The 57,501-nt window shown below is 70.7% G+C and carries 49 protein-coding genes and 4 pseudogenes (1 of these 53 only partly in view); 32 read left to right on the forward strand and 21 right to left on the reverse strand.

From position 1 onward, the window contains the following. Positions 1–224: 224 nt before the first annotated feature. A pseudogene (locus tag ACGF8B_RS32280) lies at positions 225–401 on the reverse strand (kinase); the annotation flags it as partial. A gap of 283 nt (positions 402–684) precedes the next feature. Continuing rightward, complete coding sequence (locus tag ACGF8B_RS32285) at positions 685–2,547, reverse strand: ABC transporter ATP-binding protein (protein ID WP_392745687.1); 1,863 nt, start codon at positions 2,545–2,547, stop codon at positions 685–687. Between the two features lie 701 nt (positions 2,548–3,248). On the opposite strand from ACGF8B_RS32285, the gene ACGF8B_RS32290 reads away from it, so the two are divergent. From ACGF8B_RS32290 to ACGF8B_RS32305, 4 genes are all read left to right on the forward strand, one after another. Next, complete coding sequence (locus ACGF8B_RS32290) at positions 3,249–3,674, forward strand: GFA family protein (protein ID WP_392745588.1); 426 nt, start codon at positions 3,249–3,251, stop codon at positions 3,672–3,674. Positions 3,675–4,449: 775 nt separating this feature from the next. Further along, positions 4,450–4,635, forward strand: coding sequence for a hypothetical protein (locus ACGF8B_RS32295; RefSeq protein ID WP_392745590.1), 186 nt, complete (start codon positions 4,450–4,452; stop codon positions 4,633–4,635). A gap of 169 nt (positions 4,636–4,804) precedes the next feature. Beyond that, positions 4,805–5,080 carry a hypothetical protein gene (locus ACGF8B_RS32300; protein ID WP_392745591.1) on the forward strand — a complete coding sequence of 92 codons (276 nt, stop codon included), beginning with the start codon at positions 4,805–4,807 and terminating at the stop codon, positions 5,078–5,080. 691 nt (positions 5,081–5,771) lie between these two features. Beyond that, entirely contained in the window at positions 5,772–6,212 is a 441-nt protein-coding gene (locus ACGF8B_RS32305) for a hypothetical protein (protein WP_392745593.1), read from the forward strand. A 378-nt stretch (positions 6,213–6,590) separates the two neighbouring features. Here the strand turns inward: ACGF8B_RS32305 and ACGF8B_RS32310 are convergent, their stop codons facing one another. Both ACGF8B_RS32310 and ACGF8B_RS32315 read right to left on the reverse strand, forming a co-directional pair. Beyond that, the gene (locus ACGF8B_RS32310) at positions 6,591–7,688 is read right to left on the reverse strand and encodes a MerR family DNA-binding transcriptional regulator (protein ID WP_392745688.1); all 1,098 of its coding nucleotides are present in this window, start codon (positions 7,686–7,688) and stop codon (positions 6,591–6,593) included. Between the two features lie 371 nt (positions 7,689–8,059). Continuing rightward, on the reverse strand, positions 8,060–8,677 hold the full coding sequence (locus ACGF8B_RS32315; RefSeq protein ID WP_392745595.1) for a TetR/AcrR family transcriptional regulator: 618 nt from the start codon (positions 8,675–8,677) through the stop codon (positions 8,060–8,062). 67 nt (positions 8,678–8,744) lie between these two features. On the opposite strand from ACGF8B_RS32315, the gene ACGF8B_RS32320 reads away from it, so the two are divergent. Further along, positions 8,745–10,079, forward strand: coding sequence for an alpha/beta hydrolase (locus ACGF8B_RS32320; protein ID WP_392745597.1), 1,335 nt, complete (start codon positions 8,745–8,747; stop codon positions 10,077–10,079). A gap of 60 nt (positions 10,080–10,139) precedes the next feature. Here ACGF8B_RS32320 and ACGF8B_RS32325 read toward each other — a convergent pair. Further along, a pseudogene (locus ACGF8B_RS32325) lies at positions 10,140–10,601 on the reverse strand (transposase family protein); the annotation flags it as partial. Between the two features lie 53 nt (positions 10,602–10,654). Between ACGF8B_RS32325 and ACGF8B_RS32330 the strand changes: the two are divergent. Continuing rightward, positions 10,655–11,113, forward strand: coding sequence for a PH domain-containing protein (locus tag ACGF8B_RS32330; RefSeq protein ID WP_392745598.1), 459 nt, complete (start codon positions 10,655–10,657; stop codon positions 11,111–11,113). 6 nt (positions 11,114–11,119) lie between these two features. On the opposite strand, the pseudogene ACGF8B_RS32335 reads toward ACGF8B_RS32330, so the two are convergent. Continuing rightward, positions 11,120–12,091 (reverse strand): annotated as a pseudogene (locus ACGF8B_RS32335) (transposase); the annotation flags it as partial. A 162-nt stretch (positions 12,092–12,253) separates the two neighbouring features. Here ACGF8B_RS32335 and ACGF8B_RS32340 point away from each other — a divergent pair. The 3 genes from ACGF8B_RS32340 to ACGF8B_RS32350 all read left to right on the forward strand — a co-directional run bounded on the left by ACGF8B_RS32340 (position 12,254) and on the right by ACGF8B_RS32350 (position 13,779). Then, positions 12,254–12,751: a GNAT family N-acetyltransferase gene (locus tag ACGF8B_RS32340; RefSeq protein WP_392745690.1), complete on the forward strand. Its 498-nt coding sequence runs from the start codon at positions 12,254–12,256 to the stop codon at positions 12,749–12,751. Between the two features lie 98 nt (positions 12,752–12,849). Next, complete coding sequence (locus ACGF8B_RS32345; RefSeq protein WP_392745599.1) at positions 12,850–13,383, forward strand: GrpB family protein; 534 nt, start codon at positions 12,850–12,852, stop codon at positions 13,381–13,383. 138 nt (positions 13,384–13,521) lie between these two features. Further along, positions 13,522–13,779 (forward strand): helix-turn-helix domain-containing protein, encoded by a 258-nt coding sequence (locus tag ACGF8B_RS32350; protein ID WP_392745600.1) that lies wholly within the window; start codon positions 13,522–13,524, stop codon positions 13,777–13,779. 385 nt (positions 13,780–14,164) lie between these two features. On the opposite strand, the gene ACGF8B_RS32355 is transcribed toward ACGF8B_RS32350, so the two are convergent. Further along, a complete protein-coding gene (locus ACGF8B_RS32355; RefSeq protein ID WP_392745602.1) occupies positions 14,165–14,434 on the reverse strand; it encodes a hypothetical protein in 270 nt (89 codons plus the stop codon). Between the two features lie 366 nt (positions 14,435–14,800). Between ACGF8B_RS32355 and ACGF8B_RS32360 the strand changes: the two genes are divergently transcribed. Beyond that, positions 14,801–15,160: a hypothetical protein gene (locus ACGF8B_RS32360; protein ID WP_392745604.1), complete on the forward strand. Its 360-nt coding sequence runs from the start codon at positions 14,801–14,803 to the stop codon at positions 15,158–15,160. Positions 15,161–16,274: 1,114 nt separating this feature from the next. On the opposite strand, the gene ACGF8B_RS32365 is transcribed toward ACGF8B_RS32360, so the two are convergent. After that, the gene (locus ACGF8B_RS32365) at positions 16,275–16,838 is read right to left on the reverse strand and encodes a hypothetical protein (protein ID WP_392745605.1); all 564 of its coding nucleotides are present in this window, start codon (positions 16,836–16,838) and stop codon (positions 16,275–16,277) included. Positions 16,839–16,916: 78 nt separating this feature from the next. On the opposite strand from ACGF8B_RS32365, the gene ACGF8B_RS32370 reads away from it, so the two are divergent. Both ACGF8B_RS32370 and ACGF8B_RS32375 read left to right on the forward strand, forming a co-directional pair. Continuing rightward, positions 16,917–17,609, forward strand: coding sequence for a response regulator transcription factor (locus tag ACGF8B_RS32370; RefSeq protein WP_392745606.1), 693 nt, complete (start codon positions 16,917–16,919; stop codon positions 17,607–17,609). After that, complete coding sequence (locus ACGF8B_RS32375; RefSeq protein WP_392745607.1) at positions 17,606–18,982, forward strand: ATP-binding protein; 1,377 nt, start codon at positions 17,606–17,608, stop codon at positions 18,980–18,982. The genes ACGF8B_RS32370 and ACGF8B_RS32375 overlap by 4 nt, the downstream gene beginning before the upstream one ends. A 19-nt stretch (positions 18,983–19,001) precedes the next feature. Here ACGF8B_RS32375 and ACGF8B_RS32380 read toward each other — a convergent pair whose 3' ends face one another. Next, positions 19,002–19,877 (reverse strand): MHYT domain-containing protein, encoded by an 876-nt coding sequence (locus ACGF8B_RS32380; protein ID WP_392745608.1) that lies wholly within the window; start codon positions 19,875–19,877, stop codon positions 19,002–19,004. 434 nt (positions 19,878–20,311) lie between these two features. Between ACGF8B_RS32380 and ACGF8B_RS32385 the strand changes: the two genes are divergently transcribed. Next, on the forward strand, positions 20,312–21,292 hold the full coding sequence (locus tag ACGF8B_RS32385) for a lytic polysaccharide monooxygenase (protein ID WP_392745610.1): 981 nt from the start codon (positions 20,312–20,314) through the stop codon (positions 21,290–21,292). Between the two features lie 16 nt (positions 21,293–21,308). On the opposite strand, the gene ACGF8B_RS32390 is transcribed toward ACGF8B_RS32385, so the two are convergent. Continuing rightward, complete coding sequence (locus ACGF8B_RS32390; RefSeq protein ID WP_392745611.1) at positions 21,309–22,238, reverse strand: LLM class F420-dependent oxidoreductase; 930 nt, start codon at positions 22,236–22,238, stop codon at positions 21,309–21,311. Positions 22,239–22,548: 310 nt separating this feature from the next. On the opposite strand from ACGF8B_RS32390, the gene ACGF8B_RS32395 reads away from it, so the two are divergent. The 4 genes from ACGF8B_RS32395 to ACGF8B_RS32410 all read left to right on the forward strand — a co-directional run bounded on the left by ACGF8B_RS32395 (position 22,549) and on the right by ACGF8B_RS32410 (position 29,338). Continuing rightward, complete coding sequence (locus tag ACGF8B_RS32395; protein ID WP_392745612.1) at positions 22,549–24,771, forward strand: NADP-dependent isocitrate dehydrogenase; 2,223 nt, start codon at positions 22,549–22,551, stop codon at positions 24,769–24,771. Positions 24,772–24,985: 214 nt separating this feature from the next. Continuing rightward, the gene (locus tag ACGF8B_RS32400; protein ID WP_392745613.1) at positions 24,986–25,723 is read left to right on the forward strand and encodes an SDR family oxidoreductase; all 738 of its coding nucleotides are present in this window, start codon (positions 24,986–24,988) and stop codon (positions 25,721–25,723) included. Positions 25,724–26,054: 331 nt separating this feature from the next. Further along, positions 26,055–27,785 carry a cytochrome c oxidase subunit I gene (ctaD, locus tag ACGF8B_RS32405; protein ID WP_392745615.1) on the forward strand — a complete coding sequence of 577 codons (1,731 nt, stop codon included), beginning with the start codon at positions 26,055–26,057 and terminating at the stop codon, positions 27,783–27,785. Positions 27,786–27,976: 191 nt separating this feature from the next. Next, the gene (locus ACGF8B_RS32410; protein WP_392745617.1) at positions 27,977–29,338 is read left to right on the forward strand and encodes an NAD(P)/FAD-dependent oxidoreductase; all 1,362 of its coding nucleotides are present in this window, start codon (positions 27,977–27,979) and stop codon (positions 29,336–29,338) included. A 57-nt stretch (positions 29,339–29,395) separates the two neighbouring features. Here ACGF8B_RS32410 and ACGF8B_RS32415 read toward each other — a convergent pair whose 3' ends face one another. The 6 genes from ACGF8B_RS32415 to mutA form a co-directional block, all read right to left on the reverse strand. Then, positions 29,396–30,394 (reverse strand): aldo/keto reductase family protein, encoded by a 999-nt coding sequence (locus ACGF8B_RS32415; RefSeq protein WP_392745619.1) that lies wholly within the window; start codon positions 30,392–30,394, stop codon positions 29,396–29,398. Between the two features lie 72 nt (positions 30,395–30,466). Next, the gene (gene rho / locus ACGF8B_RS32420) at positions 30,467–31,624 is read right to left on the reverse strand and encodes a transcription termination factor Rho (protein WP_392745621.1); all 1,158 of its coding nucleotides are present in this window, start codon (positions 31,622–31,624) and stop codon (positions 30,467–30,469) included. A gap of 800 nt (positions 31,625–32,424) precedes the next feature. Continuing rightward, a complete protein-coding gene (locus ACGF8B_RS32425) occupies positions 32,425–32,640 on the reverse strand; it encodes a hypothetical protein (RefSeq protein WP_392745623.1) in 216 nt (71 codons plus the stop codon). A gap of 308 nt (positions 32,641–32,948) precedes the next feature. After that, a complete protein-coding gene (meaB, locus tag ACGF8B_RS32430) occupies positions 32,949–33,968 on the reverse strand; it encodes a methylmalonyl Co-A mutase-associated GTPase MeaB (RefSeq protein ID WP_392745624.1) in 1,020 nt (339 codons plus the stop codon). 12 nt (positions 33,969–33,980) lie between these two features. Next, a complete protein-coding gene (scpA, locus tag ACGF8B_RS32435; RefSeq protein WP_392745626.1) occupies positions 33,981–36,182 on the reverse strand; it encodes a methylmalonyl-CoA mutase in 2,202 nt (733 codons plus the stop codon). Continuing rightward, positions 36,182–38,044 (reverse strand): methylmalonyl-CoA mutase small subunit, encoded by a 1,863-nt coding sequence (gene mutA, locus ACGF8B_RS32440; RefSeq protein WP_392745628.1) that lies wholly within the window; start codon positions 38,042–38,044, stop codon positions 36,182–36,184. The genes scpA and mutA overlap by 1 nt, the downstream gene beginning before the upstream one ends. A 218-nt stretch (positions 38,045–38,262) precedes the next feature. Here mutA and ACGF8B_RS32445 point away from each other — a divergent pair, with 218 nt between their 5' ends. From ACGF8B_RS32445 to ACGF8B_RS32475, 7 genes and pseudogenes are all read left to right on the forward strand, one after another. Next, positions 38,263–38,658 (forward strand): molybdopterin-binding protein, encoded by a 396-nt coding sequence (locus tag ACGF8B_RS32445; protein WP_266918360.1) that lies wholly within the window; start codon positions 38,263–38,265, stop codon positions 38,656–38,658. Between the two features lie 46 nt (positions 38,659–38,704). After that, positions 38,705–39,499 carry a molybdate ABC transporter substrate-binding protein gene (modA, locus tag ACGF8B_RS32450; RefSeq protein ID WP_392745629.1) on the forward strand — a complete coding sequence of 265 codons (795 nt, stop codon included), beginning with the start codon at positions 38,705–38,707 and terminating at the stop codon, positions 39,497–39,499. 110 nt (positions 39,500–39,609) lie between these two features. Further along, a complete protein-coding gene (locus ACGF8B_RS32455) occupies positions 39,610–41,550 on the forward strand; it encodes an ABC transporter permease (protein ID WP_392745631.1) in 1,941 nt (646 codons plus the stop codon). A 301-nt stretch (positions 41,551–41,851) separates the two neighbouring features. Beyond that, entirely contained in the window at positions 41,852–42,649 is a 798-nt protein-coding gene (locus ACGF8B_RS32460) for a tyrosine-protein phosphatase (protein WP_392745632.1), read from the forward strand. Positions 42,650–42,842: 193 nt separating this feature from the next. Continuing rightward, positions 42,843–43,784, forward strand: coding sequence for a hypothetical protein (locus ACGF8B_RS32465; RefSeq protein ID WP_392745634.1), 942 nt, complete (start codon positions 42,843–42,845; stop codon positions 43,782–43,784). Positions 43,785–43,919: 135 nt separating this feature from the next. Then, positions 43,920–44,324 (forward strand): DUF1992 domain-containing protein, encoded by a 405-nt coding sequence (locus ACGF8B_RS32470; RefSeq protein ID WP_392745635.1) that lies wholly within the window; start codon positions 43,920–43,922, stop codon positions 44,322–44,324. Positions 44,325–44,390: 66 nt separating this feature from the next. Further along, positions 44,391–44,876: pseudogene (locus ACGF8B_RS32475) on the forward strand (GNAT family N-acetyltransferase); the annotation flags it as partial. A gap of 76 nt (positions 44,877–44,952) precedes the next feature. Here ACGF8B_RS32475 and ACGF8B_RS32480 read toward each other — a convergent pair. Beyond that, positions 44,953–45,342 (reverse strand): VOC family protein, encoded by a 390-nt coding sequence (locus ACGF8B_RS32480; protein ID WP_392745637.1) that lies wholly within the window; start codon positions 45,340–45,342, stop codon positions 44,953–44,955. A 213-nt stretch (positions 45,343–45,555) separates the two neighbouring features. Here ACGF8B_RS32480 and ACGF8B_RS32485 point away from each other — a divergent pair, with 213 nt between their 5' ends. Further along, positions 45,556–46,077, forward strand: coding sequence for a DUF6328 family protein (locus tag ACGF8B_RS32485; protein WP_392745639.1), 522 nt, complete (start codon positions 45,556–45,558; stop codon positions 46,075–46,077). Positions 46,078–46,105: 28 nt separating this feature from the next. Here ACGF8B_RS32485 and ACGF8B_RS32490 read toward each other — a convergent pair whose 3' ends face one another. After that, complete coding sequence (locus ACGF8B_RS32490; protein ID WP_392745641.1) at positions 46,106–46,933, reverse strand: VOC family protein; 828 nt, start codon at positions 46,931–46,933, stop codon at positions 46,106–46,108. A gap of 135 nt (positions 46,934–47,068) precedes the next feature. Next, on the reverse strand, positions 47,069–47,401 hold the full coding sequence (locus ACGF8B_RS32495; protein ID WP_342280153.1) for a DUF6479 family protein: 333 nt from the start codon (positions 47,399–47,401) through the stop codon (positions 47,069–47,071). Between the two features lie 208 nt (positions 47,402–47,609). Here ACGF8B_RS32495 and ACGF8B_RS32500 point away from each other — a divergent pair, with 208 nt between their 5' ends. From ACGF8B_RS32500 to ACGF8B_RS32530, 7 genes are all read left to right on the forward strand, one after another. Continuing rightward, positions 47,610–47,999 (forward strand): hypothetical protein, encoded by a 390-nt coding sequence (locus ACGF8B_RS32500; protein ID WP_392745643.1) that lies wholly within the window; start codon positions 47,610–47,612, stop codon positions 47,997–47,999. 115 nt (positions 48,000–48,114) lie between these two features. Beyond that, the gene (locus tag ACGF8B_RS32505) at positions 48,115–48,681 is read left to right on the forward strand and encodes a 2Fe-2S iron-sulfur cluster-binding protein (RefSeq protein WP_392745645.1); all 567 of its coding nucleotides are present in this window, start codon (positions 48,115–48,117) and stop codon (positions 48,679–48,681) included. Next, a complete protein-coding gene (locus tag ACGF8B_RS32510) occupies positions 48,678–49,664 on the forward strand; it encodes an FAD binding domain-containing protein (RefSeq protein WP_392745646.1) in 987 nt (328 codons plus the stop codon). Before ACGF8B_RS32505 ends, ACGF8B_RS32510 begins: the two co-directional genes overlap by 4 nt. Positions 49,665–49,738: 74 nt before the next feature. Next, positions 49,739–51,838 (forward strand): xanthine dehydrogenase family protein molybdopterin-binding subunit, encoded by a 2,100-nt coding sequence (locus tag ACGF8B_RS32515; RefSeq protein ID WP_392745648.1) that lies wholly within the window; start codon positions 49,739–49,741, stop codon positions 51,836–51,838. 173 nt (positions 51,839–52,011) lie between these two features. After that, positions 52,012–52,521 (forward strand): ATP-binding protein, encoded by a 510-nt coding sequence (locus ACGF8B_RS32520; protein ID WP_392745650.1) that lies wholly within the window; start codon positions 52,012–52,014, stop codon positions 52,519–52,521. Between the two features lie 177 nt (positions 52,522–52,698). Continuing rightward, positions 52,699–54,117: an NADP-dependent succinic semialdehyde dehydrogenase gene (locus ACGF8B_RS32525; RefSeq protein ID WP_392745651.1), complete on the forward strand. Its 1,419-nt coding sequence runs from the start codon at positions 52,699–52,701 to the stop codon at positions 54,115–54,117. 48 nt (positions 54,118–54,165) lie between these two features. Then, on the forward strand, positions 54,166–56,562 hold the full coding sequence (locus tag ACGF8B_RS32530; protein ID WP_392745652.1) for a phosphoketolase: 2,397 nt from the start codon (positions 54,166–54,168) through the stop codon (positions 56,560–56,562). Positions 56,563–56,590: 28 nt separating this feature from the next. Here the strand turns inward: ACGF8B_RS32530 and ACGF8B_RS32535 are convergent, their stop codons facing one another. After that, on the reverse strand, positions 56,591–56,914 hold the full coding sequence (locus tag ACGF8B_RS32535) for a plasmid stabilization protein (protein ID WP_392745654.1): 324 nt from the start codon (positions 56,912–56,914) through the stop codon (positions 56,591–56,593). Between the two features lie 134 nt (positions 56,915–57,048). Further along, positions 57,049–57,501, reverse strand: partial view of a chemotaxis protein gene (locus ACGF8B_RS32540; protein ID WP_392745655.1) — the 3' portion only. Its footprint extends 663 nt past the window's final position; the window shows 453 of its 1,116 coding nt (coding positions 664–1,116); its start codon lies beyond the right edge, outside the window; it ends in the stop codon at positions 57,049–57,051.

The following is a 57,501-nucleotide window of genomic DNA, read 5'->3' on the forward strand; positions in this document are numbered from 1 at the left end:
CACATAACACCCCACCTTGTAAACGGTCAACAATCAATGGCCTGTTATCGGGCGAATGGGGGCCAGCCCCCCCACCACAAACTCAGACCCCCCCCCCGGGGGGGGGGGGGCCGGGCCGCCCCCCCCCAACCCCCCGAAAGAGGGATCACGCAACAGCTGTTGCAGACAGTACGATCACGAGCATTGGCGCTGAGCTGCACCGTTCTTTGCGCAACAAGGCTCTACCCCAGGGAAAGGGCGTAGCGGGCGACCGCGTCGATCAGCCCGTTGTTGGCGCCGTCAGGCACATCACGCTCCCTCAGCACGACCCTGCGCAGGTTGTCCTGCCCGACCACGGCCAGGCCGCGGCCGAACCGGCTGCTCGGCCGTGAGGTGGAAGACGAACCGGAAACCGAAGTGCCGGAACGCGTCGATCACGGTTGATGACGACCGCGCTGCAGGTGGTGTGGCCGGGCAGTGTGGCACGACTGCACGGGTCGCCGGCACTGTCCAGGACGGACAGCAACCCGGCCAGGGCCTCCCGCTCATCCGGATGCCGGTCCAGATACGCCTCGGCGGTCGTACAGATGTGGGAACGGGTGGGCGGCACGTCATCACCTCGAAAGAGGGCGGGGTGGTTGAAGGAGCGCGGGGTGGAGGGCGAGTCGCCGCCGGCTCGGGCATCTGCAAGGGCACTGGGGCGGCTCATGTGCGCGTACCGCCCTTCTCCCCGTGCGGCTCGGACGAGACCTGGTAGGACAGCAACTGCTGGAACAGTCCGGGCTGCTGGGCGAGTTGCTGGTAGGTGCCCTCCTGAACGACCCTGCCTTCGTCGAGCACGACGATCCGGTCGGCCACGGCCACATTGGTGATGCGATGGGTCACCAGCAGCACCACCCGGTCCCGGGCCAGGTCCCGCAGCCGCTGGAAGATCCGGAACTCCGCGCGCGGATCGAGATTCGCGGTCGGCTCGTCAAGGACCAGCAGCCCGGCCTCCCGGAAGAACGCCCTTGCCAGAGCGATGCGTTGCCACTGACCGCCGCTGAGCTCCTCCCCGTTGAGCCATTCCCGGGCAAGGAGCGTGTCCAGCCCGGCGCCCAGCTTGTCGACGACCTCATCGGCGCCGGAAGCCTCGCACGCCTCACGCACCGCCACGTCACCGCGAGCCGTGGGCTGCCCCAGGGTCACGTTCTCGCGCACGGTCAGCGGCCAGTGGGCGTAGTCCTGCGGCACCAGGGCCACCTGTTCCCACAGCGCCTGGGGGTCGGCGTCACCGGTGGGTACGCCGTCCCACAGCACCTTCCCGTCGGTGGGCAGGTACAGTCCGCTGACCAGCTTCGACAGTGTGGACTTGCCCGAGCCGTTGAATCCGACCAGGGCGGTGACCTCGCCGCGGCGCAGGGTCAGCGACACGTTGGTGAGCGCGTTGCTGTCCTTGCCCGAGTAACGGTGGGTTGCCGACTGGATCACGATCTCCTGCGGCGCCTGCGGACGGTGCGAACCCCGGCGCAGGCGGAACCCGCCGGCCTTGTCCAGGAATCCGCTCCAGTCATCCATGTACAGGCCCGTGCGCACGGCGCGTGCCCCGACGGCTACCAGGCCCCGGACCGACTGCCCGACCGTCTGAAGAGCGAAGACGGCCGTCCCCGCGTGCCCGACACTGATCCGGCCGTTGGCCAGCAGCCACACGACCGCCGACCACACCACTGCGGAGCCGACGCCTCCGCACAGCGCACCGACCAGAGACATTCGGGCACCCGTGTCGGCCGCGGCCCGGTCCTCGCGGTTGATCCGGGCGACCGTCTGCCGGTACCGGCCGGACAGGAATCCAGCCATGGTGCCGGCGCGGATCTGATCGGCCGCCTCCCTCGTGAAGATGTGCCAACGCAGCACCGACAGCATCCGGTTGTCACCGTTGCTGCGGAGATTCGCCAGGTACCGCACGCGGGCTGCACTGACCTGGGCCAGGGCCTGCGGAAGACTGGCCGCCACCAGGAGCGGAAGGAGGACCCAGTGCACACCGGCCAGCACGACGGCCCCGGCGAGGAAACTCGCACCCGACGCGATCAGGTCCTGGCCCTCGTCGATCAGATCCCCGGTGACCTGAGCCCCGCGGTCGGCGGCCTCCCGGTCACGGTTGAAGTCGGGCTCGTCGTAGGCGCACAGCTCCACCCCGGCACAGCCGGTGAGCAGCATCTGCTCGGCCTCGCGCGACATCAGCGGGCCCAGCCGGGAGGACAGCCAGCCGACAGTGATCCCCAGAAGCGCACGCACGCCGGAGGCACCCGCCAGCAGGGCCACCGACGGCCACGCCTGAAGGAGCCGGTGGTAGACATCCCCGCTGCTCAGCAGTGCGGTTAACGTGCCGGCGATGGCGACCAGGCCCAGAGCCTGCATCACTCCGGCGACGGCCTGGCACAGCAGGAGACCGATGGTCGCCCGCCGGTCGACCTGCCAGGCCAGAGCCAGCGAGCGACGCACCAACCGGGGCAGGCGCCGGGCCATGTCACGCATCCGGATGGAACGTCCGGCCGCTTCACGGCTGCCGGTCAGATCGACGTACCGCATCTGCGGGGCGGAGACATCGGACGCGGAATCGGTCTCGGACTTGGCGAAGGAGCCGCTCGAAGCACACTCCGGCCGCCCGGGAGTTGTGGATGCGCCGCTCCTGGAAGGGGTGGTGCGCGGTCCTGGCACATCACGGGCCGGCTCGCTCATGCCTCCCACCCCGCAGCATCCGGGACCGCTGCGGTACGGACGCTGCCGGCGTTGAGCGTGATCGGGCCGGTCCGTTCGATTCCGGGAGGCCGGTTCGTGGGGGCGGGACCAGGGTGCATGGCGTCCTCCGTCTAAGCGTCGGTGTGGCACTGGTGCACTAAAAACGTGGCTCACGCCTCGTCGTAACGGGTGACAGCGAGGGGGATTCTGGATGTCTGTGCGAATTCCGCCGTTCATGCCGGGCGTGCGGGGGCGCGGCGTCCGAAACGTCTCCGTTCGATGGATGGTCACCTCTTCGGCCGCATCCGCCACGGGTTTCCGGCCATCCTGAAACCGTGGCCGCCCCGTGCGGCGACTGCGCTGTGCAGTGGGTGCCACGGGGCGTCACGGGGGCGGCAATGGCCCGATTCTGTGTGGCCGCGCCTCGACCGTGGAACGGGCGTGCCAGGCTACCGGCGCCGAGGCGCACTCACCCGCCCCGGCCCCCGCCCTGCCCGCCCATGGCGGGCCGACACACACAACGGCCCTGCCGCAACAGCAAGGAGCCCCCGATGCCGAACGACGACACACCCACCCAAGGGGTGTCCACCGGTGGATGCCTGTGCGGACACATCCGCTTCGAAGCAACCGGAGAACCCTACGACCCCCGCGTATGCGCCTGCCCCCACTGCGCCCGCCTTTCCGGTGGCCCGCTCATGGCCTGGGTCGGGTTCCGCCGGACCGCCTTCAGCTGGACCGGGCCCGGGACACCCCGCTGGTACCGGTCCTGGCCCACGATGGAACGCTGGTCCTGCCCCGTGTGCAGCACGCCGCTCGGCGCGGCGGCCGACGGTGAGGAGTACCTCGGAATCTGCCTCTCGGCCCTGGACGACGGCTCCGGAATCGCCCCTGTCGGTCACAGCTTCCGCCACAACACCCCCGCGTGGCTTCCGCCCATCCCCTCCACCCAGCCACCGTCCTGGACCTCCGGACGGTGAGGACGGAGCCAAAGGCACCGTTTCGCGGGCAGCCGGGCCGGTGCCTTGTCCGTCCTCCGGGGGCGAGGCAGGCATCCGGACGGAGTTGGCAGCGCCATGGTCCTGTTGCACGCCCACAGATGTGTTGGCGCGCATCGGGCCGGTACGCCATGACCCTTCCGTATCCAGAAGTCCGAGGAGACCGACACCGCCACATCAGGTAACCCCGGCCACCGCCGGTCGAGCGCGGGTGACGCGCCATCGGGTCTCTCACGCCTGGGCTTGAGTTCCACGCGGATCCCCGGGTTCGGTGAGGCGGAGCTGGAGCGTCATGGCGTCATGGTCGGAAAGCCCGCTCTCGCGCGGCTCGTGCTGGTAGTCGCAGGCGAGAATCCGAGAGGCATGAGACCTGGTGAGGTGGCTGTGGTCGAAGCAGCAGCCTTTGCCGCTGCGCCCGTACCAGGAGCGGGCGTCCTTCTCCGGGTGGAGGCGGCCGAAGGCGTCGGTGAGGCGTGAGGGCGACCGGGCTCAGCACCTGCTGGGCGTTGACGGTGCGGCAGGCGACGACGGTGCGGTGGGCGGCGTCCTTGGGCCGGGGGGACGACGATGGTGGCGTACCCGTGTCCGGCGAGCGCGGTGACGAGTGCGTCGTCGCCGTGGGTGGAGGAGACCTCGGTGAGGACGGCGACGTCGGCGCCTTCCTGCTCGGCGATCCATTCGGCTTGGCGGCGGGAGCGCGCGGGGGAGGCGTGCTGGGCGTTGAACAGCAACAGCCGCACGGTGTCGGGGACGGCTGGTGGGCGGGCGCATCAGGTGCGAGGAGGGAACAGGTCTCCAGGAGGAACTGGATGCCTGCGGCGAGGACTTCCTCGACGAGAGGGGGCACGACCCGATGAGCGCCCCCTCTCAGCACGAGGGTGTCGCGGACGAAGCCGAGTTCGTCTCCGGTGAAGAGCTGACACCAGATATTGCCGAACGCTGATGACGATATTTGATAGTCCCCACCCTGCGCTCAGGCTCTCTCAGACCTGCTCTCCGTTGTTGCCCACCCTCGATCTTTCTGGGGTGGGTGGCTCACTTCATGATTCGTCCGGGGTGCCTGTCGTGGCAGCCTGTTGACCTCTGTGGCTCTGGCGGTGAAGGATTCGGGCATGCTGCTTCTCGCCGGTCGGAGTGATGCCGCCGCGGGTGCTGTGTTCCTGTTGGTCTGGGGGCTGGTGGCCATCGTCTTCGGGGGAGCCTTTGCCACGAAGAGAGGGGCTGCCGGGATTCGTTCCCTCATCGTGAACGGCCTGGAGCGGGTGCCCCGGCAGCAGGCGGAATCCCGCGCCGTGTCTGAGGGCTTCGTGCGTTTCGTGGGCGGGTTCCTGGCGATCTGCGGGATGGTGGCGGTGCCTGTTTCCGTCGTCATGCTGACCTGCGGCTGACTCCCCGGGCTGTGCTCGCTCAGCGGCCGAACCTGCTCAGTCGATCTCCCCATCTTTCGTGTGCCCCTGCCCGGCATGTCGAACTGGTATCGGTGTGTCATGGAGAGCCTGCGTGCGCAACTTCGGCCTGCTCGGGGGCCTGGATGCTCACACGGGCGTAAGACGTGGACACTCCTGCTCTGCGTCGTCAGGGATGGACGATCTCGGCGATCGCGCGGCATCCGGGCCGGGACCGCAACACGGTCCGGGACTACCTGAACAACGAACGGACCCCGGGGCAGTGCCGTCAGCCTCCGGTCCTGTTAGTGCCTTTCCTTCCGTACCGTCGGCGGCGACTGGCGGATGATCCGCATCTGTGGACATCGACGCTGTTCGACGAGGTGACCGCGGCTCGCCGTCCGCATGGACGAACGCCGCCGGTCCGTGGACGGGATCAAGGCCACGGTCGGTGAACTCGCCGCCGCTGAAACGCTGCTGGACGTCCCGGTCCGGCCGTTGCCCCGCCGAGCTGTAGGTCGAGCGGACCGTGAGCCCGCAGTGCCCGGTGTCCTTCGACGGGAATCTGTGTTCCGTCCCGCCGGCGCCCGGGTCGGAGTCCTGCACCGGCTCGGCGAGAACCACCTCGACATCGCCAACGCTGGACGGGCCGTGGTCGCCCGCCACCGCCGGGCGCCGCGGAGCCGGCCAGACAGTGCCGGACGCCGGGCACGTCGTCGCCCTCGAACGCGAGGTGCCGGCCGCTTCCTGGGACCGGGCTCCCTGCGAGAACAAGGTCCGCAGACCACCCTCCGAAGCCGTACGGGCAGAAGCCGAGCGGCTGTGCGGCCGGCAGGCCGCCGCTAGTGATCCGGCCGAACGGGTCGTGATCGACCTGTCCCACTACGCCGCCACGGTCGACCGGCTGCGGACCGTTCCCTCACCGAAGGAGGAGAACACGGAAGTGAGTACGTCCCCTGTGCAGATGAGCGAAGCACGCCGCTTCCAGCAGCTGCGAGGTCAGCTGTCCTGTCTCAAGCTCAACGACGCCGCTGCAGCACTCGACCGGTGCTGGACCAGGCCCGCGCCCCTGGAACGGCTGCATGCCGGCGAGCTCGCCACACGGGGTGCGAAGCTGAGTCAACTGACGCGGTGATCCACAGCTTCTGCACCTTCTGGATCGAGACAGGCGAAGGCCCGTTGATCAACCCGGTGCCGCCGGCGCGCTCCGAGCGTCGCCGTCCTCACGCCCACCACAACCCGCTCGATCCGTACCGGGGCGACGGCCGGCCGCGAAATGCCGGGGCGGTAGCGCCCCACCCGCTCCGGCCTCCAGCCGTCCATCGGATTGTGGTGAGCGTGCGCCCTGCCGGAACGACGTGAGCAGAGCCGAAGACTTCCATGCCTTGGATTGACCGTCAGCCGGAAGTCGCCCATCGCGATGTCGCGGACCAGCCCTCGATCGACCAGCGGGGCTCGCGGGTCTCCGACTTGGGCATGTCGGGGCCGCCGCGATGCCGAGGTGTGACGCGGTTCAGGCTATGAGCAGGCGGAGTCCAAGATCTGCCGCATCGAGGTTGGCGAGGTCGCAATTGCGCTCGACCCACCGGCCGGAGTCGAGATCATCGCTGAGGCTTCGCACCGCCCGCTGCTCGGCCTCCGGCCCGACCCTCGTCCACACCGACATCGCGCGACGCACATGATCCTCCAGATAGGCCCTGGGCCGGCGCCAGTACGCCTCGAACAGGCCGTCAGCGCAGTCCCACGGAACGGGCACCGGCTCAGCGCGGGCGCCGATGGCGTCGGTCAACCCAGCAAGCGAGGGAAACTCTGCGAGGACGGAGGCGAACTCGGGCAGGTAGTCGCGGGTAAGCCAGAACCGGTCCTGCCATCCGGGCTCGTCGGTGTCGAACGTGAGCACCACCACGCGGCGGGCCACGCGCCGCATCTCGCGCAGCCCCGCTATCGGATCCCCCCAATGGTGAACGGTGGAGACGGCCATCGCGACGTCGAAGGACTGGTCCACGAACGGCAGGTTCTCCGCGGCGGCGGCCACGCACGGCGCCGAGCCGGCAGGCCGCTGCCCCCGCATGACCGCAGATGGTTCCACGGCGATCACATCGCGATCAGCAGGCTCGTAGGAGCCGGTGCCGGCCCCGACATTCAGCACCGTCCGCGCATCCCCGAGCGCGGCCCAGATCTGCGCGGCGATCCGCGGCTCGGTACGCCGTGTCGCGGGGTATGCGCCGCCGATCGCGTCGTACAGCTGTGCACCGAGCATCTCCAGTTGCTCCTCAGGCGTCACCTTGACTCCCTTCGCCCGTGCTTTGAGTTCTCTGTCGATGGCCGCGACCATGGCATCGGCGTGGTCGCGCCGTTCCAGCAGCAGGCCGCGCAGTCGGCGCAGGTGCGCAGCCGCGTCGGTGGACGGGTCGTCGACCAGGTCCGCGACCTCCCGCAGCCCGAAGCCCAGGCGTCGGTAGGCAAGTACCTCACGCAGCCGTTCCACGTCGCTGCCCGAGTAGGCCCGGTACCTGCCTGCAGTTCGCGCCGACGGCCGTACGAGCCCGATCTCGTCATAGTGATGTAGCGTGCGGACGCTCACGCCCGCCAACTCGGCCACACGTCCCACGGTCAGGTGCTCCTCCACAGCACCGACTATGCAGCCTGACGCCACGTGAGGGTCAAGCGACTCGCTTCCGGCAGCGAGAGCCGAACGCGGAACAGCGAGTCCGAGGCGACTGCTGCAAGCCATGGCGAGCCGGATCGCCCCTCAGTTCAGCACCGGGGCGAACCCACCCAGTTGGTCCGGAGAAGCCTGCGTCGGCTGCCCCGTTCCCCGGATGGACCCCGCCGGGGGGCACGCCTCATCGAGATCGATCTGCGACTGATGGCCGGCCGCAGCTGGTGGACCTTGGCAGGCCAGCCTTCACCGACCATGCACCCTCGCCCCGGAAGGGACCGGAAGGGACCGGCAGGGCCCGGACAACCGGCCGTGATCTGTCAATGAGCGAGTTCGACTTGGCGGAGGCTGCGGAACACCGCCGGGGTCGTCCACCCGCGCAACGTGGCGTGAATCGCCGATCGGAATGCGGTCTCGGCGGTGGCGTCGTCGAGTGCCCCAGCCAGTTCGAGAGTCACCAGTCCGTGCAGGGTGGCCCAGATCGACAGGGCGATCGACGTTGCTTCGCCGACCAGGACGGACGCCGCCAACGCGCGATCGATCGCTGCGAGGAGCGGAAGGACCGGGTCACTGGCACCGACCTCCCCTGACGGGTCGAAGGACTGCACACCACCGAACAGCACCGTGTACAGATGGCTGTGTCCGAGCCCCCAACGACGGTAGGCGACGGCCAGCGCGTAGAGGTCGGCGAGAGGGTCCGCGGAGGTCCGCGCCGCCGAAAGGTCCTGGAACAGGCCGGTGACGGCTCTGTCGCGCACCGCACCGATCAGCCCGTCCTTACCGCCGAACAGCGAATACACCGCCGTGGTCGACGCCTCGGCAGCAGCGGCCACGGCGCGGACCGTGAGCGACTCCCGCGGGCGGGTGGCGAGCATCTCGGTCGCGCACTCCACAAGCCGCTCTTTGACGGCCTCGTCGTTCGTTCTCGGCCTACCCATGACGAGCAGCCTACCTTCTTTGATAACGTTGTTTTGAAACAGCGTTCTGAAACAGTTGGAGGTAGCTGTGCCCACGTCCGCCATACGTCTCGTCCGCTTCATCGGACGCTTACTGCTGGCCTTGGCCGCCGTCGCGACGCTGATCGTCGTATTTCTCGCACTGATCGCCCTCACGGACGGGGCGGGCTCGGGGCTGGCGGCATGGTTGACGACCCTCGGAGCCGGGGCGGTCCTCGCGATGTGGTGGGGCCGGCGCCGCACCTGGCCGGCGCGGCTCGTGCCGTTCCTGCCGGTGGCTCTCGCCGCGGCATTGACGGCGGCGGTCTGCATTCCGACCGTGCCGACGGCCCGGCGGTACCCGCCCGCCCTGCCCTTCGTGACCACGCAGCACTGGAGCCTGACCACGGGCAGCCGGGTCGCGGTGTACCACTACCCGCCCACGCACCCCAGCCCCCGGCATCCCATCCCGCTCGTGTACCTCAACGGCGGACCGGTCCGTGGCATCTCGGTGCTCGACCACCGGTTCCTGCAACTCCTGGCACGCCGGGGCTACGACGTCTACGCCTACGAACAGGCCGGCGGCGGACGCAGCGACCTGCTCCCCATGGGCCGGTACACGATCTCCAGATCGGTCAGCGACCTCACCGCCTTCATCGACCGCCTGGACAAGGGCAAGGTCGACATCCTCGGATTCTCCTCAGGAGGAGCGGTGCTCACCCGAGCCCTGACCGACCCGGGCGTCGCCGCACGCCTGCGCCGGGCGATCATCGCCGAGCCCGGTCCCATGGACGGCCCCACCGCACGCATCACCGGGCACAAGGGCCGAGGATCCGCACGCGGCCTCGCGCCGGCCCCGACCGGACCGCGATCGACGCACGTTCCCCGGTACGCCGTGGCATTCGGCCTCATGCGACTCGGACTCCTCACCCCCGACACCGGACTGATCGGACAGGCCGAAGGCGACAACGCCTTCACCGCCGCCGACCTCGGCAGCGACACCGCGTCCGCCTACTGCGCACGCGACGCGCACCGCATCCCCGCCGAGGACACCGAGCAGAACTTCTCCTTCAGCCCCGCCGCCAGCCTCCGCATCCAGCAGACGGTCAAGGACTCGCCCTCCATCGCCCCGCAACTGAGGCGCTCCCGGACACCCGCGATGCTGATGATCGCCGAGTGCTCCTCCCAGGTCCGTCAATGGGAGACCACCGTCCTTGCCAATGACCCCGCCATCCAGCGCACGCAGTACATGCCCGGAGTCGGACACCACATGTGGAACGGCCTCGACGACAACAACGACCGGGCCGTCGCCGTCATCACCGCGTTCCTTCAGGGCAAGCCGGCACCCCTGCCGAACTACCCGACCCGCGACGAGATCCCCACCTTCCTGCGCGACCACACGTGAAGACGTTGCAGCCCGGCACCGGCAGAGTCGGGCGAAGCCTTGCCTGGGCCCTGCGCGAAGTGCAGCCAAATCGTTGCGGTTTCCGGCGAGCGGCCTTCCGGCCACGACGACCTGGCGGGTGTCGGCATCGATGACGACCTGGTGGTCGGCGGAGTACCGGCAGTTCTTCGACCGCTCGGCAATGGTGTGGTCCCGGGTGGGAACCAGGGTGCCGTCCACGATGAGCACGGCGTCCCCGGCGAACCGCTTGCGGGGCTGGAGCGCGAGCATCGGCCCGGGATGGTCGATGATCCGGTCCGCCGCCGACTTCGACACCCCGAACAGCGGAGAGAGCTGCCGCAGGGTCAGGTTTGCACGCCAGTACGCCGCGATCAGCAGTGCTCTTTCCTCCGGCGGAAGGCTCCACGGCCGGCCCTTGCGGACAGCACCCGCACCTGCGCGGCGCAGCACCGCCACCAGCTTCCCGGAGGCACGCGGAACCAGCCCGGTGAACGGGGCTGTCCAGACACCTCCGGCGTCCAACTCGTCAAGTCGGGGCGGTCGTTGTTCGAGTGTGTATCTGTAGCATCATGAATATGCCCGATATGTGGATCGGTCTCAGCGAGGCCGAGCAGCGGAGAAACTGGTGGTGGACCGGTTTCCTGACGATGGTCTTCGCCGGTGGGGTTGTAGCGGTGGGCCTGGCCGAGCCGGCATCGGACCGATGGTGGTGGGTCGGTGGCTTCGGTGTTGCGTGGTTGGCCTCGGTCTTCTACATGATCAACCGTGGATACGGTCGGACGCGCCTGACTGCGGATGGAATGGAGTTCCGCACCTTCGTGAGCCGGCGCTCGGTTCCCTGGAGCGAGATCACCCGAATCGAGAAGCGACAGCACCTCACGCGTAGTGGGTCTTGGTGGGACTTGCAGGTCGTACGGGTCCATGGGCGTTCGCTCGCGATTCCCGGGGCCTTCACCAACCGGATGTGGGATGACGAATTCGAGCGGAAGTTGTCCGTCATCCATGAGCGTTGGTCGCGCGCGATCGGCGGCTGACGACACTCATGCCGCGAGAGCCCCGGTGGCCGTGGGGAACACGACGGCTTCGTCGAAGCAAGTCCCGTGTCGGAGGCAGTGGTAGAGCTGCCCGATCACGCGGTTGAAGAGGTTGCGCTGGGCTGATGCGTGCCAGTCTCCGTGGTCGCGGCGTCGGTAGTGGGCTTTGGCGCCGGGTGAGGCGGTGATTGAGGAGAAGGGCCAGAGGTGGCCGACGTGGTCGAGGCGGTGCAGGCGGCCTCCAGCCGGCCGAGGAGAGCCGGCATCTGCTTGCCGAGAGCGTCCTCGACCAGCGCGGGCTGGTGGGCCCACTCGGATCGGAAGGCCGCGCGGAAGCGGTCGGCTTCAGCCTCGATTCCGCGCTGACGGCCAGCCCTCTTGGGGGCGGCCTGGAGTTGGGTCCGAGTGAGTCGGGCGGCGTGGGTGGGCGTCGGAGCTGCCCGGAGCAGTTCCCGCATCTCGGCCCGGCACAGACCGGTCTTCCAGGCATCGGCCGCCGCCAGGGCGGCGGGGTAATACTCGCGCAGCAGGGAGCGGAGCTGGTAGGCGCGCTGCTGCCGGTTCCAGGTGTCGTCCTGCTGGGCTCGGGCCAGGACGGCGACGGCTCGGGCGAGGTCGGAGTCGTTGGGCAGGGGCCGGTGGGCGTACATGTCGGTGCGGAGGACGTCGGCCAGGACCAAGGCGTCGTCTGGTGTCGTCGGGGTCGGACTTCTTGCGGGAGACGGAGTGGCGGCCGCGGTAGCGGGCGGCGGCCGTCGGGTGGATCGCGAACACTGGCCGGCTGCCCGTCCGCAGCACGGCGACGAGTAGTCCGCGGGAGGTCTCGATGGCGACCGGGATCGGGTTCTCGCTGGTGTCGTCGTACTCGGTGAGCAGGTCGAGGAGGATCTTGTAACCGGTGGCGTCGTCGGTGATGTGGCGTTTGGCGAGGAGCTGGCCGGTGCCGTCGACGAGGGCGAAGCCGTGATCACACCACTCACACGGAGATCATCTCCTGTGTACGGGGAGCTCTGTGTGGTGCTGCGCGGAATCCGATGGTGCTGCGCGGAATTTGATGGTGCTGCGCGGCTCCGGCGTCAAGCATCACAGGATGCATGAAGTGAAGCTGTCCGACGGGATCATCACGCTGTCCCCCTGCGCCTGGACGACGTTCAGGCGCACCTCGCGGGGGAGGACGAGCTACTCGTTCGCTGGCTCAACGGAGGTCCCGGCACGCGCGAGGGCATCGAAGCGTACTTCCGGCACTGTCGGGAGCAGTGGGACACAGCCGGGCCACTACGTGCGTTCGGCATCCGGATGGGCGCCGACGGGGTGCTCGCGGGCAGGGTCGACTTGCGGTTCGCAGGAGAGGGGCTGGCGCCCGGCCAGGTGAATGTCGCCTACGGCCTCTATCCGTTCTGGCGGGGACGCGGCCTGGCTACCCGCGCGGTCCTGTTGGCGTCCCAGTACGCGGCGAGTGAGGGCGGGGCGGAAGCCGTCATCCAGGTCGAGCCGGAGAATCCCGCATCTGCCGCAGTCGCGCAGCGGGCAGGGTTCACCCCCGGCAAGCCCACACACAGCAAGGACGGCACACGCTTCGTCCGGTACATCCGGGACCTGCACGCCGCCGCCCTGCGACAGCCAGCCGCCGCCCTGTGACAGCCAACAGTTACGGGACAGCCCTTACGGCTCGGTACGCGACAGCCAGGGTTCTCCGAGGGGTTCGGTGGGCCTGGCGATCCTGCGAGACTGCCGTCATGAATCGCATGATCGTGGTCAGTGACTACGACCCCCGGTGGCCCGAGCGGTTCGAGGATCTGCGGCAGCGGCTGGCACCCCACGTCGCGGATCTGGCTGTGTCCATCGAGCACGTCGGCAGTACGGCAGTGCCTGGGTGCGCCGCCAAATCGATCATCGACCTCGACATCGTGGTGTCCGGGGAGGCCGTCATGCCCGCGTTGATCGCCCGGCTCACCGTGCAGGGCTACCGCCCCGAAGGCGACCTGGGGATTCCGGGGCGGGAGGCATTCCAAGCCCCACCGGGGGTTCCCGAACATCATCTGTACGGCGTGATTGCAGGATCAAAGCCTCACCTCGATCACGTCCTGCTCCGTGACTACCTACGCCAGTGGCCCGATGAAGTCCGGCGCTACAGCGCGTTGAAGGTGGCTCTGGCACAGCAGTTCCCTGTCGACAGCGAGGGCAGGGCGGCCTACTCGGCGGCGAAGAGCGCTTTGGTGGAGGAACTGATCGCGAAGGGCTACGCCGCTCGGACCGCCAGTGAATCGTGACGTAAGACGGACCGCACAGGTTGGTGCGCATCCGAGGTGAGGAAGGCTTCATGGATGTCGTCGCGGATCTCCCAGCGGACCCGCAGTCGGCGGAACCAGCGCAGGTGGGCGAACGCGCGCTCTGCAACCCAGAGTTGCTTGCCCGGGCCGGTGCTGTGGTCGGCGCCGCGACGGGCGATCCGCGGCTCACGCCGATGCCCCACCCAGGCCGTGGTCGCCGGTCTGTGCGGGATCGCGACGGACTGTCTCTCGCAGATCGAGCGTGGTCCGAGGGTGCCCTCCAGCGAGGTCGTCGGCAGGCTCGCGGCCGAGCTCCGGGTACCGGCCGGCTGGCTCCTCGGAGACGACGACAGCCCCGGCAACGGGAGCAGCAGGGTGCGGCGGGTGACGGTGTGATGCGGGCGCTGTTGGGCCGGCACCCTCGGCCCGTGCCCGTTGTGGATGGAGGCCTGTGTGCTGCGTGAGCGGGTGGAGACCGTGTGGGGCATGTGACAGACGTCGCCCATCCGGTTCACCTTGGCCGAGGCGGTACTGCCGGAACTGATCGGCGACGTCGAGGCGACCGTCGCAGCGCGCCGCTCCGGTGCCGGTGCGGGTGCTGAGCGTCGTGAGGTGCTGTGTGCGGCTGCCGACCTGTACGCGCCGGCAGCGCTCGTACAGCCGCAGAGCGGGACGGCCCGACCTGTCGCCGATGGTGGCGGTCCGGGCGCTGCGGGCGGCCGAGGACGCGGATGATCCGCCGCGGGGCATCGCTGCCCGGTGGAATCCGGGACACGTGCCGCTATCCCGGCCGGGCCAGGAAGCGGAAGCCGCCGAGGTCGCGAGGGGAGCCGCTGACGAGCTCGACCGCACGCTCAAGTCGGTCGACGCGGTCGCGGTCCGTGGCGCTCTTGAGCTCGCCGTGGTCGCCGAGGCCCGCACCCGCCGTCCGGGGGCCGCCCGTGAACGCCCGACCGGGAGTCTGGGGCCGCTTGTGGAGCGGGTGGGGGGAGGGGAACACTCTGTGGACGGTGTTCGCGCGCACGAACACCGAACTGTACGTCGTTTCCATGGAGATGACCGACGGTGACGCGGTCGGGGGACTGCGTCTGGCCGACCGTTTCGATGTCAGCAGCCCGCCTCTTCCCACCCCCGCCTGCGTCTGCGGAGATCGTCGGTCGTTGGGCACGGCGGATGGGTATTGGCGCTGCACGGGGACAGTGGCCGCGGCGAGGTGTAGACGGGCACTCATGTCGAGGTCACCTCACCGTGGGCGGGGCGGGGCAGGGCGGGGCGCCGGCAGGGATGAGCCGGGCGCATCCGGCGAACTGGTCAGTAAGTGCGGTTGGTGGGGCGGTGGTTCACATGTGTCGTTACTCTCCTGCGTATGACATCCCAAGGGCGTAGTGCCGGAGCCGTCTTGTGCATCGTCGTGGCCATGATCAGCATGATCACGGCGGTGATCTTGTCGGCGGTCGCGTTGGACGCGGCCTCCAAGGTGGCCGATGAGCCACTGGGCGAACACGGCGGCACGTTGATTCTCTTCAAGGACCCCAACTGCGAAGCCGATCGCGACGCCGCGCCCACTCAGCCGTACATGAAGTGCCTCTTCGAGTACCAGTCGGCCAATCAACAGGGTTCGGCGCTCTGGGAAAGGGAGATCGCAGCACGGCAGGCCGACATCCAGGCGAAGGGCAACTTGGCGATCATCTTCGGTCTGGTCGGCGTGACCTTCGCGGTCTGCGCCGTCGTGTCCAACAGGGGCCGCCGGGCGGAGCCGCGAACCACCGAGATATGAGACGGCCCTGTGACTGCCCCGGCGTAGTGGGACAGTCACAGAGCCGGGCGTACGTGGGTCTGGGGGAGACCCGGCCGCAGGTGAGCGGTGGAGTGCGTACGCGCCTTGTCACGGCACGTAGCGGACGCCGGAATGGGGTGGCGTGCGAATCGCGGTGCGGTCACCGCACCGGCCGCACCGCCCACCGACCCCGACGGCCCGTGGGCCAGCAGCCACTGCGTCTCGGTCGACCGCACCACCCTAGCCCTTTACGGGATCGGGCAGAGCAAGTCACTTCCTGGGCAACGGATTCCGGCTGACGTTGGCAGTCCTGTGGCGAGGCAGCCGGAGTGGGCGCAGAGACGGGGCCTTCGCTCGCAGGTGGGCAAGGACCGTCATGCCCTACGGGTTGCAGGGGAGCTGAGGATGAACGTGAGCGTCGCGATCACGGGGGTAGGAGTGGCGGATGAGCTGCGTTCCTTGCCTGAGTGGCTGATGGTCCGGGAGGAGCTCCGGGGCCGGGTACGGCTTGTGCAATCGCCGGACCGGCTTGAGTGCGCCCGGGACTCGGGTGCTTCTGATCGGCAACAGCTCCCACAGCGAGACCTCCGGCCCACCGCCGGTGCCGGCGGTGACGGGCACCTTGGCCGATCCGGGGCAGGTGCCGGTCGAGCGCTGCGGACCGGCTGAGGAGAACCTGCGAGTGGTCCGCGACCCGGCGAACCCGACCGGGTTGAGGACTGCCATCGCCCGGGAGGCCGAGCCGGGGCTGGCGCCGGCCACGCCAGGCGCCCCGCACAGCGTCGATACTCCCGGTCCTTGAGTCCCGCGGGATCAACAGCTTCTCGCCGCCTGTCGTCGGCGAGGTTCCCATGCCGGCGACGGTCCGGGGCAGCTGGGAGGGTACGGCGCCGGGCCGGGGCTCACACAGTCCGGACCGGATCCGCCACCTCGTCGGTCTCCGGGGTGCACAACGCCGGGCGGCGGGGCCCCGGCAGAGCTGCCGCAGGGTCGCTGCCGAATCGACTGATGGGGTGTCACATCGTGTCGGAGATCGTCGAACCGGTGCCCGGCCGGATGCGGGAGTCCGCTCGTTCGGCTTGTTCGGCGTAGCCCGCTACCGCTACCGCTACCGCTACCGCTCCTCGATCTCGACGAGCGGTGCGTGCTGGTACCAGCTGCAGAAGACCGAGATCTCACGGTCGTCCCGGGTGAAGGTCACCCGGATCCACTGCTTGGTCTTCCAGACCTGCATCTGCCAACCGGACTCGGGAGTGGCCGAGACCAGCTCCGCCGAGGCCTGCTGGATGTCGAAGACGACCCGGCCGCCGTCGACGGTGTAGCCCTTCACGTTCACGGTCCCGCCGGAGGGCGTCCGCGTCGGGCTCGGCGGTGCGGCCGGCTCGGAGCTGTGCGGGGAACCGGCCGAGGGCGGGCGGTCCTTGCCGCCCTTGTCCTTGTCCTCGTCCTCGGCGGACGGGGACGCACTGGGCTTAGGGGACTTCTCGGGGCGGTAGGTGAAGGAGGGCTGGGATCTGGCACCTTCGCCCTCGGCCCGTGCCGCGTCCGCGATCGGGAGGGCACGGGGCGGGTCGTACGCGGTCCCCGCCATCACCGTGTGGACACCCCACCAGGACAGCGTGACCGCAGCCCCGGTGGAGAGCGCCCAAGCTATGCCGTGTATCAGTCCTCGTCGCATCGCGGACCATATTGCACCATGTGCGTCGCCGCCCCACCCGAGGGGTGAGCAATTCGTTGAATAGCGTACGGTTTTGCCATGGCTAGTGTGCTCGTCGTCGAGGACGACCGTTTCGTACGCTCAGCCCTCATCAGGCACCTGACCGATGCCTCCCATGTCGTGCGGAGTGTCGGAACGGCCCTAGAGGCGCTGCGCGAGGTCTCCCATTTCCGTTTCGACCTGGTGATCCTGGATCTGGGGCTGCCCGACCTGGACGGTTCCAAGGCGCTGAAGATGATTCGCGGCATCACCGACGTCCCCGTGATCATCGCCACCGCCCGGGACGACGAGACCGAGATCGTGCGGCTGCTCAACGACGGCGCCGACGACTACCTGACCAAGCCGTTCTCGGTCGAGCACCTCGCGGCGCGCATCGCCGCGGTCCTGCGGCGCTCCCGCGCCGGCGGTACCGGTGCCGTACCGCCGCCCCCGGTGCTCCGGGTCGGCGGGCTCGCCATCGATCCGCTCCGCCGGCAGGCCGCGCTGGACGATGTCGCGCTCGATCTGACGCGGCGCGAGTTCGACCTGCTCGCGTTTCTCGCCGGACGGCCCGGCGTCGTCGTCACCCGCAAGGAACTGCTCGCCCAGGTGTGGCAGCAGCCCTACGGCGACGACCAGACCATCGACGTACATCTGTCGTGGCTGCGGCGGAAGCTGGGAGAGTCCGCCGCCGCACCGCGTTACCTGCGCACGCTCCGGGGCGTGGGCGTGAAGCTGGAGTCCCCGCGGTGAGATGGGCCCTCGTCAGGGTCTGTCTAGCGGTCACGGTGATGGTGGTGGTCGCCTTCGCGGTGCCGCTCGGCCTGGTCGTCAGGGAAATGGCATCGGACCGGGCGTTCTCCAACGCCGAGCGGCAGGCCGCAGCCATCGCGCCCACCCTCTCCATCACCACCGACCGGGATCAGCTGAGCCGGGCGATGCTGTCCACCGACGCCGGCCTGGCGGGGCGGATGGCCCTGCACATCCCGGCCGACGACGGGGCGTCCGAGCTGGAGATCGGCCGCGGCCGGGCCGTGCACGACGAGCTCGACGCCATCCGTGAACTCGGCCGTTCCGGCATCTCGAAGGTCCCCGGCGGCTCGGCACTGCTGGCACCCATCGCGCTGGACTCGGGCAGGACCTCGATCGTCGAGGTGTACATACCCGATGCCGATGTCACCAACGGCGTGACCACCGCCTGGATCGTGCTCGCGGGCGTCGGCATCGCGCTGGTCATCGGCTCGGTCGCGGTCGCGGACCGTCTCGGCGTACGTCTGACGCAGCCGGCCGAGCGACTCGCGGGCGCCGCCCACGAGCTGGGCGAGGGCAAGCTCGGCGTCCGGGTTCCCGAAGACGGCCCGACCGAGCTCAAGCAGGCCGCGGTCGCCTTCAACTCCATGGCGGACCAGGTCGTGCAACTGCTCGCCAACGAGCGGGAGCTGGCCGCCGATCTCTCGCACCGGCTGCGCACCCCGCTGACGGTGCTGCGGCTCAACGCCGCCTCGCTCGGCCACGGTCCGGCCGCGGACCAGACCCGGGCCGCGGTCGAGCAGCTCGAACGCGAGGTCGACACGATCATCCGCACGGCGCGCGAGGACCGGCCGCGGACTGCCGGGGTGGTTCCCGGTGCGGGCTGCGACGCGGCCGAGGTGATCCGTGAGCGGATGGACTTCTGGTCCGCGCTGGCGGAGGACGAGGGGCGCAGGGTGCGCGTCGCGGGCGTCGACCGCCCCGTACGCATCCCGGTCGCCCGCGCCGATCTGGCCGCCGCCCTCGACGCCCTGCTGGGCAACGTCTTCCGGCACACGCCGGAGGGCACCGCCTTCTCGGTGGACGTGCACAACAGCGAGGACGTGGTGATCGTGCTCGTCTCCGACGCGGGGCCGGGAATCCCGGACCCGGACGCGGCGCTCGCCCGGGGCAACAGTGGCGGCCGGGCCGGTTCGACCGGGCTGGGGCTGGACATCGTGCGGCAGATGGCGGAGGCCACCGGAGGCGATGTCCGCATCGGCAGTTCGGTGCTCGGCGGTACGGAGATACGTATCTGGATACAGCTGGACGGCAGGTGCCCCGAACCGGGACGCCGCCGTCATCGGGGCAGGGTCCGGAGCAGAGGACGCGTGTGACGCGCCCTCTGCCCGGCCGTCACCGGCGGCCGGCGTGCGGAGCGTGCTCGTCCGCAGCCCCGGCCCACCCGTCCGCACCGCTGTACGGCACGGCGGGGGGAGTCTGCCGCGGCGCGTAACGACCCGGCGCGGGGACCCGCGGCGCGCTGTGCCCGGGCTCGTCGTCGCCCAGGATCAGCAGCGGGTCGAACATCACGACGACCGCGGCGAGCACCAGGAAGATCAGCGGACCGACGAGCATCGGCAGCACGCTCACGGCGGACGAACCTCCGCCCGTGTGCCCGACGGCATGATCCACCTGTGCGCTGACGGCCGCCATGCCCGTGTAGTGCATGCCGGTCACGGCGACACCCATGACCACACTGGCACCCAGGCTGGCGAGGAAGCCGCGGATGGACACGGCCGCCCACAGCGCGGCCGTCGCCGCCACGACGGCGATGAACACGGACAGCGCCACGACGGCGGGGTCGTAGCTCAGGTGTCCCTGCAACCGCATCCCCGCCATGCCGATGTAGTGCATGGCCGCCACGCCCAGCCCGGTGAGGGTGCCCGCGGTGAGCAGGACGGTCGGCGCGGTGCCCCGGTAGCCGACGACGAAGACACCGACCGCCACGACGAGCACCGCCACCGCGAGGCTGAGGAGGGTAAGAGTGGTGTCGTACCGGATGGACGTCTCGCGCACCCGGAAGCCGAGCATGGCGATGAAGTGCATGGTCCAGATCCCGCAGCCGATGGACGCCGCACCCAGCGCCAGCCACCCGGGCTTCCGCGGGCGGTCGGAGCGTAGCGATCTGACCGTGCAGCGCAGCCCAAGAGCTGCTCCCAGGCACGCCATTACGTAACCGGCCACAGGGGTGACCAGGCCATAGCTGAAGCCGTCAATTGTGCCGTGCATGTATAGAACCCTCGAATGTGACTCTGGTGACAAGTGCGCGTATATGCCCTTGAGGTGCGCGCGGGCAACTGTAACCCGGTGACTTTGAATTGAATGCCCATCAGTTTTTTCAAACTGTCCTAAATTGGACTATTTGGAATGATGGATCTTCTTGCGCGGAGTCCGATGCGCATACCGGAATTGTCCGACGGGCCATCAGTATTCCATGCGTGCACGGGAGATGGGGCGGTCGTGATTTCGCCGCTCGCCGGAAGTAATCGCAACCTGATCATTACCTTAAGGCATCCATAAGAATTGCCCGTAGTGGTTCCGGGGGGCCGATTGCCGGGGTTTCCGGGGTTAGGTTGCTGATCGCCGGGCCGTGGAGATGCCGTGCCGAATGGCTGTCCCGCAGGTCTGTCCCCCGGAGATCATCGTTGGTGAGGAGTTCTTCCATGACCGTTCGCCGCAAGGCTGCCGTGTGTGCTGCTGCGGGTGGCGCATCGCTTGCGCTGACTTTTTCGCTGAGTGTTCCGGCGTCGGCCCATGGGTCGATGACGGATCCGGTGAGCCGTGTCGCCGCCTGTTATGCGGAGGGTGTGGAGTCGCCGCAGTCGGCGGCGTGCAAGGCGGCTGTGGAGGCCAGTGGAAAGCAGGCTTTCTACGACTGGAACGCGGTCAACATAGCGAATGCGGCCGGGAAGTCGAAGCAGATCATTCCCGACGGGAAGCTGTGCAGTGCGGCGAACGACAAGTACCGGGGGCTGGACCTGCCGCGGGCGGACTGGCCGTCGACGAAGATGTCCGGGGGCAGTCACACCTTCCGTTACAAGGGCACCGCGCCGCACAAGGGTTCGTTCGAGCTGTACATCACGAAGGCGTCCTACGACCCGGCGAAGCCGCTGAAGTGGTCGGATCTGGAGGCGAAGCCGTTCGTTGAGGTCGCCGACCCGAAGATGGAGAACGGCGACTACGTGTTCCAGGGCGATGTCCCCGCCCGGTCCGGCCGCCACCTCGTCTACTCGATCTGGCAGCGTTCGGATTCCCCCGAGGCGTTCTACACCTGTTCGGACGTCGTCTTCGGCAAGGACGGCAAGAGCGGCGGTTCCACTTCCCCCGTGCCGGCGGCGTCCGCGCCGACCGAGCAGAAGATCGCGGACGGTGCGGCGAAGTCCTCGGTCCAGCACCAGGGCCACGGTACGCAGACCGGCTCGGGTGCCTCGCTCGCGCCGAAGGCGGCAGCCGACGCGGCCGCCGGACCCGGGGCCAACGGCACCGACGGCGCCACCGGACAGTCCCCGAACACCGAACTCGCCGAGACCGGAGGCAGCAGCAGCACGCCCTACATCGCCATCGCCGGGGCCGCCGTGCTGTCGATCGGCGCGACCGCGGTGATCACCGCCGGCCGCCGCCGCGCACGGATGGCCGGCCGATAGCGGCCGGCCCCTCGCGTCAGACGCCCGCGGCCCGCGCCGCCTCGTACACCTCGGCGGCCACGTCGACCAGTTCCGAGGCGTCGCGCGTCGTGCCCTGCAGATCCAGCAGGATCTCCGGAACCCCCGTCCCGGCGTGCGCCACCAGGTCCTCGACGATCTGGGCCACACTGCCGTGGAAGGGGGCACGGCCCGCACCGGCGACCGGTCCGGCGGTGTAGTTGGCATTGGCGCGGGCGCAGACGCCGACCGGACGCTCCCGGCCCCGCTCGGCCGCAAGGGCCTGGACCCGCTTCCACTGCTCGGCCAGCTGCGCGGCGCCATTGGCCACCGGCATCCAGCCGTCCGCCCGGTCGACCAGGCGGCGGGTGGCCCGCGGGCTGTTCGCAGGCAGATAGACCGGGATCGGACGCACCGGTTTCGGCCCGACCTCGGACGGGGCGATGGTCGTCAGCTCACCCTCGTACGAGACCGGGTCCGGGCCCCAGACGGCCGCACACACGTCCAGCAGCTCGTCCAGCACCGCGCCGCGCTTCTCGAAGGGGGCGACCGAGGCGGCCGCGTACTCGTCCAGGGACCAGCCCGTGCCGATGCCCGCGACCACCCGGCCGCCGCTCGCCGCATCGAGCGAGGCGAGCGAGCGGGCCAGCTGGAACGGTACGTGCAGCGGCGCGACCAGGACGCTGGTGCCCAGCCGGGCCCGGCCCGTCACCCCGGCGGCCAGGGCGAGCGTGATCAGCGGATCGGCGACACTGCGGTACTGCTCGGGCCAGGGCAGGCCCGGAACGCCGTACAACCCCTGCGTGGCGGGCTCGGGGAAGATGATCCGCTCGAAGACCCACAGGCTCTCGTAGCCGATCTCCTCCGCCGCGCGCGCCACGGTGGCCACATCGCGGCCGATGTCGTACTGCTTCATCTGCGGAAGACCGAGACCCAGCGAGACCGGCATGTGTGCACTCCTTCTGGCGGGCAGTGGGACAACCACCGTAAGACACCTGCCCGTTGCCCGCGCAGCATCCGCCGAGAGCGCTCCCGGACGCCGTCGCGGCCGGTGCGACGGGTGCGGTGTGCAGACGGCGACCAGGGGGTACGCCGACGGGTGGCCACGGGGCCGGGGCCGGGGCGCATGCACGATGCGTGGCCGTGGTGACACACCTCGCCGCGTTCGCCGCCGGTGAAGGCAGGGCCCTGTCGAGGCTGGGGCGATCACGAGATATCTTGATGTCAAGCAATGTTGCAGACGTGGAGCGGAGCACAGGGTGACTGACTCGACCATCATCTATACACACACCGACGAGGCCCCGGCCCTGGCGACGTATTCGTTCTTGCCCGTGATCCAGGCGTACGCCTCGACGGCCGGGGTCAATGTCGAGAGCCGTGACATCTCGCTGGCCGGACGCATCATCGCCGGCTTCCCCGAGCGTCTCGAAGAGGGGCAGCGCATCGACGACGCGCTCGCCGAGCTCGGTGAGCTGGCCAAGCGCCCCGAGGCCAACATCATCAAGCTTCCGAACATCTCGGCCTCGATCCCGCAGCTCAAGGCGGCCATCGCCGAGCTTCAGGCGCAGGGCTACGCGCTTCCGGACTACCCGGACGACCCGCAGACCGACGAGGACAAGGACGTCCGCGCGCGCTACGACAAGGTCAAGGGCAGCGCGGTGAACCCCGTCCTGCGCGAGGGCAACTCCGACCGCCGCGCCCCCGCCTCGGTCAAGAACTACGCCAAGGCGCACCCGCACCGCATGGGCAAGTGGAGCGCCGACTCGAAGACGAACGTCGCCACCATGGGCGTCGACGACTTCCGTTCCACCGAGAAGTCCACGGTCATCACCGAGGACGGTTCCCTGCGCATCGAGCTCGTGGGCGACGACGGCACCACCACCGTGCTGCGCGAGTCCGTACCGGTGCTCGCGGGCGAGGTCGTCGACGCGGCGGTCATGCGCGTCGCGGCCCTGCGCGAGTTCTTCACCGCGCAGGTCGCCCGCGCCAAGGCCGAGGACGTGCTGTTCTCCGTCCACCTCAAGGCCACCATGATGAAGGTCTCCGACCCGATCATCTTCGGCCACGTGGTCCGCGCCTTCTTCCCGAACACCTTCGCCAAGTACGGCGAGGCGCTCGTGGCCGCCGGCCTGTCCCCGAACGACGGCCTCGGCGCCATCCTCAAGGGCCTGGACTCGCTGCCGCACGTCGGCGCCGAGATCAAGGCGTCCTTCGCCGCCGAGCTGGCCGAGGGCCCCGCGCTGGCCATGGTCGACTCGGACAAGGGCATCACCAACCTGCACGTGCCGAGCGATGTCATCGTCGATGCCTCCATGCCGGCCATGATCCGCACCTCCGGCCACATGTGGGGCCCGGACGGCCAGGAGGCCGACACCCTCGCGGTTCTGCCCGACAGCAGCTACGCGGGCGTCTACCAGGTCGTCATCGACGACTGCCGCGCCAACGGCGCCTTCGACCCGTCGACCATGGGCTCGGTGCCGAACGTCGGCCTCATGGCGCAGAAGGCCGAGGAGTACGGCAGCCACGACAAGACCTTCGAGATCCCCGCCACCGGCACGGTGCGGGTCGTCGACGGCAACGGTGACGTCGTACTGGAGCAGGCCGTCGGCGCCGGCGACATCTTCCGCATGTGCCAGGCCAAGGACCTGCCGATCCAGGACTGGGTCAAGCTCGCCGTCACCCGCGCCCGCGCCACCGGCGTCCCGGCCGTGTTCTGGCTGGACGAGACCCGCGCCCACGACGCGCAGCTGATCACCAAGGTCAAGAAGTACCTCGCCGACCACGACACGGACGGCCTGCAGATCGAGATCATGTCGCCGGTCGAGGCGACCACGTTCTCGCTGGAGCGCATCCGCCGCGGTGAGGACACCATCTCGGTCACCGGCAACGTGCTGCGCGACTACCTGACCGACCTGTTCCCGATCCTGGAGCTGGGCACGAGCGCGAAGATGCTCTCCGTCGTCCCGCTCATGAACGGCGGTGGTCTGTTCGAGACGGGTGCCGGCGGCTCCGCGCCCAAGCACGTCCAGCAGCTGGTCAAGGAGAACTACCTGCGCTGGGACAGCCTGGGCGAGTTCTTCGCGCTCGCGGCCAGCTTCGAGCACCTGGCGACGACCACGGGCAACGCACGCGCCCAGATCCTCGCCGACACCCTCGACCGCGCGACCGGCACCTTCCTCAACGAGGACAAGTCGCCGAGCCGCAAGCTGGGCGGCATCGACAACCGCGGCAGCCACTTCTACCTGGCGCTCTACTGGGCCCAGGAGCTGGCGCAGCAGACCGACGACGCGCAGCTCGCGCAGGCGTTCGCCGCACTCGCGAAGACGCTGGGCGAGCAGGAGCAGACCATCGTCGACGAGCTGATCGCGGTGCAGGGTTCGCCGGCCGAGATCGGTGGCTACTACCAGCCCGACCCGGCCAAGGCCTCCGCCGTCATGCGCCCGTCGGAGACCTTCGTCCAGGCGATCGCCTCCATCGGCTGACGGGACACCGCGGACAGGGGGCGCCGTCAGCCCCGCCCCACCCGCCCCACCCGCCCCGGCCGGCACCATGCCCGGCCGGGGCGGTCGGGTGTCCGGGAGCGGTACCGGAGCCGGGCCGCCGGGGCGAGGAGTTTTCGCGTAATCGGCCCCGGAAGACCCTTCCGGCGGTAGGTTCGAACGCCCGGACCAACCGTGCCCTGGAAGGGGAGAGGCCGTGCTGACAGGCAGGAACGCCGTGGTCACCGGTGGATCGCGGGGCATCGGCCGTGCGATCGTCGAGCGGCTGTGCCGCGACGGGGCACATGTGATCTTCAACTACGCCACCGACGACGACGCGGCAGCCGAGGTAGTCCGCACGGTGCGTGGCGACGGCGGCGAGGTCCGGGCCGTCCGGCTGGACCTCGCGGACCCGGACGGACCGGAGCGCCTGATGGCGGCCGCCGAGGAAGAGCTCGACGGGCTGGACATCCTGGTGAACAACGCCGCCCTCTGTCCCGCCCCGTCCCTGCTCACGGACACCGATCCGGCGGTTTTCGACCAGGTCCTGGCGGTCAACACCCGGGCGGTCTTCATGACGGTCCGCCACGCGGCGCTCCGGATGCGCGACGGCGGTCGCATCGTCAACATCTCCACGGCCAACACCGTGCGGCCGGGCCCCGGCATCTCCGCCTACGCCGCGAGCAAGGGTGCCGTCGAGCAGCTCACCGCCGTCGCCGCCCATGAACTCGGGGCCCGCGGGATCACGGTCAACACCGTCTCGCCCGGCGCCACCGACACCGAACTGCTGCGCGGCAACAACCAGCCTCAGGCACTGGAGGCAGTCGCCGGGACGACCCCGCTGCGCCGCCTGGGGGAACCCGCGGACATGGCCGATGTGGTGGCCTTCCTCGCCGGTCACGACGGCCGGTGGATCACGGGACAGAACATCCGCGCGACGGGTGGGCTGGCCTGAGCGGCGCCGGCGGAGCACGCCGCCGGTAGCCGGCCCACATTCACCGGAACGCCCGGCAACGGCGCCGCACCGCACCGGAGTTCGGCCGGCGGCGGCCCGGATCGCGGTGAACCGGGGGCCCGAAGCACGCCCTGAGCCCATGGACGCCCTGACGGGTGAATGTCGTACGGCGACGGGGCGGCGGGACACGCATCGTGGCCCCGTGGCTGATTTGCTGCTCCTGGAATCTGGCGTGACGCGCGCGGGACCGGCCTGTCGGCCGTCCCGGTGGAGACGGCGCCCCTGCCGGGTGCTCGGGCCACCCGCGAACGACAAGCTAAGGAGCGTCCCAGTGACGACGACGGGCACATCAGGGGCAGCCGGGGCGGAGGAGGCGTACGCGAACGAGCTTCCGGTCCGTGCCAAGGAACCGGGAAACGTCGTCATCAAGTGGCTGACCACCACCGATCACAAGACGATCGGCACGCTCTACCTCGTCACCTCGTTCGCCTTCTTCGTCGTCGGCGGTGTGCTGGCCCTGGTGATGCGCGCCGAGCTGGCGCGTCCGGGGATGCAGATCGTCTCGCCCGAGCAGTTCAACCAGGCGTTCACGATCCACGGCACGATCATGCTGCTGATGTTCGCTACCCCGCTGTTCGCCGGATTCACCAACTGGATCATGCCGTTGCAGATCGGCGCGCCCGACGTGGCGTTCCCGCGGCTGAACATGTTCGCGTACTGGCTCTACCTCTTCGGCTCGGTCATCGTCGTGGCAGGCTTCCTCACCCCGAACGGGGCGGCGGACTTCGGCTGGTTCGCCTACTCCCCGCTGACCGACGCGGTCCGCTCACCGGGCATCGGCAGCGACATGTGGATCATGGGTCTGGCCTTCTCCGGATTCGGCACGATCCTCGGTTCGGTCAACTTCATCACCACGATCATCTGCATGCGCGCGCCCGGCATGACGATGTTCCGCATGCCGATCTTCGTCTGGAACGTCCTGCTGACCGGTGTGCTGGTACTACTGGCCTTCCCGGTCCTCGCGGCGGCCCTCCTGGTGCTGGAGGCGGACCGGAAGTTCGGCGCGCACGTCTTCGACCCGGCCAACGGCGGGGCCCTGCTCTGGCAGCACCTCTTCTGGTTCTTCGGCCACCCGGAGGTGTACATCATCGCCCTGCCGTTCTTCGGCATCGTCAGTGAGGTCATCCCGGTCTTCAGCCGGAAACCGATCTTCGGCTACATCGGCCTGATCAGCGCGACGATCGCCATCGCGGGTCTCTCCGCGACGGTGTGGGCGCACCACATGTACGTGACGGGCGGCGTGCTGCTGCCGTTCTTCTCGTTCATGACATTCCTCATCGCGGTACCGACCGGTGTGAAGTTCTTCAACTGGATCGGCACGATGTGGCGGGGATCGCTGTCGTTCGAGACACCGATGCTCTGGTCGATCGGCTTCCTCGTGACCTTCCTCTTCGGTGGTCTGACCGGCGTGATCCTGGCCTCGCCCCCGATGGACTTCCACGTCTCGGACTCGTACTTCGTCGTCGCGCACTTCCACTACGTCGTCTTCGGGACCGTGGTCTTCGCGATGTTCTCCGGATTCCACTTCTGGTGGCCGAAGTTCACCGGCAAGATGCTGGACGAGCGACTCGGCAAGATCACGTTCTGGACGCTGTTCGTGGGCTTCCACGGCACGTTCCTGGTGCAGCACTGGCTGGGCGCCGAGGGCATGCCGCGCCGTTACGCGGACTACCTCGCGGCCGACGGCTTCACCGCGCTGAACACGATCTCGACGATCTCCTCGTTCCTGCTCGGCCTGTCGATGCTGCCGTTCTTCTACAACGTGTGGAAGACCGCCAAGTACGGCAGGAACGTCGGGGTCGACGACCCGTGGGGCTACGGCCGCTCCCTGGAGTGGGCGACCTCCTGCCCGCCGCCGCGGCACAACTTCCTCACCCTGCCGCGGATCCGTTCCGAATCCCCGGCGTTCGACCTGCACCACCCCACGGTCCGCGCGCTCGACGAGGCCCACAACCGTGCGGACACCGGGACCATCCCGGCCCCCGGGGACGAGCGGGGGTGAGCACGACGGCCCGGGGAGAGGCGGCGCGAGTGGCCCAGGTCAAGGACAGCGACAGCAGGGCGGGCGCGTCGTCCGTTCCGCCGCCCTCAGCAGGCGAACTCGTCCACGGCTCGTAAAGATGAGTGGGGACGGGCGCGTGCGACGTGGCAGGCGAACGGATGAACGTACAGGCCCCTGAAGGGACGAACACCGTGGCACGACCCAGGATCCTCGTTGTCGGCGCCGGATTCGCCGGAGTGGAGTGCGTACGCCGTCTGGAGCGCGGGCTCATCCCCGGCGAGGCGGAGATCGCGCTCGTCGCCCCGTTCTCGTACCAGCTCTACCTCCCCCTGCTGCCACAGGTGGCGGCGGGCGTGCTCACCCCGCAGTCGGTCGCCGTCTCACTGCGCCGCAGCCGCAAGCACCGCACCCGGATCATCCCGGGCGGGGCCATCGGAGTGGACCCGAAGGCGAAGATCTGCGTCATCCGCAAGATCACCGACGAGATCGTCTACGAGCCCTACGACTACATCGTGCTCAGCGCCGGCAGCGTCACCCGCACCTTCGACATTCCCGGCCTGCTGGACAACGCCCGGGGCATGAAGACACTGGCCGAGGCCGCCTACGTACGGGACCACGTGATCGCCCAGCTCGACCTCGCGGACGCCAGTCACGACGAGAACGAACGCGCCTCGCGCCTCCAGTTCGTGGTGGTCGGCGGTGGCTACGCGGGGACCGAGACGGCGGCCTGTCTGCAACGCCTCACCACCAGCGCGGTCCGGCAGTACCCGCGGATCGACCCGAAGCTGATCAAGTGGCACCTCATCGACATCGCCCCGAAGCTGATGCCGGAACTGGGGGACAAGCTGGGCCGGAGCGCACTGGAGGTGCTGCGCGCCCGCGGCATCGAGGTGTCGCTCGGCGTCTCGATCGCCGAGGCCGCCCCGGAGAAGGTCACCTTCACCGACGGCCGGGTGCTGCCCTGCCGGACCCTGATCTGGACGGCGGGCGTCGCCGCGAGCCCGCTGGTCGGCACCCTCGACGCGGAGACCGTACGCGGCCGGCTGGCTGTCACACCCGAGATGAGCCTGCCCGGCTTCGACGGCGTCTTCGCCCTCGGCGACTGCGCGGCCGTCCCCGACCTGCACAAGGGCGACGGAGCGGTCTGCCCGCCCACCGCGCAGCACGCCATGCGGCAGGGCCGCAGGCTCGCCGACAACCTCATCGCGACCCTGCGGAACCAGCCGCTGAAGCCGTACGTCCACAAGGACCTCGGCCTCGTCGTGGACCTCGGCGGCAAGGACGCGGTCTCCAAGCCGCTCGGGATCGAGCTGCACGGGGTTCCCGCGCAGGCCGTCGCACGCGGCTACCACTGGTCGGCGCTGCGCACCAATGTCGCCAAGGCACGGGTCGCGACCAACTGGATCCTCAACGCCGTCGCGGGCGACGACTTCGTACGCACCGGCTTCCTGTCCCGGCAACCGGCCAAGCTGCGCGACTTCGAGCACACGGACGCCTACCTCACACCGGAACAGGTCCGCGAACACACCGCCGCGCTGCACACCGGCACCTGATCCCGCAGCCGACGGTCCCGGCCCCGCCCGACGCGGAGCCGGGACCGTCCGGCCGGATCAGCCGTTCTCCGCGTGCCCGGCCGTCAGCGCGGGGTTCCGCTCGACCACCGGATCCAGGATGTCGTCGATGCCCTTCAGCAGCTCCGCGTCCAGCGTCACGCCGGCCGCCACGACGTTCTCCGTCACCTGCTCCGGCCGGGACGCCCCGATGATCGCGGCCGAGACGTTCGAGTTCTGCAGCACCCACGCGACCGCGAGCTGGGCCAGGCTGAGCCCGGCGCCGTCGGCGAGCGGCCGCAGACGCTGCACCCGCTCCAGCACCTCGTCGCGCAGCCAGCCCGCGACCATGTCCGCACCGCCCTTGTCGTCGGTCGCCCGTGAACCGGCCGGGAGCGGCGCACCGGGCTTGTACTTGCCGGTGAGCGCTCCCTGAGCGATCGGGGACCAGACGATCTGGCCGATGCCCAGCTCCTCGGAGGCCGGCACCACGTCGCTCTCGATGACCCGCCACAGCGCCGAGTACTGCGGCTGGTTGGAGATCAGCGGCACCCGCAGCTCGCGGGCCAGTCCGTGCGCGGCGCGGAGCTGGTCGGCCGTCCACTCCGAGACACCGATGTAGAGGGCCTTGCCGGAGCGGACGACGTCGGCGAACGCCTCCATGGTCTCCTCCAGCGGGGTCGAGTGGTCGTAGCGGTGCGCCTGGTACAGGTCCACGTACTCCGTCTGCAGGCGGCGCAGCGAGTTGTCGATGGACTCCATGATGTGCTTGCGGCCGAGCCCGCGGTCGTTGTGTCCGGGACCGGTCGGGAAGTAGACCTTGGTGAACACCTCCAGGCCCTCACGGCGTTCGTTCCTCAGCGCCCGGCCGAGGACCGCCTCGGCCCGCGTCCCGGCGTAGACGTCCGCGGTGTCGAAGGTGGTGATTCCGGCGTCCAGGGCGGCGCGGATGCAGGCGACCGCCGCGTCCTCCTCCACCTGGGAACCGTGGGTGAGCCAGTTCCCGTAGGCGATCTCACTGATGGTCAGGCCGCTGCGGCCGAGTCGGCGGAACTCCATGTGGCTGCTCTCCCTGTGCTCGTGAGGCGTGGATCACGTGATCGCCGGGCCATGCTATGCGCCCGGACGGGCTCAGGCCGCCGGGACGGTGCCGTGGACGGCACGGAGGAACGAGGCGTTGTCCGGGGTGTGGCGGAGCCGGTCCAGCAGTGTTTCGAGCGCGGTCTGCGGGTCCCTGGTGTGCAGTGCCCGCCGCAGTCCGCGGATCACCCGCAACTCGCTCTCCGGTACGAGGAGTTCCTCGCGCCGGGTGCCGGACGACGGGATGTTCACGGCCGGATGGACACGGCGTTCCGCGAGTGCGCGGTCGAGCCGGAGTTCCATGTTGCCGGTGCTCTTCAGCTCCTCGAAGAAGTAGTCGTCGGCTCGGGAGCCCGTTTCCACCAGTGCGGTGGCCAGGATGGTGAGGGAGCCGCCCTCCTCGGTGAGCCGGGCGGCGCCGAAGAACTGCTTGGGGCCGAGCAGCGCGGCCGCGTCGACACCGCCGCTGAGGGTGCGTCCGCCCGAGGCGCAGACGTTGTTGTGGGCGCGGCACAGGCGGGTGAGGGAGTCGAGCAGGACGACGACGTCCTGGCCCTGCTCGACCAGCCGCTTGGCGCGTTCGACCGCGAGTTCGGCGAGGGCGATGTGCTCCTCGGCGGGCCGGTCGAAGGTCGAGGCGAGCACCTCGCCCCGGACGGACCGGCGCATGTCGGTGACCTCTTCGGGGCGTTCGTCGACCAGCACCACCATCAGGTGGCACTCGGGGTGGTTGGTGGCGACGGCCGCGGCGATCTGCTGGAGCAGCACCGTCTTGCCGGTCCTGGGCGGTGCGACGACCAGCCCGCGCTGTCCCTTGCCGACCGGCGAGAGAAGGTCGACCAGACGCATCGCGGCACCGCCGGACGGTGTCTCCAGCCGGAGCCGCTGCCGGGGATGGAGAGGGGTGAGGTCGCGGAAGCGGGGCCGGCCCCGGAGCGCCCGCGGGGAGCGGCCGTTGACCCGTTCCACGGCGGACAGGGTGCGGGGCCGGTCGCAGAGCCCGGCGACGGCATCGCCCCGGCGCAGGCCGTGGCGGCGGATCAGGGCGGCGGGGACCACCACGTCGCCGGGGGAGGGGAGGCCGTCCCGTACGCGCAGTACGCCGTTGCCCTGGTGGGTGAGGTCGAGTACGCCGGCGGCCGCGGTGGTGTTCGTGGCCGCGGTGGCCAACTGGCCCTGTTGAAGCGGGTGTTCGAGAGAGATGGTCATGGTGGACGGGTCCTTTCGCGGACATGGCGAATGAGGGGGCCGGACGGCGCGGGGCGGCAGAGAACACGCCCCGACACCGGGCGGGAAAGTCCGGAGGGAGAAATTCCGGTCCGAACCGGATGAGGTGGTGCGAAGAGCCGGACCGCCGGTCGTACAAGGACGGACGCGGCAGCTTCGGAGAGGTGGATCGGCACCGGCGCCTCGAACCGAGGCGAGCACTGGTACCACAAGCACGGTAGCACGGCCCGGTGGGAACGGGCCTTGCCGAGGGACGGAAAGGCCCCACAGTGGCTGCGAATCCGGTTGTCAGGGCTCTCGCGGAGTGAAGTGGTTCTCCGGGCCACCGGCCCGCTCGCCCGCCCTGACCTGTGCCCCGGCGCGGAGGAGTCACTTTGCCGATGCGTATCACCGCGCTCGCCGACCCCGCTCCGTCCGGCGGGAGCCACCGGCCTGGCTCGCCTCCGACGCCGGGGCAGCCCCTCGGTTCGGCGTTCCTGCGCGTCTTCACCCGTGAGGGTCGGGACCACCTCGCCGAACCGGAGCTCCACGTCCACCCCGCGGAGCGCCGCAACGGTGTCGGCCCACTGCTCTTCGACGCCGCGGTCGCGGCCGCCCGCGAGGCGGACCGGCGCAGCGTCGTCGCGCAGGCCGAGGCCGGATCGGCGGGGGACCACTTCCTGCGGGCCAAGGGGCTGCGCAAGGTCCTGTGCCTTACGGTACGTCCGGCTCCCGATGGCGAAGGCGGACACGCGGGCCCTGCACCGGACCGTCGGGCAGCCGCACCCGGGCTACCGGCTGATCTACTGGGACGGCACCGTCCCCGACGAGCTCGCGGAGACGTTCGCCGCCTCCCGCCGGGCGATGGACGACATGCCCATGGACGACACCGACTCCGGCACGGTCGTCCGGGACGTGGACCGGGTCAGGCCCGCGGCGGCGGCCGTCGCCGCACGCGGCGACCTGCTCCACACGGTCGTGGCGTTCGACGAGTCCACCGCGACGATCGCGGGCTTCACGGAACTCGTCGTACCGGGCGACGGGCAGCACTACGGCACCGGAGTCCTTCCCGAACACCGGGGACACGGCCTCGGAGCATGGATGAAGGCGGCCTCCGTCCTCCACGCCCGCGAGACCCACCCCGGCCTGGCAGGGCTGCTGACGGACACCGCCGACAGCAATACGCACATGCGGCACATCAACGACGCGCTCGGCTACGAGCCGACACACACCTCGGTCCAGTTCCAGCTCGGTCTGTGGGCGCCACGAACGTCCGGCGGCCCGGGAGTTCCGGACCGCCGGACGGCGTCATCGTGTATCCGGGCCGTCAGACCACCGGGTCACCGGACGCCGGGACCGCCGCCGCGCTCCGGAACGCGGCCAGGATCTGCTCGGCCGCCAGCGTGGCCGTCAACTCGCCGTCCCGGACCCGCTGTTCCAGCCCCGGGGCGAGCGCACGCACCGCGGGATGACCGCGCAGACTCTCCAGCAGCTCGTCCCGCACCATCGTCCACGTCCAGTCGACCTGCTGGTCGCGCCGTTTCGCGGCGAGCCGCCCGGTCGACTCCAGCAGCGCGCGGTGCTGCTCAAGGCGCTCCCACAGGGTGTCGAGACCGGACGACTCACGGGCGCTGCACGTGAGCACCGGCGGCGTCCACGCCGCGTCCACCGGGTGCATCAGCCGCAGTGCACCCGCCAGTTCGCGCGCGGCCGCGCGGGCGTCCCGCTCGTGCGGTCCGTCCGCCTTGTTGACCGCGATCGCGTCCGCCAGTTCCAGCACACCCTTCTTGATGCCCTGGAGCTGATCACCGGTCCGGGCGAGCGTCAGCAGCAGAAACGTGTCGACCATGTTGGCCACCGCCGTCTCCGACTGCCCGACACCGACCGTCTCGACCAGCACCACGTCGTAACCCGCGGCCTCCATCACCACGATGGACTCCCGGGTCGCCTTGGCCACCCCGCCGAGGGTGCCGGCGGTGGGGGACGGGCGTACGAACGCCGCCGGGTCCACCGCGAGCCGCTCCATCCTGGTCTTGTCGCCCAGGATCGAGCCGCCGGTACGGCTGGAGGAGGGGTCGACGGCCAGCACCGCGACCCGGTGCCCGAGCCCGGTGAGCATCGTGCCCAGCGCGTCGATGAATGTGGACTTCCCGACCCCGGGCACACCACTGATCCCGATCCGCCGGGCCGTGCCGGAGTGCGGCAGCAGCTCGCGCAGCAATTGCTGGGCCAGCACCCGGTGATCGGGGCGGGTGGACTCGACGAGAGTGATGGCGCGCGCGATGTGCGCCCGCTTCCCGTCGAGCACCCCCTTCACATAGCTGTCGATGTCGATCCTGGGAGCCATCGGGTCAGCGGCTCACAGCTCGTGGCCGAGCGCGGCGCCGAGCCGCGTCACCAGGTCGTACGCGGCGTCGGGGATCACCGTGCCGGGCGGGAACACGGCCGTCGCGCCCGCCTCGTGCAGCGCCTCGACGTCCTGCGGCGGAATCACCCCGCCCACCACGACCATGATGTCCTCGCGCCCCTCGGCGGCCAGCTCCTCGCGGAGCGCCGGCACCAGCGTGAGGTGCCCGGCGGCCAGCGAGGAGACGCCCACGATGTGCACGTCGGCCTCGACGGCCTGCCGTGCCACCTCGGCCGGCGTCTGGAACAGCGGGCCGACGTCCACGTCGAAGCCCAGGTCGGCGAAGGCGGTCGAGATCACCTTCTGGCCGCGGTCGTGGCCGTCCTGTCCCATCTTGGCGACCAGGATGCGCGGACGGCGCCCCTCGGCCTCCTCGAACCTGTCCACCAGTGCCCGGGTCCGGTCCACGGAAGGGGATTCACCTGCCTCGTTGCGGTACACACCGGAGATCGTACGGATCTGGCCCGCATGCCTCCCGTACACCTTCTCCAGGGCGTCCGAGATCTCGCCCACGGTCGCCATCGCACGCGCCGCGTCGACGGCCAGCGCCAGCAGATTGCCTTCGAGCCCAGGACCGGGGTCGCGCTCGGCCGCGGCCGTCAGAGCGCGCAGCGCCGCCTGGCAGGCGGCCTCGTCACGCTCCTCGCGCAGCCGGCGCAACTTCTCGATCTGCCGGGTGCGCACCGAGGAGTTGTCGACCTTGAGCACATCGATCTGCTCGTCGCTCTCCACCCGGTACTTGTTCACCCCGATCACCGGCTGACGCCCGGAGTCGATCCGCGCCTGGGTACGGGCCGCGGCCTCCTCCACCCGGAGCTTCGGGATGCCCGCGTCGATGGCCTGCGCCATGCCGCCCGCCGCCTCGACCTCCTCGATGTGCTGCCAGGCCCGGCGCGCCAGGTCGTACGTCAGCTTCTCCACGTACGCGCTGCCGCCCCACGGGTCGATCACCCGGCCGGTCCCCGACTCCTGCTGGAGCAGCAGCTGGGTGTTCCGGGCGATCCGGGCGGAGAAGTCAGTCGGCAGGGCGAGCGCCTCGTCGAGTGCGTTGGTGTGCAGCGACTGGGTGTGCCCCTGGGTGGCCGCCATCGCCTCCACACAGGTCCGGGTCACGTTGTTGAACACGTCCTGCGCGGTCAGCGACCACCCGGACGTCTGCGAATGGGTGCGCAGCGAGAGCGACTTGGCGTTCTTCGGCTCGAACTCCTTGACCAGCTTGGCCCAGAGCAGCCGGGCCGCCCGCAGCTTCGCGATCTCCATGAAGAAGTTCATGCCGATCGCCCAGAAGAACGACAGCCGGGGCGCGAACGCGTCCACGTCGAGACCGGCGTCCCGGCCGGCCCGCAGATACTCCACCCCGTCCGCGAGGGTGTACGCCAGTTCCAGATCGGCCGTCGCACCCGCCTCCTGGATGTGATAGCCGGAGATGGAGATCGAGTTGTAGCGCGGCATCTTCTGCGAGGTGTACGCGAAGATGTCGGAGATGATCCGCATCGAGGGCTTCGGCGGATAGATGTAGGTGTTGCGGACCATGAACTCCTTCAGAATGTCGTTCTGAATGGTCCCGGCCAGCTTCTCGGGCCCGACGCCCTGTTCCTCCGCGGCCACGATGTACAGCGCGAGGACGGGCAGCACCGCGCCGTTCATCGTCATCGACACCGACATCCGGTCCAGCGGGATGCCGTCGAAGAGCTGCCGCATGTCGTAGATCGAGTCGATCGCCACGCCCGCCATGCCGACATCGCCGGTCACCCGCGGGTGGTCGCTGTCGTAACCCCGGTGGGTCGGCAGGTCGAAGGCGACCGAGAGCCCCTTCTGGCCGGCGGCGAGGTTGCGGCGGTAGAAGGCGTTGGACTCCTCGGCGGTGGAGAACCCCGCGTACTGCCGGATCGTCCAGGGCTGGTTGACGTACATCGTCGGGTACGGGCCGCGCAGGTACGGGGCGATGCCCGGATACGTGCCGAGGAAGTCGAGCCCTTCGAGGTCGTGCCCGGTGTACAGCGGCTTGACCGCGATGCCTTCCGGGGTCTCCCACAGCAGATCGCCGTCGGAACTGCCGGAGGACTCCTTCACCGAGGCGCGCCACTGCTCCTCGGAGACCTCGGCGGCGCCGCCCGGACCGAGCTCGATGCCGGAGAAGTCGGGGATACGCATTACGCCACATCCATACGGTCGAGGAGGGAGGAGAGCACGGCCACCACATCGGAGCCCGCGAAGACGTACTCGTCGACACCGGCGTACTCGCCGGGCCGGCCGGCCAGGAACACCCGCTCGGCGCCCGCCGAACGCAGCGCCCCGGCGACCGCCTCGGCCTGCTCGGCGTAGAGCGCGTCGCTGGAACACAGACACGCCACGGTGGCGCCGCTCGCCCCGAGCGCGTCGGCGGCCGTGGTCGCGTCGACGGAGACCGGGTCGTGGACCGGTTCGATGCCGCCCGCCTGGAAGAGATTGGCGGCGAACGACGCCCGTGCGGTGTGCGCGGCGGCGGGGCCGAGCGCGGCGAGGAAGACCTTGGGCCGCTGCCCGGTCGCCGCGAGATGCGCGTCCGAACGGGCGCGCAGCGCCTCGAACGCCTCGTCACGGCGGACCCTGGGCAGACCGCCCGGTGCGGCGGCCGGTCCGTACGGCGCCGGCTCGCGCTCCACCGCCCGCTCCGCCAGCTGCGGGAACTCGCTCACCCCGGTGATCGGCTCCTTGCGACGGGCCAGATCCTTGCTGCGTGCCGCCCAGGTGGCCGCGAGACGCTCGCCGATCATGCCCGACCCCAGCGCGGCGGCCTGACCGCCCGCCCGCTCGATCTCCTGGAAGAACGACCAGGCGGCGTCGGCGAGTTCGGCGGTGAGCCGCTCCACGTACCAGGAGCCCCCCGCCGGGTCGATCACCCGGGCCAGGTGCGACTCCTCCAGCAGGATCGTCGAGGTGTTACGGGCGATGCGCCGGGCGAACGCGTCCGGCAGGCCCAGCGCGTGATCGAACGGCAGCACGGTGACCGAGTCGGCGCCGCCGACCCCCGCCCCCAGACAGGCCAGCGTCGTGCGCAGCATGTTCACCCACGGATCGCGCCGCGTCATCATCACCGAGGACGTCACCGCGTGCTGGCGCTGCGCCCCGGCTCCGGGGGCCCCGCACACCTCCGCCACCCGGGACCACAGCAGGCGCGCGGCCCGCAGCTTGGCGATGGTCAGGAACTGGTCGGCGGTCGCCGCGTACCTGAACTCCAGCTGCCCGCAGGCTTCCTCGACGGACAGCCCGGCCCCGGTCAGCTCCCGCAGCAGGGCGACACCGGTCGCCAGCGAGGCGCCCAGCTCCTCCGCGGCCGAACCGCCGGCCTCGTGGTACGGCAGCGCGTCGACGGCCAGCGCCCGCAGCCCGGGGAACTCACGGGCACACCGCCGGGCCCAGGGGACGGCGGCCGACGGATCGGGCTCGGTGCCGCTGCGGGCGGCCTGTCCGAACGGGTCCGCGCCGAGGTTGCCGCGCAGGCTCCGCGGGTCGATGCCCCGCTCGGCGCAGATCCGCAGCAGCTCCGTGGCCGCGGCATCGGTCTCCCCGCCCGCGTCGAGCACCACGGGAGCCAGATCGAGGTAGACGCCGTCCAGGGCCCCCGCCAGCGCGGACACCGGAACACCCGTGGCACCGCCCACGGTCAGCCACAGCGAGGTGACGCCGTTCTCCAGATCGGCGAGCAGCGCCTCGTTGAGGCGTGCGGGATCGGTGAGGCTGTGCCGCTGCCGTACGTCCCAGCCGCCCGTCACGTTGCCCTCGGCCTTGCTGCCGCGGGTGAAGGGGGCGAAGCCCGGGTATCCGGCATCGGGCGCGCTGTCGCGCGAGGTATAGAGGGGGCGGGTGATGAGCCCGTCCTCGACCGTGGTGGACAGCGCTTCCTCGGCGGCCGGACCCGCAGCCTCCTTGCCCGACTTGCGCAGCACACCTTCGACGAGGTGTTGCCAGTGCTCATGGGCGGGGGCGGGGAACTCGGCGGCCAACGAAAGCCCGTCGGCTGGCAGGACCGTCATGCCCAGATGCTAGGTCAGGGCGCTTGAGCGCAGCATGGGTTCCGCTTGTGACCTTGCCCTCTCCGAGCGCACTTGATCCTTCACCCACCGTCGCGTAGCCGGCCCTCGCCGCCGCCCGGCCCCGGTGCTTGGTGATTCCTCCAACACCCCTGGCATTTGCTCCACAGATCACCCGGACGGATTGCAGCTGCGAGGACGATTCGAATATCTTGTCGCACATGCAGTCCTACACAATCGGCCAGGCGGCACGTCTGCTGGGGGTCAGCCCCGACACGGCCCGCCGCTGGGCGGACGCCGGGAGGGTCGCCACCCACCGCGACGAAAGCGGCCGCAGGCTCATCGACGGCCGTGACCTGGCCGCCTTCTCCATCGAGGTCGGCCAGGGCGGGGGCGGCGAGGAAGACGCCTCGTACACCTCGGCCCGCAACGCCTTCCCGGGCATCGTCACCGCGGTGAAGCTCGGCGACGTCGCGGCCCAGGTCGAGATCCAGGCGGGCCCGCACCGGCTGGTGTCACTGCTCACCCGGGAGGCCGTCGAGGAACTGGGGCTGGAGGTCGGCATGCAGGCCACCGCTCGCGTGAAGTCCACCAGCGTGCACATCGACCGCGTCTGACGGCACGTCACCAGGGCACGCATCAACTTCAAGGAGTCACCGGACCATGTCGACCACCCTCGCCGGGCGGCGCGCCGCCGCCGCGGTCATCACCGCCGCACTGCTGTTCCCGCTCGCCGCGTGCGGCGGCAGCGACGACAGCAAGAAGGAGTCCGACGGGAAGTCGGCGTCGTCCGGCGCCCGGCTGACCGTGCTGGCCGCCGCCTCGCTCACCGATGTGTTCAAGACCGCGGGCGCCGCGTACGAGAAGGAGCACCCGGGCACGAAGGTGACGTTCTCCTTCGCCGGCTCCCAGGAGCTCGCGGCCCAGGTGAAGCAGGGCGCGCCCGCCGACGCCCTCGTCACCGCGGACACCAAGACGATGGACGGGCTGAAGTCCGACACGGCGACGCCCGTCGTCATCGCCAAGAACCGCCTCGTCATCGCCACTCGCGAGGGCAACCCGGAGAAGATCGAGGGTCTGAAGGACCTGACCGACCCCGAGCTCAAGGTCGTCCTGGCCGCGCCCGAGGTGCCGGTCGGCCGCTACAGCAAGCAGGTCCTCGACGCCCAGAAGCTCACCGTCAAGCCGGTCTCCCAGGAGCCCAACGTCCGCGCGGTCCTCAGCAAGGTCGAGCTGGGCGAGGCCGACGCGGGCATCGTCTACCGGACCGACGCCGCGACGGCCACCGACAAGGTCGACGCCGTCGACATCCCGGACGCGCAGAACGCCGTGGCCTCCTACCCGGCCGCCACCCTGCGGCAGTCCAAGAACACCGGGGCCGCCACGGCGTTCGTGAAATGGCTGAGCACGCCGCAGGCACAGAAGATCCTGCAGTCGGCGGGCTTCCAGCAGCCCTGAGGGCTGTCCCCGGCGGCCCGTCCGGCCGGCCAGGACCTCCTGCCGGACCGGACGGCCGACCGGGGAACGCGAGCGGCCCTGCCCGAACCGACCGATTCCGGGAACCTCCGATGAGAGCCCTCCGCAGCCGGGTGCCCGGCGTGCGCACACCCGTCGCCCTGGCGATCCCCGCGCTGCTCGCCGTCGCGTTCCTGCTGATCCCCCTGATCGGCATTCTGGCCCGTACGTCCTGGGCCGACCTCGGCACCCATCTGACCAGCCCGGGAGTCACCCAGGCGCTCAGACTCTCCCTGCTGGTCTCCTTCTGGGCGCTGGGCCTCTCCCTGCTGCTCGGAGTGCCGCTGGCCTGGCTGCTGGCCCGGACGGACTTTCCCGGCAAGGCGTTCGTACGCTCCCTGGTCCTGCTCCCGATGGTGCTGCCACCCACCGTCGGAGGCGTGGCGCTCCTCCTCGGCTTCGGCCGCCGGGGGCTGCTCGGCCCCTGGCTGGAGAACACCTTCGGGATCACGCTGCCCTTCCACACCTCGGGCGCCGTGGTCGCGGCGACCTTCGTCGCCATGCCGTTCCTCGTGATCAGCCTCGAAGGCGCACTGGTCGGGCTGCGCCCCGCGTACGAGGAGACGGCGGCCTCTCTCGGAGCCTCACCGGTCCGGGTCTTCTTCACCGTCACCCTCCCGATGGTCGCCCCCGGGCTCGCCGCCGGGGCCGCCCTCACCTGGGCGCGCGCACTCGGCGAATTCGGCGCCACCATCACCTTCGCGGGCAATCTGCCGGGCACCACCCAGACGCTTCCGCTCCAGGTCTACCTGCTCCTCCAGGAATCCCCGGAGGCCGCCACCTCCGTATCACTGCTGCTGCTCGCCATCGCCATGGCCGTACTGATCACACTGCGCGGTCGCTGGACCGGAACGCCCCGCGACCGCGCACGCGGAGCGCAGCCCCCGGCGGACGACACGGCCGTCGCGGACACGGCACCGCGCGCGGACCGGGAGACGCCCCCCGCCCCGCAGGAACGACGCGCGCTGCACGCCGAGGTCACCGGCTTCGACCGGGTGACCCTCGAAGCGGCGCCCGGCACCACGATCGCCGTCGTCGGCCCCAACGGCGCGGGCAAGACGACCCTGCTGCGCGCGCTCCTCGGCCTGACCCCGCGCGCCCGGGCCCGGCTTCGCCTCGGCGACACCGACGTCACCGAACTGCCCCCGCACCGACGTCAGGTCGCCTGGGTGCCGCAGGACGGCGCGCTCTTCCCGCACCTGAGCGCGCTGACGAACACGGCGTACGGACTCCGCGCCCACGGTGTCCCCCGCGCCGAGGCCCGGCGAGACGCGCAGCAGTGGCTCGACCGGCTGGGCGTCGGACATCTCGCCCACCGCAGGCCCGCCCAGCTCTCCGGCGGCCAGGCCCAGCGCGTGGCACTGGCCAGGGCGCTCGCCGCCCGCCCCTGGCTGCTGCTGCTGGACGAGCCGCTCGCCGCCCTCGACCAGACCACCCGCGCCCATGTCCGGCACACCCTGCGTACCCACCTCGCCGGGTTCGGCGGCGTCTGTCTGATCGTCACCCACGACCCCGTCGAAGCGGTCTCGCTGGCCGACCGGGTGCTGGTGCTCGACGAGGGCCGCACCCTCCAGGACGCACCACCGGCCGAGGTCACCCGGCATCCCCGCTCGCCGTGGGTCGCCCGGATGCTCGGCCGCAACGCCTGGCCCGGCACCGCCGCGCCCGACGGCACGCTGGCCCTCGCGGGCGGCGGCCGGCTGGTCGTCGCGGACACGCTCGCCGAGGGGACGGCGGCCCTCGCGATCATCGCGCCGGAAGCGGTCTCCGTGCACCACGACAGGCCCGGCGGCAGCCCCCGCAACATCTGGCCCGGAACGGTGCGCGAGCTCACCGCCGTCGGCAGTCGGCTCCGGGTGGTGATCGCCTCCGCCGAGGCGCCGGACCTGGTTGCCGAGATCACCCCCGAAGCGGCGACCGAGCTGGGCCTCGTGGAGGGCACCGCCGTATGGACGAGCGTCAAGGCGACCGAGGTCACCGTCGTCGTGCTCTGAACGTGCGGATTACGCCGCCCGGCGAGGGCCGTGCCGACCCGCTCCGTTCTCCGGCGGGAAACGAAACTCCGGTCCCGGAAATCAGGAGCGGGTATTCACGGAACACACCGCTATTGGTGTGGTGCGCCCCTGACCTGGGCTGAGGGCCGTTGCGATTTCACATTTCCTTTATCTCCGCGCGTGCCCCCAAATGGCGTTCATCGGCGTTTTACTTTGTCGATATCCCGGCTGCGTGCGACGTTTGATCCGGCGAAACCGAATGAATTCGGATACGTATCGGGCGAAAAAGGGGAAGTTCATCGTGCAGACCGCCAGAGCCGTCCAGACATCCACCGTCCTCAACCTGCGCGATCTGGGCGGCATCGCCCTGGGGCCGGACCACCGGGTTCGCGCCGGTGCCGTGCTGCGGTCCGGGCAGCTCAGCGGGCTCGATGCGGCGCAGGACTCCCGGGTGTCCACGCTCGGCATCCGCACCGTCGTCGATCTGCGGACCGCCGACGAGCGGGCCGCGGCCCCGGACCGGCTGCCGCAGGGCGCACGGCTGTTCGTCGCCGATGTGCTGGGGGACAACCCGGGTGTGGCGCCCGCCCGGCTGCGCGCCCTGCTCGCCGACCCCGTCGCCGCGGAGCAGATGCTCGGCGGCGGAAAGGCGGCAGGGCTGTTCGCGGACACCTACCGGCAGATGGTGCTCTCGCCGGGCGCGTCCGCCGCCTACCGGGCCTTCGTCGAGACCGTCGCCGACGACCGTGCCCGCCCGGTGCTCTTCCACTGCACGGCAGGCAAGGACCGGACCGGCTGGGCCGCCGCCCTGCTCCTGATGATGCTCGGCGCGTCGCGCGACGTGGCGCGCGCCGAGTTCCTCGCGGTGAACCCGGTGGTACGGGTCGCCTTCGCGCCGTACGTGCAGGACTTCCTCGACGCGGGAGGTGACCCGGAGATCGCCTCGGCGATCACCGAGGTGCGCCCCCGCTACCTCGATACGGCGCTGGACGCCATGGACGAACGCTGGGGCGGGCTCGACGGGTATGTGCGCGACGGTCTGCGCGTCCCCGGGGCGGCGGTGGAGCGGCTGCGTGCCGGGCTGGTGGTGCCTGCCTGAGCGGCGGGGCCGCGATCCGGCCGGCCCCGCCGCCCGGCCTCCTTCCCGTCCGTCACCCTCCTGTCCGTCCGCCACCCTCCTGCCCGCCCGCGGGGCGATGGTGTGGCCCCGGCTTGACTTGATACCCCCAGGGGGTATGTTGTGACGCGTCGGGAAGCGCTGCCTCCCGGTCGACCCGATGGAGGGAACCGTCATGAACAACGCACTGAGGATCACCGCCTTCGCCGCCGCGCTCGCCGCGACCTTCGGAACCGCCTACGGAGTGGGCAGGGGTGTCGACCCGCTGGTGGCCGCCGAGGACCGCCCCGCACAACAGCACGGCGGCCACGGCGGGGGAGAGGAGGCCGGGGCGAAGCCGGCGGCGGACCACGCGCCCGGCGGACTGCAGATATCCGAGGGCGGCTACACCCTGGACCTGGCGACACCGACGGTCCGGGCCGGGGCCCGGACCGAGATCCGGTTCGCCGTCAAGGACGACAGCGGGCGCAAGGTCACCGCCTACCGGCGTGAGCACGGCAAGGAGCTGCATTTCATCCTCGCCTCCACCGACCTCACCCAGTACCGCCACCTGCACCCCGTCCGTGCGGCCGACGGCACCTGGTCGACCCCCGTGGACCTGCCCGAGGCCGGTGGCTACCGGGTGTTCGCCGACTTCACCCCGGCGGCCGCGGGTGCCGGCAACCTCACCCTCGGTGCGGATCTGGCCGTCTCCGGCGCCTACCGCCCCGCCGCTCTCCCGGCCCCGGGCACCACCGCCGAGGTCGACGGCTACCGCGTCGCGCTCGGCGGTGAACTCCGGGCCGGCCGGAGCGGCGAACTCGAACTGTCCATCAGCAGGAACGGCCGTCCCGTCACCGATCTCCAGCCCTACCTCGGTGCGTACGGGCACCTGGTCGCCCTGCGCTCGGGTGACCTCGCCTATCTGCACGTCCACCCGAACGAGGGCGGCCCCGGGCCGGAGGTGTCCTTCACGGCGACCGCGCCGAGTGCCGGAACGTACCGGCTCTTCCTCGACTTCAAGCACGGGGGCAAGGTGTGTACCGCGGCGTTCACCGTTCGGGTGGCGGAGCCGGGGAACGGCGACGGCGAGCACCGGGACGGCGGGGCCGGGGCGCCCGCCGGACACGCGCACTGAGACGCGCCGCCGGGCCCGAAGTGGTACTGCGCCGAAGGGTGTTGTGCCGCAGGGCGCGGAGGCCGGGGCCGGTGCCGCTCGGTCTCTGGGTATCGTGAAGGGACCGGATTACGAATCCTCCGAGAGGGGCGTACGTTGACCGAGCGCAAGCCTGCGGGCGTCAGCTTCGAATCATGGGTCGACAAGCAGATCCGGGAGTCCGAGCAGCGTGGCGACATCTCGCAGTTGCCGGGATTCGGCAAGCCGCTCGACAGTATCGGGGCTCCCTACGACGAGAACTGGTGGATCAAGCAGAAGCTCCAGCGCGAGGGGGTCTCGGTGCTCCCGCCGGCCCTGGCCCTGCGCAAGCAGGCGGAGGACGTGGCCGAGTCGGTGTCCGGGGCGCGGACGGAGGTCGAGGTGCGGCGCATGCTGTCCGAGGTGAACGAGAAGATCGCGGCGGCCATCAGGCGGCCGCCGCCGGGCCCGCCGCTGAACCTCAAGCCGTTCGACATCGACGCCATGGTCGATCAATGGCGTACGGCGCGCGATCCGTCGTAGCGCCCGACGGGCCGGTCGGTGGCTCGCGGGTAAGGGCCGGGCATCCGAATGCGTAATACTCCCTTCATGAAACCGAGCATGACGCGCCGGGGAGGCGGGACGCCGGCGGAGTCCGTACGCATCAGGCGTGCCACCGCCCGGGACGCGAAGCGGCTCACCCGGCTGGTCAGGGCGTCCCGCGCCTACGAGGGGCACTACGCCGCCATGGTCGCCGGATACCGGGTCGGTCCGGACTACATCGAGACCCACAGGGTCTTCGCGGCCGTGGAGCCCGTCACCGACCGGCTGCTCGGCTTCTACTCGCTCGTTCTCGCCCCGCCGGAACTCGACCTCATGTTCGTCGCCGATGCCGCGCAGGGACTGGGCATCGGACGGCTCCTCGTCGGTCATCTGCGCGGCGAGGCCGAGCGCGCCGGACTCACCGGAGTCCGCATCGTCTCGCACCCGCCCGCCGAGGGCTTCTACCGGAACGTGGGGGCCCGCCGGACCGGCACCCTGGCCGCCGACCCGCCCGCGGTGATGTGGGACCGGCCCGAGCTGCTGCTGCCGATCGACCGACCGGACAGGAGGGGGCCCGGCCGGCACCCGTACCCGGATGCCGGTCGAACCCCCTTGCCGGAGCCTGGTGTTACGAGGCGAAGCCCCCGTACGGGCGCGTGATGATCTCCATGCCGTGACCGGCGGGATCGGTGAAGTACAGGCCCCGGCCGCCGTCGTTGTGGTTGATCTCGCCCGGCTGCTTCCGGTGCGGATCCGCGTAGTACGTGACCCCGAGTTCCTTGATGCGGGTGTACGCGGTGTCGAACTCGCCTTCCGAGATGAGGAAGGCGTAGTGCTGCGTGGTGATCGAGGCTTCGGGAACGGTCGCGAAGTCCAGGGTGACTCCGTTCGCGGTGGAGACCGGGATGAACGGGCCCCATTCCTCGCCGACTTCGAGCCCCAGTATGTCCGCCAGGAACTCCGCGGACTCCCGGTTGTCCCGGGAGTGGATGATGGTGTGATTCAACTCGACTGACACTGTGGAATGCCTCCAACAGGCATCTCACGGGCACCTCCACGCCTCACCCGGCCGGTGACCGACGCGCGATGCCGTACTCAGAATCCTAGGTGAGGTCGAAGTGATCGTCGAGGGCCGGGCGGACGATCCGGCCGTCTCCCGTTCCCCGGTGACCGGTTACGGTGGGGAGGAGGGGGACACGAAGTACTCCGGGTATTCGGACGGAGGCTCCCGGTGACCTCGACAGCGCACCGCCCCGACCGCGGCCGCCCGGGCCGCGACGACGGCCGCGACGAGACGCCCGAGGAACGGGCGGACCGGCGGTGGACCGATCTGCTCCAGGAACTGCGGGTCGCCCAGACCGGTGTCCAGATCCTCTTCGGCTTCCTGCTCGCCGTCGTCTTCCAGCCCCGCTTCGCCGAGCTCTCGGACGCCGACCGCACCATCTACGTGGTCACCGTGGTACTGGGATCGGCCACCGCCGCCGCCCTGATCGGCCCCGTCTCGTATCACCGGCTGCTCACCGGACGGCGGCTCAAACCGCAGACGGTCACCTGGGCGTCACGGATGACGGTGGTGGGGCTCGTCCTGCTGTTCTGCACCATGTGCTCCGCCCTGCTGCTCATCCTGCGGGTGGCCCTGCACAGCTCCGTCGCGCTGTGGCTGGTCGGCGGAATGGCGCTGTGGTTCCTGATCTGCTGGTTCGTCCTCCCGGCCTGGGCGCTGGCCCGCTCCTCGTCCACGCGTGACAGATGATCGAGCGCCGACGGGGCGGGCGGTGCGGTCAGCCGGGACCGTCCCCGGTGAGGCCCCGGACGTCCGTGACCGTGAAGAGGCCGCCGTCCGGGTCCAGCAGCGTCGCCGCCCTGCCCTGGGCCAGCGACCGCTGCTCGACCAGGCTCCCGCCGTGCTCCCGCGCGGCCGCGACGGTGGCCGCCACATCGCCGACCGGGAAATACACCTGCCAGTGCGGGCGGACCAGCGGATCGGGCGCCGCCTCCACCGCGCCGGAGCTGATCCGGACCAGCCGGCGCCCGTCGCACTCGACGATGACCTCGTCCTTCTCGTACGACACCTCGCAGCACCCCGGGCGCCCGCTCTCCCAGCCGAGCACCTGCCCGTAGAAGATCGCGGCGTCGAACGCGTTCCTGGTGTGCAGTCGCAGCCAGGCGTGCGAATGGTCGTCCGGCGCGGGCGGCGAGGTCGCGGGCTCGGTCCGCTCCCAGATCCCGAACACCGCACCGTCCCGGTCCGCCGCGAGCGCCCCGCGCCCCTTGCCCAGTGCCATCGGGCCCACTGCGACGGTGCCGCTGCGCTCCCGGATGCGTGAGGCGGCCGCGTCGGCGTCGGTGACGGCGAAGTAGGGCGTCCAGACCACGGCCACCCGGTAGGCGGTCGCCACCGCGCCGATGCCGGCGACCGGTACGTCGTCCCGGCGCGCGACCGAGAACTCCTGCCCCAGCCTGCCCGGACGGAACGTCCACCCCAGCACGGCGCCGTAGAACTCCTGCGCGGCCCGCAGGTCGCGGGTCATGAGATTGACCCAGCAGGGCGCTGCGGATCCGGTCAGCGGCGCGGGTGTCGGCGCCTTCCCCGGGTGGCTTCCGGTCATGGTCCTACTGCCTTCATCGGTTCTGAGGTGCGGGTACGCCCGTGGCCGACGGGCCCACCCCAGCCTCACCGGAGGCAGTCACCTCCGCAACACGCGACGCCCCCACCGCGGACCGGTGCCGGGAGCTTCACGGTGTCAGTCGCGCTGTTCGTCCGGCTCGCGGGGGATGGGCTCGTTCCCGTGGTCACCGAGTTCGTACGGCGAAAGGCCCCGGCGGTCGGGCGGGAAGTGGTCGTCGCCGTGCACATCGCGTTCCTCGATGTGGCTGCGGTGGTCCGGCCGCGGTGGCTGCTCCTCGGGTCTGGGCGGTGGCAGCTCCTGGGCCCGGCGCCGCCTCCCCAGCCAGACCGCGCCGATCAGCACGGCCACCAGAACCACGCCGACAATGCCCATCACCGACCCGGTCGCGCCCCGCCCGTCGGCGAGAACGAGAGCCAGTGAAGTCAGGTCTGTGCTCGAAACGTCCATGCTTGCCGGATACCCCGAGGTGGAGCCCTCACGCGATAATGACCCTGAATTCATATTTTCAGTGGATATGATCTGAAAAGCGTTTCGCTCCGAAGGGGCGTGATCCGTTCGCATCCGGGTGGGTCCCGTGTCGCCGTCGCCCTGCCACGGGGTGAGCCTGGAGACATCCCCGAATCGCCCCCGGGGGCGCCGAGCGGAAGGAACCGCGGTGAACACCATCAAGGAGAAGCAGACGCAGGAGAGCGAGTACGGGCAGGAGGTCTCGGTCGTCATCAGCGGGTGCGAGAAGGCCGACGCGCGGATGGTCTTCGACGTGTTGCGGGCCGCGTTCACCACCGACCGGGCCTCGGTCGACGTACCGCAGCACCTCGCCGGGAAGCGCCCCACCGCGTGGGTGGTCACCGTCGACGTCGCCGAGGCGAGGGTGGTCTCCGGACCGGTAGCCCTCGGCGCGCCCGTGAGCGTCGACGTCCAGGGTGGCTACTGGGCGGTGGAACGGCTCCGGCAGAGCCTGGCACACGCCTTCGACGTGACGGTCGTCGGGACCGTCTCCGGCGACCAGGAGGAAGAGGTGCGGCTGCGGCTGGCGAACCGGTAGACCGATGGGCCGACAGTCCGGCGGGGCGCGGCCCGACGGCGGAGCAATGGCACGGGAAGCCCTCACGCGTCTGGTAGAAAACGGACAAAAGGCCACCTCTGAAAGGTGCGAGCGCGTGGAACCCTCTCGCGGGCGGGACGACGGTGCGCAACAGCCGGGAGCAACCGGTGACCGTTCCACCCTGACACTGCAGATCAACGGAACCGAGCGGACGCTCACGCTCGATCACCGCACCACCGTCCTGGACGCCCTGCGCGAGCACCTCGGTCTCACCGGTGCGAAGAAGGGCTGCGACCACGGACAGTGCGGGGCGTGCACCGTCATCGTCGACGGCCGGCGCGCCAACAGCTGCCTGCTGCTCGCCGTAGCCCACGACGGCACCGCCATCACCACCGTCGAGGGCCTCGCCGACGGCGACCGGCTCCACCCCCTCCAGGAAGCCTTCCTGGACCGCGACGCCCTGCAGTGCGGCTACTGCACCCCCGGCCAGATCTGCTCGGCCGTCGGCATGCTCGGCGAGGCGGCGGACGGCTTCCCGTCCCACGCCACCGCCCGCAGGGCGCCCGTGTCCGCCCCGGCGGCGCTCGACGCCGACGAGATCCGCGAGCGGATGAGCGGCAACCTGTGCCGTTGCGGCGCCTACCCCCGCATCGTCGAGGCGATCGAGGACGTGGCGCTGTGAAACCCTTCGGCTATCTCCGCGCCCGGTCCGCCGAGGAAGCGGTACGCGAACACGCCGCACACCCAGGCGCCGTGTTCCTCGGCGGCGGCACCAACCTCGTCGATCTGATGAAGCTCGGCGTGGCCGCGCCGGAGCGGCTCATCGACATCAGCCGACTGCCACTGGACCACGTGGCCGACACCGAGGACGGCGGTCTGCGGATCGGCGCGACCGTACGCAACAGCGTCCTGGCCGCCCATCCCACCGTACGCACCCGCTACCCCGCCCTGTCCCAGGCGCTGCTGTCCGGCGCCTCCGGGCAGCTCCGCAACACCGCGACGACCGGCGGGAACCTGCTGCAACGCACCCGGTGCGCGTACTTCCAGGACACCTCCAAGCCGTGCAACAAACGGGAACCCGGCACCGGCTGCCCCGCCCTCGGCAGTGCCCGGCGCGACCTCGCCGTGCTCGGCCACTCCACGCACTGCGTCGCCACCCACCCGTCCGACATGGCCGTCGCCCTGTGCGCCCTCGACGCCACCGTCCACCTGTACGGACCGGACGGCGGGCGGACCGTGCCCGCCACCGGATTCCACCGCCTGCCGGGCGACACCCCCGACCGGGACACCGAGATCCGGCCGGGCGAACTCATCACCGAGCTGGTCCTGCCACCGCGCCCGGAAGGCGCCGCCTCCCTCTACCGCAAGGCCCGCGACCGCGCCTCCTTCGCCTTCGCCCTCGCGTCCGCCGCCGCCGTACTGAGCGTCCGGGGCGGCCGGATCGAGTACGCCGCGCTGGCCTTCGGCGGGCTCGCCCACCGGCCCTGGCGCGCCCGGGCCGCCGAGGACCTGCTCCGGGGAGCACCGGCCACCGAGGACACCTTCGAACGGGCGGTGGACGCCGAACTCGCCGCGGCCCGTCCGCTGCGCGAGAACGCCTTCAAGGTGGGCCTCGCCCGCAACCTGGCCGTCGACGCGCTCATCGAACTCGCCGCCGACAGCTGACCGACCCGCCCGGGCGCCGCCCGCCGGCAACCGGGCAACCGCACCAACGCCGCCCCCGCCGTGAGGAACCCGTCATGAGCCAGGCCCCGTCACCACTGGGCACCCCCGCCGTCCGCCGCGAGGGCCGGGACAAGGTCACGGGCACCGCCCGCTACGCAGCCGAGCACACCCCGCCGGGGTGCCTGTACGGCCGGCCCGTCCCCGCCGCGATCGCCCGCGGCCGCGTCGACGCCGTCCACGCGGACGAGGCACTGGCCCTGCCGGGCGTGCTCGCCGTGCTCACCCACCACAACGCGCCCCGGCTGAAGGAGCCCGACGACCCGATCCTCGCCGTCCTCCAGAACGACCGGGTGCCGCACCGGGGCTGGCCCGTCGCGCTCGTGGTGGCCGACACCCCGGAGGGCGCCCGCGCCGGGGCCGAAGCACTGCGGATCACATACGAGACCGACGGGCACGACGTCCTGCTGACCGAGGACCACCCCGGCCTCTACACCCCGGAGATCGTCAACGGCGGCTACCCCGCAGTCCGGGAACGCGGCGACACCGACCGGGCCTTCCTCACGGCACCGGTACAGGTCGACGCCACCTACTCGGTCGGCGCGCTGCACAACCACCCCATGGAGCCGCACGCCACGACGGCCCGGTGGGACGACGACGGACATCTGACCGTCCACGACTCCAGCCAGGGCTCCACCACCGTCCGCGACAGCCTCGCCACCGCCTTCGGACTGAGGCCGCAGCAGATCACCGCCGTCTCCGAACACGTCGGCGGCGGCTTCGGGTCCAAGGGCACCCCGCGCCCGCAGACCGTCCTGGCCGCCATGGCCGCACGCCACACCGGCCGCCCCGTCAAGATCGCGCTGCCCCGGCGCCAGTTGGCCGCGCTGGCCGGCCATCGCGCCCCCACCATCCAGCACATCCGGCTCGGCGCCGAACTCGACGGCACCCTCACCGCGATCGACCACGAGAGCGTCACCCACACCTCCACCATCAAGGAGTTCGTGGAGCAGGCGGCCGTACCGACCCGGATCATGTACGGCTCCGCCGGCAGCCGCACCACCCACCGAGTGGTCGCCCTGGACGTGCCGAGCCCCTCCTGGATGCGCGCACCGGGGGAGGCCCCGGGCATGTACGCGCTCGAATCAGCGATGGACGAACTCGCCTCGGCCCTCGGCATGGACCCGGTCGAACTGCGCATCCGCAACGACCCGGCCGTCGAACCGGACTCCGGGCGCGCGTTCAGCAGCCGCGGCCTGGCCGCCTGCCTGGAGAAGGGCGCCGCGCGCTTCGGCTGGTACGACCGCGATCCGCGCCCCGCGAGCCGGGAGGAGGGGCCGCTGCTGCTCGGCACGGGCGTCGCCGCCGCCACCTACCCCGTCTACATCTCCGCCTCCAGCGCCTCGGCGCACGCGGCCGCCGACGGCTCGTACCGTGTCCGGGTCAACGCCACCGACATCGGCACCGGAGCCCGTACCGTGCTCGCGCAGATCGCCGCCGACGTCCTGGCCACCCCCATGGACAACGTCCGGATCGACATCGGCAGCAGCGACCTGCCCGACGCGCCGCTGGCGGGCGGATCGTCCGGCACCGCCTCCTGGGGCTGGTCCGTGCACAAGGCGTGCTCCCTGTTGCTGCGGCAGCTGGGCGAGCGCACCGGCCCGGTCCCCGCCGAGGGGCTCACCGTCACCGCCGACACCCGGCAGGAGACCGCCGGACAGTCCCCGTACGCACGCCACGCGTTCGGCGCCCACTTCGCCGAAGTCGCCGTGCACTCGCGGACGGGAGAGGTGCGGCTGCGCCGGATGCTCGGCGTCTTCGCCGCCGGGCGCATCCTCAACTCCCGTACCGCGCGCTCCCAGTTCATCGGCGGCATGACCATGGGGATCGGCATGGCGCTGACCGAGGCCTCCACCATGGACCCCGTCTTCGGGGACTACACCGAGTGCGATCTCGCCTCCTACCACGTGCCGGCCTGCGCCGACGTGCGGGAGATCGAGGCGCACTGGATCGACGAGGAGGATCCGCACCTCAACCCGATGGGCAGCAAGGGCATCGGCGAGATCGGCATCGTCGGCGCCGCGGCGGCCGTCGGCAACGCCGTCCGGCACGCCACCGGCATCAGGCTCCGCAGCCTCCCGCTCACCCCGGACACCCTGCTGCCGTACCTCCTGTGACCCGGGTGGCCTCCCGTGCCGGGGCCGACCGGGTGTTCCTTGTGTTGCGGGACCGCCTCCGCCGGGCCACTCTGTTGAGTGACCCAGAAGTGACATCTGCTCACTCTTCGTGTTCGGGGGTCGTTGGTTCAACGGGGCGAAGCCAGTGGGCCTCGATGTGAGGAGCCTCGACGATGACCGTTCCACTCGACCGGCACTACCTGGTCGAACTCCAGGTTTCGGCAGACCGTGTGTCCCAGCTGCGACGAATAATCGCTGCGCACCTCCGCCACTGGAGTCTCGAACTCCATATCCGGCCGGTGTGCCGTGGTGTGGAGGAGCTGCTGACCAATGTCCACCGGCATGTCGGTGACGACAACAAATGTGTCGTCGAACTCCGCTGGTCCGGGCGGCACCTCACGGTCTCCGTCGCCGACAACGGCTCCGAGATGCCGCGGCTGCTCAGCAACGGCGGCGGTGGCCTGAGCCGGGTCATGGCCCTGAGCGACAGCTGGGGCACCTGCCGCACGGCCGAGGGCAAGGTCGTCTGGTTCACCCGGTACGCCAAGGAGCCGTACAGCGTCGACCTGGTGCGTCTCCCGCCGCTGCCCGGCGTGCGCGAGTTCCGGCGCCCGCCCGTCGAGGCCGCCGCCCCCGTCCCTGCCCCCGAGCCCACGACGGCATCCGATCCCGCTCTCGTCTGAGCCGGGCCGCCGGGACGGCGCCGCCGCCGGTCGCACCCGCTGGACGCCCCCGGCGCGGACGACGTGCACCCCGCACGCACGGACCGCGCCGGTCGGGTGTCCGCCCGGCGGGGCCCGCGTTGCGGCGCGGCGTACGGCACGGCACGGTCGAAGGACCGAGGCAAGGAGGACACGGCCATGCCCATCGCGACGGTCAATCCCGCGAACGGCGAAACCCTCAGAAGATTCGAAGCGCTCGACGACACGGGGATCGAGCAGCGGCTCGACGCCGCCGCCACCGCGTACGGGCAGTACCGCACCACCGGGTTCGCCGAACGTGCCCGGCTGCTGAACCAGGCCGCCGGACTGCTCGACGAGGACCAGCAGGACATCGCTCGTACGATGACCATCGAAATGGGCAAACCCGTCAAGGCGGCCCGTGCGGAGGCCGCCAAATGCGCCAGGGCGATGCGCTGGTACGCGGAGCACGCGGAGGAACTCCTCGCCGACCAGCACCCGTCCCCGGCCGACGTGGCGGACTCCGGCGCCTCCCGTGCCTACGTCCACTACCGCCCGCTCGGCCCCGTGCTCGCCGTGATGCCGTGGAACTTCCCGCTCTGGCAGGTCGTACGGTTCGCCGCCCCCGCCCTCATGGCGGGCAACGTCGGCCTGCTCAAGCACGCCTCCAACGTCCCGCAGACGGCGATGTATCTGGAGGGCCTGTTCCGCCGGGCCGGATACCCGGCGGGCTGCTTCCAGAGCCTGCTGGTGGGATCGGGCGCGGTCGAGGCGATCCTGCGTGACCGCCGCGTCGCCGCGGCCACCCTCACCGGCAGTGAGCCGGCCGGCCGCTCGGTCGCGTCGATCGCCGGCGACGAGGTGAAGCACACCGTCCTGGAGCTGGGCGGCAGCGACCCGTTCCTCGTCATGCCGTCCGCGGACGTCGCCCGGGCCGCCCGGACCGCCGTGACCGCCCGGGTGCAGAACAACGGACAGTCCTGCATCGCCGCCAAACGGTTCATCGTGCACACCGAGGTGTACGAGGAGTTCGCCGAACGGTTCACCGTGGGCATGAGCAACCTGACGGTCGGCGACCCCATGCAGGAGTCCACCGACGTCGGGCCCCTCGCCAGCGAACAGGGCCGCACCGACCTGGAAGAGCTGGTGGACGACGCGGTACGGCGGGGCGCGCGGGTACTGTGCGGAGGCGGCAGGCCGGACGGACTCCCCCCGGAACTGGAGCGCGGCTGGTTCTACGCCCCCACGGTCCTCGCCGGGATCAGCCCCGCCATGCGCATCCACCACGAGGAGACCTTCGGCCCCGTCGCCTCCCTCTACCGTGTCGACGGCCTGGCCGAAGCCGTGGCACTCGCCAACGACAGCCCGTTCGGCCTCAGCTCCAACGTATGGACCCGCGACGCGGACGAGGCACGCCGCTGCGTACGCGACCTGGAGGCGGGCGGTGTCTTCTTCAACGGCATGACGGCGTCCCATCCCGCACTGCCCTTCGGTGGTGTGAAGCGCTCCGGCTACGGGCGCGAACTCGCCGGGCAGGGCATCCGCGCGTTCTGCAACGCGACCACGGTCTGGTACGGCCCCGAACCGGTCGGCCCCTGACGCCCCAGGACCTGCCCGGCGCACCGAAGCCTCCCGTCTGGAGACACGATGAGCAACGCCCCCGGCCCGGCGGCCGCTTCCGGCCCGACCGGCCCGTCCGACGAAGAGGTCGCGGCACTCGACGCGCACTGGCGGGCCGCCAACTACCTGACCGTCGGCCAGATCTACCTGATGGCCAACCCGCTCCTGACCCGGCCGCTGGCCCGGGAACACATCAAGCCGCGCCTGCTCGGCCACTGGGGCACCTCCCCCGGACTGAACCTGGTCCACACCCACCTCAACCGCGTCATCCGCTCGCGCGGAGTCCAGGGCCTCTGCGTCTGGGGCCCCGGCCACGGCGGACCCGCCGTCCTCGCCAACTCCTGGCTGGAGGGCAGCTACTCGGAGACGTACCCGGACGTCACCCGCGACGCCGAGGGCATGGGGCTGCTGTTCGAACAGTTCTCCTTTCCCGGTGGGGTGCCCAGCCATGTGGCACCCGAGACACCCGGCTCCATCCACGAGGGCGGCGAACTCGGCTATGCCCTCACCCACGCCTACGGGGCCGCCCTGGACCACCCCGGACTGATCGTCACCTGCGTCATCGGCGACGGCGAGGCCGAGACCGGACCGCTCGCCGCGTCCTGGCACTCCAACAAGTTCCTCGACCCGGTGCACGACGGTGCCGTCCTCCCGGTCCTCCACCTCAACGGCTACAAGATCGCCAACCCGACCGTGCTCGCCCGCCTCCCCGAGACGGAGCTCGATGCCCTGCTGCGCGGTTACGGCCACGACCCGCTGTACGTCGGCGGCGACGAGCCGGTCGGCGTCCACCGGGCGATGGCCGCCGCGATGGACCTGGCCGTCGACCGGATCCGGGAACTCCAGGCGGCCGCCCGCGACGGCGGCGACACCCGCCGCCCGCACTGGCCGATGATCGTGCTGCGCACCCCCAAGGGCTGGACCGGCCCGGTCGAGGTCGACGGGGTGCCCGTCGAAGGCACCTGGCGCGCCCACCAGGTCCCGCTGCCCGGCGTCCGGGACGACCAGGAGCATCTGCGGCAGTTGGAGGAGTGGATGCGCTCCTACCGTCCCGAGGAACTCTTCGACGCGTCCGGACGGCCCAGCCCCCAGGTACTCGCCTGTGTACCCGAGGGCGACGCCCGGCTCGGCTCGACCCCGTACGCCAACGGCGGTCTGCTCCTGCGCGATCTGCCGATCCCGCCGCTGGACGACCACGCCGTCCGGGTCGACAGGCCCGGCACCGTGCTGCACGAGCCGACCCGGGTGCTGGGCGGCCTGCTGGAGGCCGTCATGGCGGCCACCGCGGAACGCCGCGACTTCCGCGTCGTGGGCCCCGACGAAACCGCCTCGAACCGGCTCGACGACCTCTACGACGCCACCGCCAAGGCCTGGCAGGAACGGACGCTGCCGACCGACGAGCATCTCGCCCGCGACGGACGCGTCATGGAGGTGCTCTCCGAGCACCTGTGCCAGGGCTGGCTGGAGGGCTACCTCCTCACCGGCCGGCACGGCCTCTTCTCCTGCTACGAGGCGTTCGCCCACATCGTCGACTCGATGGTCAACCAGCACATCAAATGGCTCAGGACCTCCCGCCGGCTGGCCTGGCGCCGCCCCATCGCCTCGCTCAACTACCTGCTCACCTCCCACGTCTGGCGCCAGGACCACAACGGCTTCTCCCACCAGGACCCGGGCTTCGTCGACCATGTGCTCAACAAGAGCCCCGAGGTCGTACGGGTCTATCTGCCGCCGGACGCCAACACCCTGCTCTCCGTCGCCGACCACGCGCTGCGCAGCCGCGACTACGTCAATGTGATCGTGGCCGGCAAACAGCCGTCCTTCGACTGGCTCACCCTCGACCAGGCCCGCGCGCACTGCGCCCGCGGCGCCGGTGTGTGGGAATGGGCGGGCACGGAGGACGGCAGCCGCGCACCCGACGTGGTGCTCGCCTGCGCCGGCGACGTACCCACGCTGGAGACAATGGCCGCCGCCGACCTGCTCCGCACCCATCTGCCGGAACTGGCGGTACGCGTGGTCAACGTGGTCGACATGACCCGGCTGCTGCCCCGCGAGGAGCACCCGCACGGGATGCCGGACTCCGAGTACGACGCGGTGTTCACCAGGGACAGCCCCGTGATCTTCGCGTACCACGGCTACCCCTGGCTGATTCACCGGCTCGCCTACCGGCGCGCGGGTCACAAGCAGCTGCATGTGCGGGGCTACAAGGAGGAGGGCACCACCACGACGCCCTTCGACATGGTGGTCCGCAACGACCTGGACCGCTACCGGCTGGTCATGGACGTCATCGACCGGGTACCCGGCCTCGGCGTCCGCGCCGTGGCGGTGCGCCAGGCGATGGCGGACTTCCGCACCCGCCACCACGCCTGGATCCGCGAACACGGCACGGACCTGCCCGAGGTGGCCGACTGGACCTGGAGCGGCTGACGCCCGCCCCGGTGCGCCCGGCGCGGGCTCAGCGGCCGACGGCGCGTGCCAGCTCGGCCTTCGTCATGCTCGACCGCCCGTGGACGTTCTTCCTCTTCGCCTCTTCGTAGAGCTGGTCGCGCGTCGGCCCCTGCGCTCCGCTGTGGGAGCGCAGACCGCCGCGCCGCGAGGACGACATGTCCTCGATGGAGGTACGGCTCGCCGTCCTCGATTCACCGGCGCGGGCGCGTGCCTTGTTGACCGTACGGGCCGCGATCTCCTCGGCGCGGTCCTCGCTCACCCCGCGCTCCTGCGCGCTCTCCTTGATGTGTTCGTACTGCCGCTCCCGCTTGGCATCGGATCCGCGTGGCATGGTGGGGTCACCCTTCTCTCCGGGACCTGCCCCGGGGCCCGGCGGGCCCCTCCCCAGTCTCCCAGCGACACCCCGGGCCCGCATGCCTGAGGCATGCGGGCCCGGGGGAGGGGTACGGCGTCGCGCCGGTCCGTTCAGTAGCGCAGGGCAGCCGCGATCCTTCCGTGCTCGGCGAGCGAGCCGTCCGGGAGGAAGACCACGTCGGCGCCGCTGTCCAGGGCCGCCTCGACGAGCTCGTCCACGATGTCCTCGCGGACCGTGCCGTCCGTGAGGTCCGCGCCCTCGCCGCTCACCGGCTCCAGGTGCCCGTTCGTCACCCGGACCGTCTGCTGGAAGTGCTCCTCCACCGCGACCAGTCCGGCACGGCCCTCCCGTACGGCCGCCCACACCTCGTCCAGACCGCCGGCGAAGGCACGGCGGCCACGGGCCTCGTCCAGCTTGCCGTCGATCTCCGCGGCGAACCGCTGCCGCCGTTCGTCGAGTGCCGGCCGCAGCTCCTTGAGCAGCTCGCTCGGTGACATGTCGGCGGGCACACCCTTGGTGACCCGGCCGACGGCCGTCCTGGCGCCCTCTCCGACCTCGTCCAG

This window comes from Streptomyces sp. NPDC047917 (assembly GCF_043204345.1).
Lineage (GTDB): Bacteria > Actinomycetota > Actinomycetes > Streptomycetales > Streptomycetaceae > Streptomyces > Streptomyces sanglieri.

What these genes read in the sequence shown, in the direction of transcription:
- ACGF8B_RS32285 (WP_392745687.1), bottom strand. Translation starts at nt 2,547, where the DNA reads ATGCGGTACGTCGATCTGACCGGCAGCCGTGAAGCGGCCGGACGTTCC.
- ACGF8B_RS32290 (WP_392745588.1), top strand. Translation starts at nt 3,249, where the DNA reads ATGCCGAACGACGACACACCCACCCAAGGGGTGTCCACCGGTGGATGC.
- ACGF8B_RS32300 (WP_392745591.1), top strand. Translation starts at nt 4,805, where the DNA reads ATGCTGCTTCTCGCCGGTCGGAGTGATGCCGCCGCGGGTGCTGTGTTC.
- ACGF8B_RS32315 (WP_392745595.1), bottom strand. Translation starts at nt 8,677, where the DNA reads ATGGGTAGGCCGAGAACGAACGACGAGGCCGTCAAAGAGCGGCTTGTG.
- ACGF8B_RS32330 (WP_392745598.1), top strand. Translation starts at nt 10,655, where the DNA reads ATGCCCGATATGTGGATCGGTCTCAGCGAGGCCGAGCAGCGGAGAAAC.
- ACGF8B_RS32345 (WP_392745599.1), top strand. Translation starts at nt 12,850, where the DNA reads ATGAATCGCATGATCGTGGTCAGTGACTACGACCCCCGGTGGCCCGAG.
- ACGF8B_RS32355 (WP_392745602.1), bottom strand. Translation starts at nt 14,434, where the DNA reads ATGGAAACGACGTACAGTTCGGTGTTCGTGCGCGCGAACACCGTCCAC.
- ACGF8B_RS32360 (WP_392745604.1), top strand. Translation starts at nt 14,801, where the DNA reads ATGATCAGCATGATCACGGCGGTGATCTTGTCGGCGGTCGCGTTGGAC.
- ACGF8B_RS32365 (WP_392745605.1), bottom strand. Translation starts at nt 16,838, where the DNA reads ATGCGACGAGGACTGATACACGGCATAGCTTGGGCGCTCTCCACCGGG.
- ACGF8B_RS32370 (WP_392745606.1), top strand. Translation starts at nt 16,917, where the DNA reads ATGGCTAGTGTGCTCGTCGTCGAGGACGACCGTTTCGTACGCTCAGCC.
- ACGF8B_RS32380 (WP_392745608.1), bottom strand. Translation starts at nt 19,877, where the DNA reads ATGCACGGCACAATTGACGGCTTCAGCTATGGCCTGGTCACCCCTGTG.
- ACGF8B_RS32385 (WP_392745610.1), top strand. Translation starts at nt 20,312, where the DNA reads ATGACCGTTCGCCGCAAGGCTGCCGTGTGTGCTGCTGCGGGTGGCGCA.
- ACGF8B_RS32390 (WP_392745611.1), bottom strand. Translation starts at nt 22,238, where the DNA reads ATGCCGGTCTCGCTGGGTCTCGGTCTTCCGCAGATGAAGCAGTACGAC.
- ACGF8B_RS32415 (WP_392745619.1), bottom strand. Translation starts at nt 30,394, where the DNA reads ATGGAGTTCCGCCGACTCGGCCGCAGCGGCCTGACCATCAGTGAGATC.
- rho (WP_392745621.1), bottom strand. Translation starts at nt 31,624, where the DNA reads ATGACCATCTCTCTCGAACACCCGCTTCAACAGGGCCAGTTGGCCACC.
- meaB (WP_392745624.1), bottom strand. Translation starts at nt 33,968, where the DNA reads ATGGCTCCCAGGATCGACATCGACAGCTATGTGAAGGGGGTGCTCGAC.
- scpA (WP_392745626.1), bottom strand. Translation starts at nt 36,182, where the DNA reads ATGCGTATCCCCGACTTCTCCGGCATCGAGCTCGGTCCGGGCGGCGCC.
- mutA (WP_392745628.1), bottom strand. Translation starts at nt 38,044, where the DNA reads ATGACGGTCCTGCCAGCCGACGGGCTTTCGTTGGCCGCCGAGTTCCCC.
- ACGF8B_RS32445 (WP_266918360.1), top strand. Translation starts at nt 38,263, where the DNA reads ATGCAGTCCTACACAATCGGCCAGGCGGCACGTCTGCTGGGGGTCAGC.
- modA (WP_392745629.1), top strand. Translation starts at nt 38,705, where the DNA reads ATGTCGACCACCCTCGCCGGGCGGCGCGCCGCCGCCGCGGTCATCACC.
- ACGF8B_RS32455 (WP_392745631.1), top strand. Translation starts at nt 39,610, where the DNA reads ATGAGAGCCCTCCGCAGCCGGGTGCCCGGCGTGCGCACACCCGTCGCC.
- ACGF8B_RS32465 (WP_392745634.1), top strand. Translation starts at nt 42,843, where the DNA reads ATGAACAACGCACTGAGGATCACCGCCTTCGCCGCCGCGCTCGCCGCG.
- ACGF8B_RS32490 (WP_392745641.1), bottom strand. Translation starts at nt 46,933, where the DNA reads ATGACCGGAAGCCACCCGGGGAAGGCGCCGACACCCGCGCCGCTGACC.
- ACGF8B_RS32495 (WP_342280153.1), bottom strand. Translation starts at nt 47,401, where the DNA reads ATGGACGTTTCGAGCACAGACCTGACTTCACTGGCTCTCGTTCTCGCC.
- ACGF8B_RS32515 (WP_392745648.1), top strand. Translation starts at nt 49,739, where the DNA reads ATGAGCCAGGCCCCGTCACCACTGGGCACCCCCGCCGTCCGCCGCGAG.
- ACGF8B_RS32520 (WP_392745650.1), top strand. Translation starts at nt 52,012, where the DNA reads ATGACCGTTCCACTCGACCGGCACTACCTGGTCGAACTCCAGGTTTCG.
- ACGF8B_RS32525 (WP_392745651.1), top strand. Translation starts at nt 52,699, where the DNA reads ATGCCCATCGCGACGGTCAATCCCGCGAACGGCGAAACCCTCAGAAGA.
- ACGF8B_RS32530 (WP_392745652.1), top strand. Translation starts at nt 54,166, where the DNA reads ATGAGCAACGCCCCCGGCCCGGCGGCCGCTTCCGGCCCGACCGGCCCG.
- ACGF8B_RS32535 (WP_392745654.1), bottom strand. Translation starts at nt 56,914, where the DNA reads ATGCCACGCGGATCCGATGCCAAGCGGGAGCGGCAGTACGAACACATC.